This is a genomic window from Ktedonobacter sp. SOSP1-52, assembly GCF_016587395.1.
The window spans coordinates 395,954-447,345 of sequence record NZ_BNJH01000007.1 but is presented as its reverse complement, the minus strand read 5'-3'; the positions used below and the strand labels follow the sequence as shown (position 1 = coordinate 447,345).

53 protein-coding genes and 5 pseudogenes (1 of these 58 cut by a window edge) are annotated in these 51,392 nt (G+C 53.4%); 20 read left to right on the top strand and 38 right to left on the bottom strand.

The annotated features are described in order from the left end of the window. The 4 genes from JMJ16_RS51670 to JMJ16_RS51655 all read right to left on the bottom strand — a co-directional run. Window positions 1-388 (bottom strand): hypothetical protein (locus JMJ16_RS51670; RefSeq protein ID WP_201394398.1); only part of this gene is annotated, 388 nt, incomplete at its 3' end. Between the two features lie 26 nt (window positions 389-414). Continuing rightward, window positions 415-1,251, bottom strand: coding sequence for a transaldolase family protein (locus JMJ16_RS51665; RefSeq protein WP_201394396.1), 837 nt, complete (start codon window positions 1,249-1,251; stop codon window positions 415-417). Next, complete coding sequence (locus tag JMJ16_RS51660; protein WP_201394394.1) at window positions 1,244-1,498, bottom strand: hypothetical protein; 255 nt, start codon at window positions 1,496-1,498, stop codon at window positions 1,244-1,246. Before JMJ16_RS51660 ends, JMJ16_RS51665 begins: the two co-directional genes overlap by 8 nt. Window positions 1,499-1,520: 22 nt before the next feature. Beyond that, complete coding sequence (locus JMJ16_RS51655) at window positions 1,521-1,991, bottom strand: universal stress protein (protein ID WP_201394392.1); 471 nt, start codon at window positions 1,989-1,991, stop codon at window positions 1,521-1,523. Between the two features lie 160 nt (window positions 1,992-2,151). On the opposite strand from JMJ16_RS51655, the pseudogene JMJ16_RS51650 reads away from it, so the two are divergent. Further along, window positions 2,152-2,633, top strand: a pseudogene (locus JMJ16_RS51650) (IS6 family transposase); the annotation flags it as partial. Window positions 2,634-3,803: 1,170 nt separating this feature from the next. Here the strand turns inward: JMJ16_RS51650 and JMJ16_RS51645 are convergent. From JMJ16_RS51645 to JMJ16_RS51630, 4 genes and pseudogenes are all read right to left on the bottom strand, one after another. Continuing rightward, window positions 3,804-4,118: an RNA-binding protein gene (locus JMJ16_RS51645; RefSeq protein WP_201394391.1), complete on the bottom strand. Its 315-nt coding sequence runs from the start codon at window positions 4,116-4,118 to the stop codon at window positions 3,804-3,806. A gap of 255 nt (window positions 4,119-4,373) precedes the next feature. After that, a complete protein-coding gene (locus JMJ16_RS51640; protein WP_201394389.1) occupies window positions 4,374-4,631 on the bottom strand; it encodes a hypothetical protein in 258 nt (85 codons plus the stop codon). Window positions 4,632-4,951: 320 nt separating this feature from the next. Continuing rightward, a pseudogene (locus tag JMJ16_RS51635) lies at window positions 4,952-6,764 on the bottom strand (PAS domain S-box protein); the annotation flags it as partial. Between the two features lie 152 nt (window positions 6,765-6,916). Then, complete coding sequence (locus JMJ16_RS51630; protein ID WP_201382989.1) at window positions 6,917-7,189, bottom strand: hypothetical protein; 273 nt, start codon at window positions 7,187-7,189, stop codon at window positions 6,917-6,919. Between the two features lie 37 nt (window positions 7,190-7,226). Here JMJ16_RS51630 and JMJ16_RS51625 point away from each other — a divergent pair, with 37 nt between their 5' ends. Continuing rightward, window positions 7,227-8,477 carry an IS110 family transposase gene (locus tag JMJ16_RS51625; protein WP_201382990.1) on the top strand — a complete coding sequence of 417 codons (1,251 nt, stop codon included), beginning with the start codon at window positions 7,227-7,229 and terminating at the stop codon, window positions 8,475-8,477. A 379-nt stretch (window positions 8,478-8,856) separates the two neighbouring features. Here the strand turns inward: JMJ16_RS51625 and JMJ16_RS51620 are convergent, their stop codons facing one another. From JMJ16_RS51620 to JMJ16_RS51590, 7 genes are all read right to left on the bottom strand, one after another. Beyond that, on the bottom strand, window positions 8,857-9,006 hold the full coding sequence (locus JMJ16_RS51620) for a hypothetical protein (protein WP_201394387.1): 150 nt from the start codon (window positions 9,004-9,006) through the stop codon (window positions 8,857-8,859). Beyond that, window positions 8,999-9,235, bottom strand: coding sequence for a WD40 repeat domain-containing protein (locus JMJ16_RS57775; protein WP_374229195.1), 237 nt, complete (start codon window positions 9,233-9,235; stop codon window positions 8,999-9,001). The genes JMJ16_RS51620 and JMJ16_RS57775 overlap by 8 nt, the downstream gene beginning before the upstream one ends. 75 nt (window positions 9,236-9,310) lie before the next feature. Continuing rightward, on the bottom strand, window positions 9,311-9,637 hold the full coding sequence (locus JMJ16_RS51610) for a rhodanese-like domain-containing protein (RefSeq protein ID WP_201374645.1): 327 nt from the start codon (window positions 9,635-9,637) through the stop codon (window positions 9,311-9,313). Between the two features lie 105 nt (window positions 9,638-9,742). After that, window positions 9,743-10,690, bottom strand: coding sequence for an NADP-dependent oxidoreductase (locus JMJ16_RS51605; RefSeq protein WP_201394383.1), 948 nt, complete (start codon window positions 10,688-10,690; stop codon window positions 9,743-9,745). 94 nt (window positions 10,691-10,784) lie between these two features. Continuing rightward, on the bottom strand, window positions 10,785-11,180 hold the full coding sequence (locus JMJ16_RS51600) for a RidA family protein (protein WP_201374643.1): 396 nt from the start codon (window positions 11,178-11,180) through the stop codon (window positions 10,785-10,787). A gap of 135 nt (window positions 11,181-11,315) precedes the next feature. Beyond that, window positions 11,316-12,218, bottom strand: a complete 903-nt coding sequence (locus JMJ16_RS51595) for an SDR family oxidoreductase (protein ID WP_201394380.1) — start codon at window positions 12,216-12,218, stop codon at window positions 11,316-11,318. A gap of 94 nt (window positions 12,219-12,312) precedes the next feature. Next, window positions 12,313-13,272: an NADP-dependent oxidoreductase gene (locus tag JMJ16_RS51590; protein ID WP_236602138.1), complete on the bottom strand. Its 960-nt coding sequence runs from the start codon at window positions 13,270-13,272 to the stop codon at window positions 12,313-12,315. A gap of 476 nt (window positions 13,273-13,748) precedes the next feature. On the opposite strand from JMJ16_RS51590, the gene JMJ16_RS51585 reads away from it, so the two are divergent. Beyond that, complete coding sequence (locus JMJ16_RS51585) at window positions 13,749-16,544, top strand: LuxR C-terminal-related transcriptional regulator (protein ID WP_201394379.1); 2,796 nt, start codon at window positions 13,749-13,751, stop codon at window positions 16,542-16,544. Window positions 16,545-16,808: 264 nt separating this feature from the next. Then, a complete protein-coding gene (locus tag JMJ16_RS51580; RefSeq protein ID WP_201394377.1) occupies window positions 16,809-17,591 on the top strand; it encodes a DUF4158 domain-containing protein in 783 nt (260 codons plus the stop codon). Here JMJ16_RS51580 and JMJ16_RS51575 read toward each other — a convergent pair. The 9 genes from JMJ16_RS51575 to JMJ16_RS51535 all read right to left on the bottom strand — a co-directional run bounded on the left by JMJ16_RS51575 (window position 17,542) and on the right by JMJ16_RS51535 (window position 24,161). Then, window positions 17,542-17,895 (bottom strand): hypothetical protein, encoded by a 354-nt coding sequence (locus JMJ16_RS51575; RefSeq protein ID WP_201394375.1) that lies wholly within the window; start codon window positions 17,893-17,895, stop codon window positions 17,542-17,544. The two genes, JMJ16_RS51580 and JMJ16_RS51575, sit on opposite strands and share 50 nt — an antisense overlap. 126 nt (window positions 17,896-18,021) lie before the next feature. Beyond that, window positions 18,022-18,591 (bottom strand): GNAT family N-acetyltransferase, encoded by a 570-nt coding sequence (locus JMJ16_RS51570; RefSeq protein ID WP_201394373.1) that lies wholly within the window; start codon window positions 18,589-18,591, stop codon window positions 18,022-18,024. 469 nt (window positions 18,592-19,060) lie between these two features. Beyond that, window positions 19,061-20,299: an IS110 family transposase gene (locus JMJ16_RS51565; RefSeq protein ID WP_201394358.1), complete on the bottom strand. Its 1,239-nt coding sequence runs from the start codon at window positions 20,297-20,299 to the stop codon at window positions 19,061-19,063. A 244-nt stretch (window positions 20,300-20,543) separates the two neighbouring features. Further along, entirely contained in the window at window positions 20,544-21,812 is a 1,269-nt protein-coding gene (locus JMJ16_RS51560) for a transposase (protein WP_201394371.1), read from the bottom strand. Window positions 21,813-21,941: 129 nt separating this feature from the next. After that, window positions 21,942-22,106 (bottom strand): hypothetical protein, encoded by a 165-nt coding sequence (locus JMJ16_RS51555; RefSeq protein WP_201394369.1) that lies wholly within the window; start codon window positions 22,104-22,106, stop codon window positions 21,942-21,944. 199 nt (window positions 22,107-22,305) lie between these two features. Then, window positions 22,306-22,896, bottom strand: a complete 591-nt coding sequence (locus JMJ16_RS51550) for a hypothetical protein (protein WP_201394367.1) — start codon at window positions 22,894-22,896, stop codon at window positions 22,306-22,308. 314 nt (window positions 22,897-23,210) lie between these two features. Continuing rightward, entirely contained in the window at window positions 23,211-23,381 is a 171-nt protein-coding gene (locus JMJ16_RS51545; RefSeq protein ID WP_201394365.1) for a hypothetical protein, read from the bottom strand. A gap of 39 nt (window positions 23,382-23,420) precedes the next feature. Next, a complete protein-coding gene (locus JMJ16_RS51540) occupies window positions 23,421-23,954 on the bottom strand; it encodes a GNAT family N-acetyltransferase (protein WP_201394363.1) in 534 nt (177 codons plus the stop codon). 42 nt (window positions 23,955-23,996) lie between these two features. After that, window positions 23,997-24,161, bottom strand: a complete 165-nt coding sequence (locus JMJ16_RS51535) for a hypothetical protein (protein WP_201394360.1) — start codon at window positions 24,159-24,161, stop codon at window positions 23,997-23,999. A gap of 324 nt (window positions 24,162-24,485) precedes the next feature. Here JMJ16_RS51535 and JMJ16_RS51530 point away from each other — a divergent pair, with 324 nt between their 5' ends. Beyond that, window positions 24,486-25,724 (top strand): IS110 family transposase, encoded by a 1,239-nt coding sequence (locus JMJ16_RS51530; RefSeq protein WP_201394358.1) that lies wholly within the window; start codon window positions 24,486-24,488, stop codon window positions 25,722-25,724. A 1,156-nt stretch (window positions 25,725-26,880) separates the two neighbouring features. Here the strand turns inward: JMJ16_RS51530 and JMJ16_RS51525 are convergent. From JMJ16_RS51525 to JMJ16_RS51515, 3 genes are all read right to left on the bottom strand, one after another. Then, window positions 26,881-27,126, bottom strand: coding sequence for a RidA family protein (locus JMJ16_RS51525; RefSeq protein WP_255553343.1), 246 nt, complete (start codon window positions 27,124-27,126; stop codon window positions 26,881-26,883). Window positions 27,127-27,857: 731 nt separating this feature from the next. Continuing rightward, entirely contained in the window at window positions 27,858-28,061 is a 204-nt protein-coding gene (locus JMJ16_RS51520; RefSeq protein ID WP_201394356.1) for a mersacidin/lichenicidin family type 2 lantibiotic, read from the bottom strand. A gap of 526 nt (window positions 28,062-28,587) precedes the next feature. Beyond that, on the bottom strand, window positions 28,588-28,908 hold the full coding sequence (locus tag JMJ16_RS51515) for a hypothetical protein (RefSeq protein ID WP_201394354.1): 321 nt from the start codon (window positions 28,906-28,908) through the stop codon (window positions 28,588-28,590). A 163-nt stretch (window positions 28,909-29,071) separates the two neighbouring features. On the opposite strand from JMJ16_RS51515, the gene JMJ16_RS51510 reads away from it, so the two are divergent. Further along, entirely contained in the window at window positions 29,072-29,278 is a 207-nt protein-coding gene (locus tag JMJ16_RS51510) for a hypothetical protein (protein WP_201394352.1), read from the top strand. Further along, entirely contained in the window at window positions 29,279-29,896 is a 618-nt protein-coding gene (locus JMJ16_RS51505) for a hypothetical protein (RefSeq protein ID WP_201394350.1), read from the top strand. A gap of 313 nt (window positions 29,897-30,209) precedes the next feature. On the opposite strand, the gene JMJ16_RS51500 is transcribed toward JMJ16_RS51505, so the two are convergent. Beyond that, window positions 30,210-31,148: an NADP-dependent oxidoreductase gene (locus tag JMJ16_RS51500; RefSeq protein ID WP_201394348.1), complete on the bottom strand. Its 939-nt coding sequence runs from the start codon at window positions 31,146-31,148 to the stop codon at window positions 30,210-30,212. Between the two features lie 181 nt (window positions 31,149-31,329). Beyond that, on the bottom strand, window positions 31,330-31,896 hold the full coding sequence (locus JMJ16_RS51495) for a TetR/AcrR family transcriptional regulator (RefSeq protein ID WP_201394346.1): 567 nt from the start codon (window positions 31,894-31,896) through the stop codon (window positions 31,330-31,332). Window positions 31,897-31,974: 78 nt separating this feature from the next. Between JMJ16_RS51495 and JMJ16_RS57770 the strand changes: the two are divergent. After that, window positions 31,975-32,232, top strand: a pseudogene (locus JMJ16_RS57770) (Tn3 family transposase); the annotation flags it as partial. Window positions 32,233-32,975: 743 nt separating this feature from the next. Here JMJ16_RS57770 and JMJ16_RS51485 read toward each other — a convergent pair. Then, window positions 32,976-33,639: pseudogene (locus JMJ16_RS51485) on the bottom strand (IS6 family transposase). 85 nt (window positions 33,640-33,724) lie between these two features. On the opposite strand from JMJ16_RS51485, the pseudogene JMJ16_RS51480 reads away from it, so the two are divergent. The 6 genes and pseudogenes from JMJ16_RS51480 to JMJ16_RS51455 all read left to right on the top strand — a co-directional run bounded on the left by JMJ16_RS51480 (window position 33,725) and on the right by JMJ16_RS51455 (window position 39,819). Further along, a pseudogene (locus JMJ16_RS51480) lies at window positions 33,725-34,594 on the top strand (IS5 family transposase). A gap of 65 nt (window positions 34,595-34,659) precedes the next feature. Then, window positions 34,660-35,826 (top strand): IS701 family transposase, encoded by a 1,167-nt coding sequence (locus JMJ16_RS51475; protein ID WP_201394345.1) that lies wholly within the window; start codon window positions 34,660-34,662, stop codon window positions 35,824-35,826. 315 nt (window positions 35,827-36,141) lie between these two features. Continuing rightward, window positions 36,142-36,645: a MarR family winged helix-turn-helix transcriptional regulator gene (locus JMJ16_RS51470; protein WP_201394344.1), complete on the top strand. Its 504-nt coding sequence runs from the start codon at window positions 36,142-36,144 to the stop codon at window positions 36,643-36,645. Beyond that, the gene (locus tag JMJ16_RS51465) at window positions 36,629-37,615 is read left to right on the top strand and encodes an ATP-binding cassette domain-containing protein (protein WP_201394341.1); all 987 of its coding nucleotides are present in this window, start codon (window positions 36,629-36,631) and stop codon (window positions 37,613-37,615) included. The genes JMJ16_RS51470 and JMJ16_RS51465 overlap by 17 nt, the downstream gene beginning before the upstream one ends. Before the next feature lie 15 nt (window positions 37,616-37,630). After that, window positions 37,631-38,449: an ABC transporter permease gene (locus JMJ16_RS51460; RefSeq protein WP_201394333.1), complete on the top strand. Its 819-nt coding sequence runs from the start codon at window positions 37,631-37,633 to the stop codon at window positions 38,447-38,449. A 179-nt stretch (window positions 38,450-38,628) separates the two neighbouring features. Continuing rightward, window positions 38,629-39,819: an NAD(P)/FAD-dependent oxidoreductase gene (locus tag JMJ16_RS51455; protein WP_201394331.1), complete on the top strand. Its 1,191-nt coding sequence runs from the start codon at window positions 38,629-38,631 to the stop codon at window positions 39,817-39,819. Between the two features lie 66 nt (window positions 39,820-39,885). Here the strand turns inward: JMJ16_RS51455 and JMJ16_RS51450 are convergent, their stop codons facing one another. Next, the gene (locus JMJ16_RS51450; RefSeq protein ID WP_201386855.1) at window positions 39,886-40,401 is read right to left on the bottom strand and encodes a tetratricopeptide repeat protein; all 516 of its coding nucleotides are present in this window, start codon (window positions 40,399-40,401) and stop codon (window positions 39,886-39,888) included. Between the two features lie 91 nt (window positions 40,402-40,492). Beyond that, entirely contained in the window at window positions 40,493-41,026 is a 534-nt protein-coding gene (locus JMJ16_RS51445) for a cupin domain-containing protein (protein ID WP_201394329.1), read from the bottom strand. A gap of 135 nt (window positions 41,027-41,161) precedes the next feature. On the opposite strand from JMJ16_RS51445, the gene JMJ16_RS51440 reads away from it, so the two are divergent. Further along, window positions 41,162-41,662, top strand: coding sequence for a MarR family winged helix-turn-helix transcriptional regulator (locus JMJ16_RS51440; RefSeq protein WP_201394327.1), 501 nt, complete (start codon window positions 41,162-41,164; stop codon window positions 41,660-41,662). Between the two features lie 139 nt (window positions 41,663-41,801). On the opposite strand, the gene JMJ16_RS51435 is transcribed toward JMJ16_RS51440, so the two are convergent. The 3 genes from JMJ16_RS51435 to JMJ16_RS51425 form a co-directional block, all read right to left on the bottom strand. After that, a complete protein-coding gene (locus tag JMJ16_RS51435; RefSeq protein ID WP_201394325.1) occupies window positions 41,802-42,710 on the bottom strand; it encodes a phosphotransferase family protein in 909 nt (302 codons plus the stop codon). 77 nt (window positions 42,711-42,787) lie between these two features. Next, complete coding sequence (locus tag JMJ16_RS51430) at window positions 42,788-44,026, bottom strand: PLP-dependent aminotransferase family protein (protein WP_201394323.1); 1,239 nt, start codon at window positions 44,024-44,026, stop codon at window positions 42,788-42,790. 398 nt (window positions 44,027-44,424) lie between these two features. After that, window positions 44,425-45,495, bottom strand: a complete 1,071-nt coding sequence (locus tag JMJ16_RS51425) for a WD40 repeat domain-containing protein (RefSeq protein ID WP_201394321.1) — start codon at window positions 45,493-45,495, stop codon at window positions 44,425-44,427. Between the two features lie 313 nt (window positions 45,496-45,808). Between JMJ16_RS51425 and JMJ16_RS51420 the strand changes: the two genes are divergently transcribed. Both JMJ16_RS51420 and JMJ16_RS51415 read left to right on the top strand, forming a co-directional pair. Then, on the top strand, window positions 45,809-46,198 hold the full coding sequence (locus JMJ16_RS51420) for a VOC family protein (RefSeq protein ID WP_201394320.1): 390 nt from the start codon (window positions 45,809-45,811) through the stop codon (window positions 46,196-46,198). Window positions 46,199-46,213: 15 nt separating this feature from the next. Next, window positions 46,214-46,852 (top strand): hypothetical protein, encoded by a 639-nt coding sequence (locus JMJ16_RS51415; protein WP_201394317.1) that lies wholly within the window; start codon window positions 46,214-46,216, stop codon window positions 46,850-46,852. 92 nt (window positions 46,853-46,944) lie between these two features. On the opposite strand, the gene JMJ16_RS51410 is transcribed toward JMJ16_RS51415, so the two are convergent. The 3 genes from JMJ16_RS51410 to atpD form a co-directional block, all read right to left on the bottom strand. Beyond that, the gene (locus JMJ16_RS51410; protein ID WP_201394315.1) at window positions 46,945-47,733 is read right to left on the bottom strand and encodes a hypothetical protein; all 789 of its coding nucleotides are present in this window, start codon (window positions 47,731-47,733) and stop codon (window positions 46,945-46,947) included. Window positions 47,734-47,801: 68 nt separating this feature from the next. After that, window positions 47,802-49,157, bottom strand: a complete 1,356-nt coding sequence (locus JMJ16_RS51405) for a cytochrome P450 (protein WP_201394313.1) — start codon at window positions 49,155-49,157, stop codon at window positions 47,802-47,804. A 66-nt stretch (window positions 49,158-49,223) separates the two neighbouring features. Next, complete coding sequence (atpD, locus tag JMJ16_RS51400) at window positions 49,224-50,675, bottom strand: F0F1 ATP synthase subunit beta (RefSeq protein ID WP_201394304.1); 1,452 nt, start codon at window positions 50,673-50,675, stop codon at window positions 49,224-49,226. Window positions 50,676-50,828: 153 nt separating this feature from the next. On the opposite strand from atpD, the gene JMJ16_RS51395 reads away from it, so the two are divergent. The 3 genes in view from JMJ16_RS51395 to JMJ16_RS51390 are tightly spaced (at most 39 nt apart) and all read left to right on the top strand, a layout consistent with a single transcriptional unit that may run on beyond the window. Then, complete coding sequence (locus JMJ16_RS51395) at window positions 50,829-51,071, top strand: hypothetical protein (RefSeq protein ID WP_201394302.1); 243 nt, start codon at window positions 50,829-50,831, stop codon at window positions 51,069-51,071. Window positions 51,072-51,078: 7 nt separating this feature from the next. After that, complete coding sequence (locus tag JMJ16_RS56365) at window positions 51,079-51,213, top strand: hypothetical protein (protein WP_255553337.1); 135 nt, start codon at window positions 51,079-51,081, stop codon at window positions 51,211-51,213. 39 nt (window positions 51,214-51,252) lie between these two features. Continuing rightward, on the top strand, window positions 51,253-51,392 hold the 5' portion of the coding sequence (locus tag JMJ16_RS51390) for a hypothetical protein (protein WP_201394300.1). The gene runs 61 nt beyond the window's last position; only the first 140 of its 201 coding nucleotides appear in the window; its start codon is at window positions 51,253-51,255; its stop codon lies beyond the right edge, outside the window.

Genomic DNA, 51,392 nt, shown 5'->3' with positions numbered 1-51,392 from the left:
TCTGCGCCGCCTGCTGCTCAACTGAACAGGGACGCCGGGCGGCGTTCAGCAGGTGGTCGAGCAGGGCCTCGAAAGCCACCAGTGGCGCACCGGCAGCACGCAACTGCGCCGCATAGACGCGCATGACCCGAAGTGGGCTGCTCACCCGTCCGTCAGCGAATGCCGTCAGACACCCGTTCCCGAAAGGAGCCGTACCTACATCTTCACGCCACTGGGCAAGTAAAGCCGAGGTGCCGATGCCAGGTGGCCCCCCCACCCCGATAAGATGAACAGCAGGCTCATCGGGGGTGAGTACCTCTTGGATGAACCAACAACGTTCTGCGATGCGCCCGACAAAGGGCGGCTGGAGGCTCTGGGGTGAGCGCAGCGGCTGGGTGACAAAGGGCATACGTCTGACTCCTCTCTTCTCCTCTGCTAGGCCTGAATCTGCTGGCGTTTCTTCTCGATGCTGTCCAACAAGGCCTGGAAGGAATCCAGAAACTTTTGGATGCCAACCAGTGCAAGCGCTGAAAGGCTCTCCTGCGCCGCTTGCAGATCATCTTTGATGGAGCGGTGCGCCTGCCCAGGCGAGCGCCAGCGCTCAAGCGTGGCAAGCGGCATCGTGTTCACTGTGTCAGGGCCGATCAAGGTTTCCAGGACATCGCGGTAGACTGGTTTTTTCGTGCCCGTATTGGCCCAGAGGGACGGTGCACCCGCGCTCCGTGCGCTTTGAGCGCCGCAAAACGTGGACCTCCAAAAAGTTGTGTGAACGCCTGACAGGCCAGGCGTGCGTTGGCGATGGCAATCTTTCCTTGGAGCGCCTGGTATTGTATTCGCTTTGCTGGATCGGGGATCGTCCTCCCTCTCTTCAAGGAGGTGGTCTACCAGGACATCGACGCGGCTCACGAAGAAGCTCGCCACCGAGGCGATACGACTGATGTCGCGGCTATCGGCCAGACGCTCTTCCAGGGCAAACAGGTACGCCTCGGCGACTTGGCGGTAGTTCTTGATGGAGAACATCAACGTAATATTGATATTAATGCCCTCGACCAGCGCCTGGCGAATGGCAGGAATCCCGGCTGGCGTTGCGGGAATCTTCACCACCAGATTGGGTCGATCGATCGACTGCCAGAAACGGCGCACCTCGGCAAGGGTCTTTTCCGTCTCGGAGGCCAGAGCGGGGGAAACTTCGATGCTCACGAATCCGTCCTGTCCGTCTGTCCGCTCATAGGTAGGGCGCAGCAGATTCGCGACCTGCCGGACATTAGTCATCGCCGCGTCTCGTAGATGGCCTGAGCGGACATCCCCTGGGCGATGAGTTGCCGCATTTGCTGATCATAGGCCGTGCCGTGATCAATCGCATACTCAAAAATGGTGGGATTCCCCGCCGCGCCTGAGAGGTCATCTCATCTCCCTCGATCAGGCGCCCAAAGAGGCCAGAGAGCAGATGCTCGCGGTCGATGTCATTGAGCCAGACACTCTGCCCCAGGGTCTTCAGTTGCAAAAGGAAATTTGTCATCGCGATCGTCTCTCCTTTCTCGTCAGTCTCCTGGTCTCCCGATTCTCGCCTCTCGTGGAGCACTTTCTGTGGCACGGCTATGCTGGCTCCTTTTATGGCCGCTCCGCGGTGGATGAACAACGAGGACGGGCCATCGTGTGGCGGCAAGCACTCGTTCGATGACGCTGCTGACAACCAGGCGCCCCCATCCTGTGCGCCCGTGGGTCGCAAGCGCGATCAGCGCATAGGTCTCTTCGTTCTCCGAAGCCTGCGCTGTCACATGGGCAAGAGCACCAGTAATACATGCATGGCTGGCTCCTTTCTCAGCAGCGAGGAGACGTCGGTTCCCGTTCCAGGAAATGGGATGTGACTGCTGTATGAGAGTGAGGCATTTTCTGGATACAGGAACCAGAGACGCATAGACAGCCTGGAGGAACGTCTGTTGCAGTCGATGAGGCTCAAACATCACCGTCACCTCCAGTGCTTTGTTGGGACAAGACAATGCCTTGGACATGGGAGGCTCCCCCGGCCCTGTAGATAGGCGCCTTCGTGAGACAAGGTTGGGCTGTGAGGCGGAGCTTGAGGCTGGTCTCCAGCGCAAGTACGAAGGTGGCTCTGCAGGATCTTTCTTGTATACTCCCAGTCTAGTACTCTCTTGGTAACATTAGGGGAGGCGTGTGGGTGAAATCTATGTGAAAGTGAAAGGCGTTTGGATGTATCTCTACCGTGCGATGGACTCTCAAGGGAACACGAGAGAGTTCCTGCTAAGCGCCTTTCGCGACACCCAGGCTGCGAAACGCTTTTTCGCGAAAGCGCTGGGAGCTTCCCATACAGTAACTCCACGTGTGATCACCGTCGACAAAAACGCAGCCTCCCCAAAGGCCGTAAAAGATTTGAAGCCAGCTGGTGACCTTGCCACTCGTGTGAATTGCGGCAGAGCAAGTATCTCAACAACCTGGTCGAACAAGATCACCGTTTCATCAAACGACTGGTAAAACCAGGAATGGGCTTCTGGTCTTTCGAAACGGCATGGAGAACCCTCCAGGGATATGAAGCAATACATATGATGAGACAAGAATAAATGCAAGGAGTGAAAAAAGGAAACAGTCCAAGTCAGGCCCCATTCATCGCAGAGCTATTTGGAGTAGCAACCTAAGCCCAATAAGGATGGGCGAGCTTTATCTGAAGCATCCTCTCAGATTTTTTGCAACACAACCTGAACAAGAGTCCAAACGATTAAAGGCATATACGGAGCGCTGGAAAAAGCACCTGGAGGATATTCACACTGTAGAATGTAGTGTTGCAAAAAATTTTGAGTGGAGAAAATGGAACCAGTAATTACAGCACAAGAATCATTATTCTAGAGAAAGGGCGCACGTTTTGCATCTTTTACTAGTGAGGTATGTTTGTGTGTACTTCAATTTGCAGAGCTTTAATCTTTTTGCAACACTACCGTGCCATGTGGGGTGAATGGGTATGCAGAGGCAAGTGAGGTTCTCGACTGTGCTGGAGATCTGAAAAGGGTGGAGGAGTGGATCAGGGACGTGGTGATGTGCTGGCGCGAGAATTGGGCTGGTTCTCTGGACGTTGGTGGGAGGATGCTGCTGGAGATGAAAAAGCTTGATTGGTACTAGTGTGGTATACAAGCGCCTTGAAGTGTTTTATACTCTTGCTCATTCCCCACACGTATTTGGGGTTCTATCCATTATCCATGGTTTAGTCGAAAGAGCGAGCCATTGCGACTCGCTCTTTTTTTCTCGGATTGATTTTCCCCGCGGCCTGGAGCGGATGGCGGTGTACTGGGTCTTTCGAGGGCAGAGGGGACACCGACTCATATGATTGGGGCTCATACACTCTTTTGATGATTCAGCTTGTTGCCCAGATGGAGTTGTCATCGCTCTGGTTGCCCCAGGGGATGAGATCGGGAACGCTGCATGTCGAACTGTTTCCTCTAGAGAGGCAAAGTGAGGAGTAGCAGTTGGTTTTGTGTGGAGCTCTGCAGTCAGTAATGTGTGTGTTATCCAACGGATACTTTGATTTGCTTCTCTCCGTTGTATGGCTGTGAGGGGGTATCATAGCCTGATGCTGACAGCAAATATGGCCAGCATCAGGCCATCGGGAAATGTGTGTTGCGCCCCAGGTAAACGCTTTTCTCATTTCGTGTGGAGAAAATGCGTACGGGAAAGAGGGAGGAAGTGTGAATGGTCATGAGAAGCAGGGTGAATCCATTCACTTGCGAAGGATCCTTTTCCGTCAAAAAGAAGTGAAGAGCATCCTCTCCGCGACGGGGGAGAATGCTCTTCACTTCTTTTCTCGCTAGAAGAGACTAGTAGCGGTCGCGATAACCACCACCATTTGAGCGACGATCACGGCTCTGGTAGCCACCACCACCGGGAGCGCGACGCTCGCGGGCCTCGTTGACCGTAATGGTGCGGTCGCCCAGAGTTGAGCCGTTCAGCTGCTCAATAGCCGCGCGGGTCTCGTCATCGCTGCTCATTTCAACAAAGCCGAAGCCTTTGCTGCGCCCAGTCTCACGATCGGTGATGACTGTGGCGGAGGTAACCTGGCCGACCTGCTCAAAAAGCTGGATCAGATCCTGCTCGGTTGACTGATAGGGGAGGCCTCCAACGTAAATTCTCATCTTACTTCTGCTCCTGTGCTGACATCTCTCGACAATTGATGCTCGTGAAACCAACTCTCACAGGAGCGATCCAATTCTTTCTAATGCCATACGTTATCATAAACAACAGAGAGGGATAGTCTATTCCCTGATATGAGACGGTTTTGAAACCGTGAGATCGCATCACGCTGTGTGGCTTCCCGACCAACATACGCTCCTGCCATTGTCATAGCACATGTGACAAACACAGGTATGGTTGGTTTGAAGGCGTCGTGTTCATGACTCAGAGGGGATATCGAGGCCAAAGTCCACAATGTGATAGTGTCCGTCGAGGGGTGAGCGTTCAACCACGCAGTAAGGTTCAAGTGGCGGCAGGTCGTGGGTGAGGGGATGTTGTTGTGCGAGCCAGGTGGCCAGGGCCTCTGGGAGGTCAGACATGTGTGGAGCAAGCCAGGCAACAAATTCCAGGGCTTGCTCAGGCGTCAGACGGATGCGGCGACCATCGGGGAGCTGTATCTCGAAGGAAGTGTCCATAGGTATTTCCTTAGTAGGACAGAGTACGAGGGCCTAGTGGTCTTTCTTTCTCTCTCTTACGAGTATACAGCATTCCTTCTTGGAGGATGGCAGGATGAGCGTGCTGGTAAATTAACTCAAGGGTGATCAGATTTTGAACTGAAGGATGGGAAATTGATGTGAATCATAGGAATCGGCGTTCGTCATCCTGGCAATGCCGCTCCCCATGCCGCTTCTTCCATCGACATCTTGGAAATTGGGGACGCCGCGCGCAACTCGTGCTACGTTCCTCAAAGGAGGGAACGGGGTAGGTGGTGCAGTGGAACAGAAAAGTGGTCGAATCGCACCACAATGGTATGCGTCGTATGTAGCTGCTGCATCGTGTCTGCCACATCATGGAGCAACGCCTCAAGATCGACTGTCTCCTGCAGGTACTCCAGCCTGCCCGCCTGGATCTTGGAGACATCAAGCAACTCTCCGATTAGGCGTTCAAGTTGCTTGACGGGGCCCTCTACCCTGGCAAGCGCTGTGGCAGCCTCGTAAAGGGATTGCCTTTCCAGTCGTTTTCGTACCAGTTGGGTCTGCATCTTTAATGCTGTGAGCGGGTTCCTCAGTTCATGGCTGGCCATACTGATAAAGGCATCCTTGCGTTGTTCCAACTCCTTGCGGGCCGAATTATCTAACACAAAGCCGATTGCTTGGGATGGGTGATACTGTAAGACGACACGACCCACAAGCACTGGAAGGCGACTACTATCTTTACATACGTACTCTTTCTCATAGGGCGGCATCGATTGCTGAGTGGCAAGTTCCTGATGGGCCTGCTGGGTCCGAGCCAGATACTCCGGAGGCGTCATGCGCATCCAGTTGATGTGCCCCGCGCGGAGGTCTTCGCGGGTATAGCCAGTCATGCGCAGAAAGGTGTCGTTGGCGTCCACAATCTGCTCACCTTCGGCGACATTGATCCCGATAATGTTGGAGTTCATCAGGGTGCTCGCGCGCTCCTGGCTCTGGCGTAAGGCTTCCTTCGTTCGTTTCTGCTCCTCAATATCGGTACAGGTGCCAAACCACCTGACGATCCGGCCGGTTTCATCGTGCACTGGCATGGCGCGGGCTAAGAACCAGCGATACCCCTCTGTTTTGCCCTCCTTCAGACGATATTCGATCTCAAAAGGTTCACCTGAGGCACATGCATGATGCCAGACTGTCAGCGTGTGCTGAGAATCGTCTGGGTGGATGGCCTGGAGCCAGCCATCCCCTTGGTATTGTTCGTGGGTCATGCCAGTATAGTCACGCCAACGTTGGTTGCCGTATTCACTAAAGCCATCGGGGCGCAAGATCCACACAAATTGAGGGATGGCATCGATGAGGGTATGGAGTTCCGCTTCGGCGCGCTTGCGCGCGGTGATGTCGATGCCAGCCATGACGAGATACTCGACGTGGTGATCCGCATCCCTGTGGGGGGTGATCGCGACCTTCAGGTGAAGCTCCTCCATGCCTTCTCTGGGGTGAATGGGGGTCTCGAACCGCACCGTTTCGCCCCTGCTGGCGCGTTTGATGGCTGCGCGTAATTGCGCTTGACTGGGAGGAGAAAAGGACCACCAGGGTCCTTCAACCAGGGGTTTGCCAACCACCTCTTCACGTCGGATCTGCGCATTGTCTAACGGAACCTTATTGAGGTCCAAGACGATCCCCTCGGGCGTCAGAAAGACGATCCCAGCATGCACGTTCTCCAGGACCTCCATGTAGAGGGACTCGCGCTGGTGAACGATCTCCTGGCGCCCAGCTAGCTGGTGCTCCCATCTCATGGAACTGCAAGGTGAGTCCCCCACTAGTCGAAGAAAGATGCACGTGCAGCCAGCGCTGGGTGACGGAAGACACATACTGCACCTCGGTCAGTGCTCGGGGCTGTTTCGTCTTCTGGATGGCCTGGTAGAGCACAGTACTCACCACCTGTGGTGCGCAACGCCAGAAGCTGTTTCCAACCAGTGTCTCTGGTGCGACTCCAGTCAAGGCCTGCGCGCTTGCATTGGCATAGATAATCGTTGCGGCATCATCGAGCACAAACAAGGCCCCAGGAAGGGTCTCGAGAATAGTGAGGAGCGTCTCATGAGACTCTGGTGTGAGACGCTCGGGTTGTCTTGTCTTCAACATACTGCGGTCAATCTCCCTTTCACGTACCCCATCCCTGAGAACGAAGACGCATTCCTGCTCGAATCGAAAGCACGTCTAGTGAAATGATGTGATATCTGTGAGAAACAAGCAGAGTCAGCTCTCAGATAACTGATATTTTAGTAACTCATATACTAATTGTCAGGAGAGAAGAGAGAGGGCAAAAGTTCATCTCTTCTCGACGATGGAACCAACAGGAGAGCCTTTGTGGTAACATGCGGCCTGTTGACCCCAACGGTGACCGCCTTGAATAGACGGCTCCCTGTCTCCATCAGGACGGCAAACGACCATTGGGCTTGTTGCAGCGTCTCTCGCAGATGAGATGACTGCCGATCCAGCGTGAGTTCTCGCTTCTCCTGAAAGGGCAGGCTTCCTGTTGCGACCATCTGGGTGGATTTTGTCTGCATGCGAGAACCAACTCCATGAGAAAGGAGAAGGGCGATCATGTCCAAGAGCAACGTTGTCCCGACGCCGCCAGAACCAACATCTCTTCGGTATGTGGTTGGCATCGACATTGGCAGTCAAACCTGCGCCATGTGCTGTTTGACCCCCGAGAAACGGCAGGTTTTCAAACCAACCACCTTTGCTAATACGAGAGAGGGGTTTGACTGGCTCTTTGAGAAACTCGCGAGCCTCAAGAGCGATCCCTCTTCGATGCTCGTTGGATTGGAGGCGACCTCGCGCTACGCAGAAAACCTTTCGCAGGCCCTGCTCAAGGCTGGATACCGCCTGTGTCTGTTGCATCCAGCTCAGGTCCATGCCTTTGCGCAGCAGCGAGGCCTGCGTGCCAAAACGGATCAACTGGATGCAGGGACCATCGCACGCGTCTTGCTCAGCGGGGAAGCCCGCTTTGGCTACTTGCCTGATGAGCAGATTGGAACCTACCGCGAACTGCTTCGCTTGCAACAACAACTGAGCGAGGATGTAGTCCGCTACAAAAACGAGCTGCATGCGCTTCTGGTCGTGTTGTTCCCTGAGTTTGTGCAGGTGTTTGCCGACCCCACACGCCCCACCGCTCTGGCAGTCCTGAAGCGCTATCCCAGTGCCCAGGCAGTCGTGGGAGCTGGAATCGAGCCGCTGTCTCGTCTCTTGCATGAGTTGGCGCCTCACCATTATGGTCACCAGACGGCTCAAGCCCTTGTGGCATTGGCGCAGACCTCGATTGCCAGCGAGGTGGCGGTGATGGCACGCTCGAAAAGCCTCTCGATTGTATGTGATCAACTGGAGCATACGCTCCTCAATCTGGCTCAGCTTGAGCAAGAAATTGAGCAGTTGCTGAGCAACGATCCCCAGGCAAAACGCTTGCTCGCTGTTGCCGAGTTTGGACCACTGACCGTTGCGGTGCTGCGAGCCGAATTGGGGGACGTGCAGCGCTTTGCCCATATGGATCAAGTTGTGGCCTACGTTGGCTTGGATATCCAGGTCAAGCAGAGCGGGAAATGGAAAGGACAGCGCAAGCTCTCCAAACGGGGGAGCGGACGAGTTCGTCGCTTGCTCTACTTGGCTGCCTTGCGCTCGCTACATGAGAAACACTCTCCCTTCAAGGACTACTATCAGCGTCTCGTGGATCATGGCCTGAAAAAAGGGACAGCTTTGGTTGCCGTGATGCGAAAAATGATTATCGTAGTTGTTCACCTGCTCAAGACGCAAGATCTCTACGATGCGAACAAGGTTGGCATCCAATGGGTGAGCTAGCCGCGCGGCTAGCTCACCCATTGGATGCGCCCCCCACCCCAAGGGAACGCGGTGGGGTTGCACCTGGAAAGCTTCCAGGCGCTAGGAGGAGATTGTGTCTTTTTTCCAAAACAGATCTTCTCCCGTCAAACGAGAACAAATTCCCGCCCCCAAAAGGGGGCTTGACAAATGTTATGGCTTCTATTCAGAAGGCCCATGTAGAAGACACAAATCGTGCATACACTTTCGCTTTTGAGCTCGGCATTGCCAGGAATACAGCGACAATTGCATACAATGAACCTTTTACGCCATCCTACTGAATAGTTACATATTTTAGGACTTAAAGCAATTTGCTATATTTCCTACAGGGCTTCAGGGGTTCTAAATATAGGAGATGTCTCTAATTGCGTATCCAGATCTTGACTGTGCCATCATCACACCCGCTGATTAGCAGGCTATTATTCTGACCCAGGATCACGATACTGACAATACTTCCTTGGCCAATTGTCTGAACCAACCGACCATTGGATAAATCCCAGACTTTAATCATGGTATCTCTGCTTGCCACTAGCCAAAATGCGTCCATCGGGGCTGAATGCCACTGTACGAACAGGGCCTGTGTGTCCGCTTAGCGTGCGCAATGGCTGGCCGAATGAGGTGTTCCGGATATCCCAGATATCGATCATTTGATGGGTGTAGCCACTGGCTAGCGTGTGCCCATCAGAGCTGAGTGCTACAGAGCCAGAAAAGCCCATGTGTCCACTCAAAGTATGAAGCACCCGGCCATTAGATAAATCCCGCACATTGATTGTATCGTCAGGATCGCACTGACAGGCCTACTGATGCTAACACAATCAGGCCTTGGCATCCCTGCCTTCTAATGGATAGCCTGCCTGTTCCCACTCGGCCAGCCCACCGGCAAAGTGCAGCACCTGGGTATAGCCCTGGTTCTCAAGCACTTTACCGAGAGCAGCACTGGCAATACAGGTTCGGTCGGAACAGTAGACGACAATCTCGTCTTCTTTGCGAAGCTCGGCCAGCGCGCCCTGGATGGTGGAGAAGTACAGGGAACCAGGAATATGTTTCATCTGGTACTGCCACTCATTCAGAGCCATTACCAGACGAAAGGATTCATCGTGGTCCATTTTCTGTTTCAATTCTTGATGGTCAATGGTTCTCAATATTTTCTCCTTCATCACATTTTATTTCGCTGCTTGTACCTGCTCGATTTGTTACTCAATGGTATTCTCATGTATCACTGTGGCTTGAGCAGGACGAGAGACGTTTTAATTGCTCTTTTCCTCGCCCTCTACGCGCAAAATGATTTTTCCGCGCGTGTGCCCTTGTAGGGCCTGCTCAAACGCCTGGGATGCCTCTGAGAGAGGGAAGACCCGCTCGATGATTGGTCGGAGCTGGCCTGTATCTATCAGGTCTCCGATGTGTATGAGCTGTTCTCGATTGGGCTTGACGATAAAAAAGAGCTCACGCACACCAAAGGCGGCAGCCTGCTCCTGGGATGGGGGGCTAAACACACTCAGGAGCAGTCCGCCCTTCCTTAGAACGCGCCAGGAGCGCGCTACTGTCTCACCGCCTATGGTATCAAGCACTATATCAACATCACGCACCACCTCCTCGAAACGCGTGGTGGTATAATCAATGATCTCATCGGCTCCCAACGTGCGTAGAAATGCATGATGGCGTGCAGAGGCTGTCGCGATCACCGTGGCACCAGCCCACTTTGCCATTTGAACCGCCATGCTTCCTACGCCACCAGCGGCACCATGAATGAGAAGAGATTGCCCACTGGTAAGCCCTGCGTGTTCAAAAAGCGCTTGCCAGGCTGTCAGTCCAACCAGGGGGACTCCGGCTGCCTGGATGTGCCCAAGGGTTCGTGGCTTGGGCGCCACATCAGTCGCGCGTGCGATCGTGTACTCAGCAGCCGCGCCATCCCTCCAGGATTCGGTGAGCGCATAGATAGCCTCTCCTACGGCTATACCAGCGACGCCGGGCCCCGCTTCAACGACCTCGCCAGAAACATCATGACCTGGTATGGGATGCTGACGTTCGGTACCAGCCGGTGTTTTCCAGGTTTCCGACCAGGTAGGTTCCTGCCACATCACACTTGTCGCATGGACACGAATCAGGACTTCTCCTACTCCTGGCTGAGGTTGCGGTGCATCTTCGAACACACATTGATCGGGTCCGCTCTGACCATAGAGGCGAATAGCTTTCATCTCTTACATGTCTCCTTTAAAACGTACATATGCAGCCTCAGCGTTCATCTCCACACTTGTATTTTTTTATGGCTCTCTGTTGGCTCTGGCTTTCTTACGCTTTTGCCGCAATGACCTCAACTTCAACGAGAATTTCCGGGTAAATCAATTCGGTAACCACAGAAAACATGCCAGCTGGACGAAACCCACCCAGGTAACGGCCTCGAACTTGAATATAGGCCGATTTATCCTCCGCGTGAATCAGATACTGGTTGACCTTCACGATATCGGCTATCCCCATGCCAGCAGATTCCAGGGTTGCCAGAATATTCTTCCAGGCCTGGTCGGTCTGCTCCTCAATCGTCTCTGGTATGGTACCATCAGGCTTGATGCCGGGCGTTCCGGACACATACAACCAGCGAGCATTACCTGGGACCTCCACCCCATCACTGTAGCTATCATTGCCGCGACCAATCTGCGCTGCCACCCCTATATTGTGGATTGTGTTCATTCTTCGTCTCCTTGGTTATCCCTATCTCGATTTGAGAGCATATGCGAGAAAGCTCAACGTTCCTTTCAAAGGACATCTTCTCTCAAACAACATCGGTATGCGAGTCATCTTCTTATCAGTCCAATAGATCCTATTCTAGAAGTAGCCCCCTTCTTCGAGATCCTGGAGCAGCGTGGGGTGTACTGGCTGCCACCCCAGCAGCTCGCGGGTCAGCGCGCTCGACGTCGGGTTGTCTCTTGAGGAGAAGGGGCCGAGCCAGCGAAAGTGCTTGCCCGCGTCCTCTGGAGCGATGGAGACTACCGGGAGATCGAGATGCCGACCGATCACCTCGGCGATGGTGCGGGTCGGCACGCCCTCTTCCGCGACCCCGTGCAGCACCGATCCCGCTGGGGCCTTCTCCAGCACCAGACGGAACAGGCGAGCGGCATCGAGTTGGTGCACAGCGGGCCAGCGGTTAGAACCATCGCCGACGTAGCCGGAGACGCCCTTCTCACGGGCGATAGCGACCAGGGCCTCCGTGAAGCCGCCTCTTCTTTTGTCGTGAACCGAGGGAGACAGTCGCACGATCGATGAGCGCACGCCGCGTCGGGAGAGAGCGAGCACCGTGTTCTCCGATACGACCCGGGGCGCGACCAACCCGGCGTCGGCCACGTCCTTTTCCGTCCCGAGACGCCCCTGTGGGAGAAAGAATGTGAGCATCAATGTTCCCGAGGTGATTACGAACGGCTTGCCGGAGCCTTCGAGCGCTGCTCCGATTGTCTGGACGGCGTGCAGATCCGTGCGCACAGCACCCTCGTAGTCCGCGAAGAAGTCGTGGATAAACGCGAGGTGGATGACGCCGTCAGATGCCGCCGCTGCGCTGCGCAGGCTGTCAAGATCATCGAGGGAACCACGATGCACCTGTGCGCCGGCGGCAACAAGCGAGGCCGCGGCTGCATCTGAGCGCGCCAGGCCGAGGACCTGATGGCCCGCCTCGATCAGTTCGCGGACGACGGCGGAGCCGATAAAACCGGTCGCGCCAGTAACAAAAACTCTCATGGGAAAATCCTCTATTAATAAACATACGGTTAGGGTTTCGGTCGTGTGGACACTACCTTCTCATGGTTTTTTAGAATTTGACCATAGAGGGTCTTCATCTTGATACATCGAGCACGATTTTTCCTTGATGGTGCCGCGTCTCCAGTCGCTCATGAGCCTGCCTGGCCATGACGAGGGGAAACACTTGATCAAGGTGAACCGTCAACTGACCATAGTCCACCAGCTTCGTCAGTTCGGCCAATTGTCGTCCATCAGGGCGGAAGTAGAGTAGGTGCGTGTCAATATGACGGGTGGGTGTCACCTGCTCAAGGTCGACAATGCTGACGAGCCGTCCCCTCTCGCGTACCACCTGCATACTTCTTGCCGCTGTCTCTCCCCCAACACAGTCCAGGACCGCATCGATGCCCTCAGGATGAGCCGCGTGGACAGTCTCCGCGAAGTCCGTTTGCGTATAGTCAATGAGTTCGCTTGCTCCCAGTTGCTGAAGGTACGGGTGGTGCTCGCTCCTGGCAGTGATCATGACGTGTGCTCCAACGCGCGCAGCCAGTTGGACAGCAAACGTGCCGGTTCCTCCCGCCGCACCGGTAATCAAGAGCGTTTCTCCCGGTTGGATCTTCAGCAGTTCGAAAATCGCCTGGTAAGTGGTCAGCCCGTTGACGGGAAGGGCAGATGCGTGCAGGGCATCGAGCGAGGAGGGCATTGGAGCGATGAGATTCGCAGGGACAGCCACGGCAGAAGCATAATGACCAATGCCGACCTGGTAGGTCGCGCAGATCACGTGGGTTCCCACATCCCATCCCGTGACTGCCTCTCCCACCTTTGCAATGATCCCTGCTGATTCCCAACCAAGCACGAGCGGAAACTGTTGCCCTTCTAATACTATGCTTCCTTGCCGCGTTTTCACATCCCACATCCCGACGCCGGCTGCCTGGACGCTGATGAGGACTTGCTCTGGGCCACAGGATGGCACAGGCAGATCCACAAGCTTGAGTTGATCAGGGCCGCCAAAGGCGGTAATGGCGATCGCTTGCATGCGTTGTTCCTTGTCTATCACTGTTTTCTCTCCTTTCTGCGATCATCGAAAGAGAGCCAGGCGATGTAGCGGGCGAACACGAGGCGTAGGTGGATACGTGAGCGTGGGTGCCTGCCATTTTGTATGGAGAAGAATTGTATGCATCCGAAATAAGCTTTCTGTACGTTGTGAGAAAAGCCCATTGACCGTAAGGCCGTTTTTATCCTGGCTTGCTTTGTTATGACCTCGGTCAGTATACCGCGAGGAGGCGAAAAAATCATGGGCCAAAAAGGGTGATTCCAACGGCAGGCATGCCAGTCGGGAATCCACACAAAAGTGGTGTCGACCATCCTACCATGCGTCTGATTATCCTGGCTTCTGGAGGGATCTGGGTGAATACGTCAGCAAGACCTTGACACCTGAACGAACTTTAGGGGACAATACTCTGAAGAGTGGTTTCTTTCCCAGCAGTAAAAGTGGGCAGTGCAAAAAATCAAAGTCAGGAAGGAGGGGCGACCATGGATAGTGCAAACTACGGAGACAGCTCGAGTAGGTTTCCCACACAGGGACCGCTCGACCAATTGCTGACAGCCAAATTTTTTGTTCCTACACTCCCAAGCACCTATTTTGCCCGTCCCCGTCTCACTGCTTTGCTTGATGCTGGACTTCAAAGTCAGGCCATTCTTGTCTCCGCTGCTGCTGGTTTTGGTAAGACGACCCTACTTTCGGGCTGGGTTCGTATGTTCAGACCCAATGATCCGCACGCGGCCTGGATCTCTCTCGATACATGCGACAACGTACCATCCCAGTTCTGGATATATGTCCTGGCTGCTCTAGAACGTTGTAAGTCGGGGATCTCTGCCCTCCCTTTGACGTTCTTGCAAAAAGAGTCCCAACCAGCATGGCAAGCAATGCTCACGGCCTTGATCAATAACCTGGCCCAGTGTAGCGAACGTATGGTGCTGGTTCTAGACAACTATGACAAGATTACCGAACCAACCATTCATGCTCTCATCTCGTTTCTCATTGAGCACCTTCCGCCTACCCTGTGCCTGGTTCTCTCCACACGCGCAAATCTCCCATTCTCGCTTGCCCGGTTGCGGGCACGTGTGCAGATCCAGGAATTACGGACCGAACAGCTACGGTATACGCAGGAGGAGACAACGATCTTTCTCCGCAAGGCAGTGGACTTTCGCTTTTCCGAGCAGGATATGCAAGAGGTGCAATCCCGCACACAGGGCTGGTGCGCGGGATTGCAGTTGGCAGCACTTGCCTTGCGGGGACGATCGAACCCAAGAGATCTGCTCCATGAGCTCCATGGAAGCCAGCGTGCTATCCTTGAATACCTGTTGGATGAAGTGGTTCAACAGCAGTCAAGCAGAGTGCAAAATTTCCTGTTGCAAACCTCAATTCTGGACCGCCTATTTCCTGCCCTGTGTAATGCGGTGTTAGAGCAACAGGACAGTCAATCCATCCTGGAGGAAATGGAACACGCCAATCTGTTTCTTAGCCCGCTCGATGAAGAGCATCAGTGGTATACGTACCATCCCCTGTTTGCCGAGGCGTTACGTCATCGTCTACAGCAAATCTCCCCAGACAATGTTTCCATACTGAACCTACGGGCCAGTCAGTGGTACGACAGCCATCTTTATGAGAACGAGGCCATCCAGCATGCTATCTATATTCAAGAGTGGTCCAGGGTAACAGAGCTTATCGAGCGCATTCCGAGCCAGAGCATCTGGAGTCGGCTAAATGCCCCATTCTGGATCGAACACCTGCCTCCTGATGTTGTTCGTACGCGACCGCGTTTGTGTTTGGCATATGCTAATGCTTTATTTTGGAACACTCCTTCTCGTATCACGAAAGATTGGCTGCGCGATGCCAGGATGGCGTGGGCGGTTCTCCATGCAAGGGAGGAAAATGCTACGGGAATTACGCCAGCACAAAAGCCAGAGGCCTCGACTCGCCTTCTGGGCGAGATTGCTACCTTGCAGGCTGTGGTCGTAGGTTTCTATGATGGTGATGCAGGAGCCACGCGGGCTTATTGTAACGAGGCTCTCACCCATCTTGTTGAACAGCAACAAGCGGCTCATGTCCAGGTTACTTTCGCTCAATCCCTGGCCGCTTTATCTCTGGGGCACTTCGAACTTGCTATTCAGTCGCTGCAAGCAGGAAATACAGCCGCGGCAGCTGAAGGAGATACTGCTCTTGCAAACATCTGTCTGACAAGGGCAAGCTGGGATATTACTATGGCTGGAAGATTGCATGACGCCTGGCAGTTTACCGAGCATACCATTCAACGGGCACAAACTCCAGATGGGCATTTGCCAGTTACTGTCTGTTGGACATATGCCCGTCAGGCAGATATCCTGCGTGAATGGAACAGGCTCAAGGAAGCTCAGCATCTCGTTGAGCAAGCAATCCAATTTGGGGAACAGGCTGAAATCACCGCTCTGTTGCCGCTGGGATACACTATTTTGTTGAAGCTCGCACTCTCACGAGGAGATTTAGAAGAAGCCGCCAGGGCAAATCAATTGCTGGAAGACTCCTGGAAAAGGATGCCGGCGCCGTATTGCTATGCGCTCTACAGTAATGTGGATCAGGTTCGTTTCTGGCTTGCGTGTAGAGAATTGGAACGAGCCAGGCAATGGGCTAAGAATCTGGAACGGGAAGAACCGCTGGTGTCCCCGTTGGCACGAGAACGGCAGGGCGTTTCGCTTGCCAGAATAGCGCTTGCCGAGTCCCAACCTGACAGGGCGCTGGCTTTGCTGGCCCCGTTGATCGTGCGGGCGAAGGCGACGGGGCGGTGGGCCCATGTTTTGGAAATGTGGTTGTTACAAGCCCAGGCTTACCAGATGCGTCTACAGAGCCAGGAGGCTCTTGCCACGCTTGCCCAGGCAGTCAATCTGGCAGCTCCCGAAGGCTACATCCGTTGTTTTGTGGACGAGGGGGTCCAGATGGCAGATCTGTTAGGCCGACTGAGAAAACAAGGACACCAGGGAGACTCGATCTCCTATCTGGAGACGCTCCTGACCGCCTTCGACGATGCACATGAAGCACAGATGAGGCAAGCAAAGAAGGAGCAGTCAGATGTAAGTTCGCCGTTGCTTGACCTTTTGAGCGCGCGGGAATACGAAGTGCTGAGACTGGTTGCGCAAGGTGCCTCTAATCAGATGATTGCAGAAACGCTGGCGATCTCAAATGATACGGCCAGACACCATGTGAGTAATATTCTCAGCAAACTCGGAGTGACCAATCGCACACAAGCAGCAATACGGGCCCGTATTCTTGGCCTGCTCTCTTCAGCATCATAAAGCCTCCACGCATTACTTCATGGAAAATGTGATTCATGGGTTTCTTTAGTAGAAGTATACCATAGGTTGGGCTTCTACTAATAGGTAGGACTTAGTGGAAGTGTGTAAGTAGCGGAAGCAATGAAAAGCAGATCCAATAGATCGAGAGACAGACGAGTTTCCTACTATCTTTGCTCAACACAGGTACATTGCGTATGCTAGAGCCATACATCCGCATCTGTGGCTCCATTAGGCCACAAATCTGTGTGGATAAGGATTGCCTCAATGACAGTGATTGAACGTACCGCCTATCCACGATTTTCGCGCGCTCCCTCTGTCAACGAATTGCGTGAACTCTTTACACCTACCCCACACGACGTGGCCTTTGTGACCACCAGAGCACGCGGCGACGGCCCACAGTTAACGCTCATGGTCTTGCTCAAAGTCTTTCAACGGCTGGGCTATTTTCCCAACCCGCAAGAGATTCCAGGAGCGGTCATTAGCCACATTCGAGCCATGATGCGGTTTCCTGACGACCTGGTGCCTGATATTGTTCCACGCACGATGTATCGCTATCATGCGGCTATTCGCACACACCTGGATATTATCAGCAATGGGAAAGTTATTCGCCATGTCGCAGCACAAGCCGTCTACAATGCCGCCCAGGTGATGGACACGCCAGCAGATCTGATCAACGCCGCAATCGAAACCTTGGTCAAAGAGCACTGCGAGCTTCCCGCTTTTCGCACGTTGGATCTACTCGTCACCCGTGTGCGCAAGCTGGTGAATGGGCGACTCTTTCAGACCGTGCTCAATCGTCTCTCGGGGTCGGAACAAACCATGCTTGAGCACCTCATCGACAGGGATGCGCCAGGTCACTTCACCGATTTCAACCTGATCAAAGAAGCCCCGAAGAGTGCGAGCCTCACGCATCTGGATGAATGGCTCGACAAACTGTCCTGGCTGACCGCTCTTGGCAACATGGAGCGCCTGCTCGAAGGGATATCGCACGCGAAAATTAAACATCTCGCAGCAGAGGCCCGTGCATTGCATAGCCTAACTCAATAAGCACATTAGGATTAGGAGTTGGGCGGTCTTGCCGCTCGTTATAAGATGCAGTGTTAATGATCGAAATGTCACAGACAAAAGCATCCGCTTGGTCAATTTTATCGAATATTGTCTGAGAGATATCAGGAGAACCAGGAACATCAAGGGTATCGTGCTCAAGCCTTGGGGCATCTGCAGCAATTGTATCATCGTTCTTCATTGCCTTAACGGCCTTTTCCAAAGCCTCTTTAATAAAGCCACGGTTCGTAGAATTAGGAAGATCTGATTGCCAGGAATAAAAAACAATGCGATGGTCCGTTTCCATAAAACCTTCCTTGTCATTCACTCTCGTTTTCATTTTTGTAAAGGTGTAAATGTTGGAATTAATCTGGTGGAACTAGGACAATTATCCTGGTCCTCGTATCGCAAAACATCGTCTAATGCCTTGAGTTTAAAATTCCACCGCAAACAACTTCAACTCCTCGTTCTCAGGTGGAAATATGATCATCCGCTCAAAGCGCAGCCCCAACTTTTCCAGCAATCTCGCAGAGCTCACATTATCGGGAGTGGTAATAGCTACAATGCGCTTGAGGGCAAACTCCTGTTTGCCATACTCCAGCATTGCTGAGGCCGCTTCATAGGCATATCCCTTCCCCCGAAACGTGGGCAGAAAGGCAAAGCCGATATCCACATCTTCCAATGTATCCCGCTTAATCAGGCCACACATGCCAATGGGGACATTTCCCTCTTTCAAGGCCACCAGGTAGAGACCAAATCCCACACGGTTATACATGGCAAGAGGCCTGGTCTCAATATATGAGCGAGCATCATCGAGAGTCCTCACGCCAAAGTCGCCAATAAATTGCACCCATCCGGGATCATTCAAAAGCTCCAGAATAAATGGTGCATCCTCCAGCGAGAAGCGCCGCTGTATCAAGCGCTCAGTTTCCAATAATGGATGGACTGAAGAGATAGTTGTACGTTGCTCAAAGGGTGGATGATTAGTATCTTGTTGTGCCATACACGGCTTCTTTCTTCAATAAAATTTTTCAAAGCGAAACAACCTTTACCTGGTAGTATGCTATGGGAAGAATCATGTTAGCAAGTGGCACCTTATCAGCTTCTGTATATGAGGCTCTGAGTTAAGGAGCGACCCAATTTGCCGCAGGGGAGATAAGTTCGGTCCAGTTTCGTGAAAACTGTGCCGCATACTGGTCTTATCGGCGCAGTTTTCACCGTCTTGCGGGATGTTATCGGCACAGTGACCGTCCTTATCTCGCAAAAAAACTGTACCGATAATCCAACTGTGATTTTACCCCCACGTAGGCAGTATCTGTGAATCCTGGCTCATGTCCCATTCTGTTACTCCCTCCCTCCCTTGAAAAAGGAAACCTCTGAGAGGAGGTACGCAGAGCACAAAAAAACCTGTAGCCGGCTGGCACGCCAAGTCGTCGGCTGGCTTTGAGCTCGACTTCGTTTGTTTGTTCAAGCTAAGCTGCTGGGGAAGTGGGCTCTAACTTCACCTCGTAGCCGAGTTTCTCTAACCGGCGAACGAGTCGCTTCTGGACCGCTTGCCGGTCCCATTCATCGAAGTCATTGCCTCCTAATTCTTCATAGTCTTCGTCTTCTGAGAGGATGTGGTAGATTATCACCAGGAGCGTGTGCCCAATGGCAATCGTTGCCTTCTTGCCCCCTCGGCGAACGACGAGTCGCTGATATTGGGCAGAGAGGTAAGAATCCTTACAGTGGGTGGCAGCATGAGCTGCCTCCACCAGGGCAGAACGGAGCCAGGGGCTGCCTTTGCGCGTCTTTCCATTCAAACGTTTGCCCCCGCTCTCGTTGTTGCCCGGGCACATCCCTGCCCATGAAGCCAGGTGCCGCGCATCAGGAAAACGGTTCATATCCGGTCCAATCTCGGCCAGGATGACTTCTGCCAGACGCCGCTTGATGCCTGGAATCGTCGAGAGTCGCTGGATCTGGTGCTCATACGGACGTAAGCGCTCAGCAATTTCCGTGTTCATGCGCTCGATGCCTTCATCAAGCGTGTCAATGTCGGCGAGTTGCTCTCCAATCAGAAAGCAATGGTGAGGTTTAAGCTGCACGTGTAGGGCTTGCGCAAGCAGGTCGCGTTTGGCCCGCATCCTTCCCCGTGCCAGTTCGGCTAAAACGGTTGCATCGGCTTCTCCAGCCAATAAGGCGGTCAGCATGTCACGCGCCGATCTGCCCATGACATCACTAGCGACCGAAGCGAGCTTGATGTTGGCCTCTTCTAACGTCTGCTGCAAGCGATTGATCAGACGCGTGCGTTCCTCAGTGAGGCTCATACGGTACCGGGTCAGTTCGCGTACCTCTCGTTGGGGTGCGGGAGGGATAAAACTGGGGTTGAGGAGCCCATGTTGCAGCAAATCGGCGATCCATTCCGCGTCTTTGAGATCGGTCTTTCGCCCTGGCACCGCCTTCAGGTGCTGAGCATTGACCACCAGCACTTCCAGATGGCTTTCCAGCACATTAAAGATTGGTTTCCAGTAATTTGCCGTACTTTCCATGGCGACATGTGTCACCTCCAGATCGTTGAGCCATTGGCGTAATCGAAGCAAGTCTGGCATCATCGTGCCGAACGTTTGCCGCTCCTTGTGCCGCTGGCCTAATGAATCAAGAATGCTGGCGCACACAACGACCGTTCTCTTGTGGACATCGAGCCCCGCGCATCTCTCATACACAACGTTCATGCGTCACCTCCGGAGAGAAATGGACGGGTGACGGGATGCCCAAGCTGGATCAAATTCTCCCTTGCGTGCTTCCCAAGTGGGAGCGACAGACGGTGGTGCTTGCGGGGCATCCTGGATCACACTGGTGGTCCGGCTCGCAGCGCGAGTAACAAATCGATCTCTGACGTTACACCCGCCCTGCTAATAGTCTACCCTTTTTCATGCGCGGTGGTGCGTCAGGGCGCATGACCCACTGGTGGCGAAGTCAAAAACTCTCCCTTAGGCTGCTGGCTTCATCACCTGCTTGAAAGGAGAAATACGGGCTTGCTCTGGTACTTCTCCCCTCAGGAAGTCGAGTGAGTTGCACCAGGTTCATTGCCGCTGCGATGGCGACATGAGCCAGATGCGTTTTGCGAAGGCCAATGTAGCGTGAGCGGCGCAATTCCATGGTGCGGACCCCTTGTGAATGGACTCCTTCAATGCCTGCTCGATGACGATACGTCTCTTTGAACGCAGCCGTGTGTTCTCGTTCACGTGCAGCAAACAGTGCCTGCATCTGCTCCTTTGGATGCAGCGTCATGCTGCGTCGCGGCGTTCCGGTACACAGCGTCCGAGAGGGGCAGACCTTGCAATCATTGATGGAAAACTTTACTTTGATGAGTGATTTGTTTGCCTCTTGAATGGGCGTCCAGCTCGAACTGGTGCGCCCCTGTGGGCAAGTGACGGTCTCGGCTTCCCAATCAATGGAGAAGTGCGTGAGGTCGTAACCAGTCTCAGCCTGATACCAATGGGTTTTGAGGGTGGGACCAACCAGGTCCACTTCATGGTCAGATTGACTTTGAACAAGGTTCGCAATTGTGACGTATCCCGAATCCACGAGATGCTGATCTGGAAGCAGTTCCTTCTCCGCCAGATCCGCATGGATTGCTGAAATAATTCCCTCATCGCTCAGGGGAGCAGCCGTGGTCTGAACAGCAGTGATCAGTTGAGGAGCATCTTCATCACATGTCTGGGTAAAGTGCACTTTGTATCCAGTCCAGAATGTACTTCGCTTCTTGCCATTTCTCGCGTCAAGGTCATAGGGGGAAGTCACCAGCTGAGCTGCTGGCAGAACTGGCTCTTTCCTCCATTGCCCTCCTTGCTCCTGTGCTTCAAACTGTTGCTCCCAAATGGTGCGGAGTGTGGTCACAGCAGGTAAGGTTCGCATCCAATCTGGGACGCAAGGAGACTGGAGCGCATCCAGGAGCATCCAGCCATCAGTTCCCACTTGATTGGCGTACTGCGTACGCTCTTGCTCCTCCTTGGGTAAGCGTTCCTCTTCGAGACGTTGTCCGTATCGTTCCACCCACTCGACTGGGACGTGGGCGCGAATCCAGCCAGGTGTGACTTCCGAGAGGACATTCAACACATAGACCATGGTCTGAGCAACGCGCAAGGTGCGACTGAGGGAGCGGATTTTCGCGAGGATATGAGTGGAGTCGGTTCGTTGTCGTCCGTGAGCCTTCAGCCACCCTCCCTCCCGACACTGCTCCACTAGCAGATCGAGCAGGCGCTGTTCAGCCTTGCCCTCGACCAGGCGAACACGAAACTCGGAAAGAATCGTATGATCAAAGCCAGCGTCGCAGAGTTCCAGGCTGAGTGCATACTTCCACGCCAGTCGGTCTCATACAGCGTCAGCGGCCTGACGATCGGTCAAGCCTTCCATAAATTGAAAGATGGTCACAAGTGCCAAGCACCACGGAGCGAAAGCAGGTTGGCCATGGGTCGGAAACAGGTCAGCAAATGCCTCATCAGTGTAAATGGTTCCCAGCGTGTCACGGATCTGCATAAACACGTTTCCACGGGGAAAGACCGCATGAGCAATACGAACAATTTCTTCTGGAATTGGTAGTAAAAGCGAAGAGTTAACAGATTTTAGGCTGAAGAGTGATCAAGCGGTGCGAAGAGTGATCAGCACACCCATGCACCATTGAAGAAACCGCTCCACATCTAAGGTATTAGTGGGAAGTGTTGTAAATTAGGAGTCGTTAGATGTTTTGAGAAGTGTTCTCGTATTGTGGGAGATACACGATAGATTTCGGAAGTGTGTACTGAAGCTGCATCCCCATTTCCTCGAACAATCGAATTTGACGTGCCTGAACTTTTTTAGCTAAAAATACAATTTGTGAGAAAGCCCACTCTGTTTGAAACCAGGGAATCAGCGCTTGAAGCACTCGCCTGTCGAGATTGTCCACAAGGCAACTCTGACGCACCCAGAAGGTAACATAAGCACTGTTCTCAGGAAGATACTCAACAAAGATCCCAACACGTTGAAGTAGTCGCTCTAGTGGATTAATGTAAAGGCAACCCAAACACTCCGTTTCCGCCGGATTCATGACGGTGTAGGTGAAAGCAATACGATCATGGTGCTCCTGCTCATGTCGTATCAGATCAGCCAAATTCTCTTCTAAGGTAAAACCTTCGCGCGGCCATCTCCCACCACTCTTCAGGAGCAACTCAGCGCGGCTCGTAATCACTGCCTCATAGTCGAGCTCAACATCAACCGCTCTTAATGGTCGTACCAGGAACTCTTCTGCCCAGAGTGTTTCCGGGACAACCGCATTGCCTGGATAAAACATACTCCTCATCCTTTCTAGGCCATCATACATGTAAAGAAATGAGCAAATCTTCAAAAAAAGGAACATCATTTTTGGAGAAATGGACAATCATTGTCCACATACAACATCCCAGTCTGTTGACCCTTTGGCAGCCCAACGTTTTGAAGTCAGGAGAGTCTGTCTTTTGCGAGGCTTGTGTGGTGGAAAGCGAATGACACCCTTGCTTGGGGAGAGCGAACGCGTTCTTCCACAGTCAGGACATTCCACGACAGCTACGGAACTTTCGGTAAATCGTTTGATATCGATGGGAACCACTCCAAAAATGCGCAGTTAGACTATTTGCTCGTTTCCACCGTTTCCGTTGTGAGCTGCTGCTCGTTTTCCTGAGCTGTTTCCTGCTCTTGTACTGTTTCATTGATACGTGCTGATGCTGCTCCATCCCTGTTGGGAACCAGATCATCAGGACCTGCTCCATCAATGACTCGAAACGTATCGTGGCGGAGCACGAGAAGCTCTGCGATATCCCTACATGTGGAAAACATTCTTCACTCTGGCTGTTCCTGACGTAAAATGCTATATAATACCAAATCATGCCAAGCCCCATTACGCCATTGAGCTTGGCGCATTACTCCCTCACGTGTGAAGTTGCTTTTTTCCAATGCCCTCTGCTCAGCTTTATTCTCGATATCTGTGAGTGTCTCTATACGTACGACAGGATGGGTTGCAAAAAGATAGCGTACAAGGAGTTTATGAGCCTCGGTTCCATAGCCCAGACCACGATGCTCCTCCGCTAATTCAATGCCAAAAAAGTAGACGATATTTCCCTGGCTTGGACCATGCCTCACTGGTCGATAATCAATCATTCCCACTATTTGCTCATTGTGCGTCACAACAGCAAGTCGATTAAACGTATCACTGAGAAAACCGTTTTTGTTAAATTCTTGTTCAAGACCCTCAGAATTATGGAAACCGAAGAAGTTAAACTCACTCGTTACTTCAGGATTGCCAAAGTGCGTCTGAAGATATGCGATTTCAGTGCGTTTAAAAGGGCGTAAATAGATTTTTTCTCCTCGTATCATTTTTCACTATTTCCTTATCATCTGAAGATGTACAAGCACAATTTACATTCTTGAGAAGAAGAATACCAGATGAGAAGCGGTTTTTCCAGGGACATCTGTACCATTGATCACTCTTCGCGCCGCTTGATCACTCTTCATTCGAAAATCTGACCACTCTTCGCTTTTACTACCAGGAATCGGCGGAATCGGCAGCGATTTGAGTGACATGGGTGACCTCCCTATCAACAGAGCAACAAACCATACATCTTCTCCTCTATTAATTGATGAGAACCAGGCTCGCTCTTTGACTTCGCCACCAGTGGGTCATGCGCCCTGACGCACCACCGCGCATGAAAAAGGGTAGACTATTAGCAGGGCGGGTGTAACGTCAGAGATCGATTTGTTACTCGCGCTGCGAGCCGGACCACCAGTGTGATCCAGGATGCCCCGCAAGCACCACCGTCTGTCGCTCCCACTTGGGAAGCACGCAAGGGAGAATTTGATCCAGCTTGGGCATCCCGTCACCCGTCCATTTCTCTCCGGAGGTGACGCATGAACGTTGTGTATGAGAGATGCGCGGGGCTCGATGTCCACAAGAGAACGGTCGTTGTGTGCGCCAGCATTCTTGATTCATTAGGCCAGCGGCACAAGGAGCGGCAAACGTTCGGCACGATGATGCCAGACTTGCTTCGATTACGCCAATGGCTCAACGATCTGGAGGTGACACATGTCGCCATGGAAAGTACGGCAAATTACTGGAAACCAATCTTTAATGTGCTGGAAAGCCATCTGGAAGTGCTGGTGGTCAATGCTCAGCACCTGAAGGCGGTGCCAGGGCGAAAGACCGATCTCAAAGACGCGGAATGGATCGCCGATTTGCTGCAACATGGGCTCCTCAACCCCAGTTTTATCCCTCCCGCACCCCAACGAGAGGTACGCGAACTGACCCGGTACCGTATGAGCCTCACTGAGGAACGCACGCGTCTGATCAATCGCTTGCAGCAGACGTTAGAAGAGGCCAACATCAAGCTCGCTTCGGTCGCTAGTGATGTCATGGGCAGATCGGCGCGTGACATGCTGACCGCCTTATTGGCTGGAGAAGCCGATGCAACCGTTTTAGCCGAACTGGCACGGGGAAGGATGCGGGCCAAACGCGACCTGCTTGCGCAAGCCCTACACGTGCAGCTTAAACCTCACCATTGCTTTCTGATTGGAGAGCAACTCGCCGACATTGACACGCTTGATGAAGGCATCGAGCGCATGAACACGGAAATTGCTGAGCGCTTACGTCCGTATGAGCACCAGATCCAGCGACTCTCGACGATTCCAGGCATCAAGCGGCGTCTGGCAGAAGTCATCCTGGCCGAGATTGGACCGGATATGAACCGTTTTCCTGATGCGCGGCACCTGGCTTCATGGGCAGGGATGTGCCCGGGCAACAACGAGAGCGGGGGCAAACGTTTGAATGGAAAGACGCGCAAAGGCAGCCCCTGGCTCCGTTCTGCCCTGGTGGAGGCAGCTCATGCTGCCACCCACTGTAAGGATTCTTACCTCTCTGCCCAATATCAGCGACTCGTCGTTCGCCGAGGGGGCAAGAAGGCAACGATTGCCATTGGGCACACGCTCCTGGTGATAATCTACCACATCCTCTCAGAAGACGAAGACTATGAAGAATTAGGAGGCAATGACTTCGATGAATGGGACCGGCAAGCGGTCCAGAAGCGACTCGTTCGCCGGTTAGAGAAACTCGGCTACGAGGTGAAGTTAGAGCCCACTTCCCCAGCAGCTTAGCTTGAACAAACAAACGAAGTCGAGCTCAAAGCCAGCCGACGACTTGGCGTGCCAGCCGGCTACAGGTTTTTTTTGTGCTCTGCGTACCTCCTCTCAGAGGTTTCCTTTTTCAAGGGAGGAACCTCTTGCATCATGAGTCACCCCGAAGTTTTGAACCACGTGTTCGGAATTTCGGGGAATTTTTTCTAAGAGGCTTCAGTAAATGGAGGAGGAAATTGATACCAGAAGCGGCTTAATGCCCAGCGGAGGCGGTAGAGCGGTGCTTTTGCTTTCCGATAACGTTCCCCTGTTCAGTGGCAATAGTGCCGCAAAAGCCATACTTTGAGGTGCTCTTTAGCGAATCTACCAATGAAAGTAAATACGCTAGGTGGTGTCCGTCATGAGTATGCGTGCGCGGCTAAAGCAGGAATGTACGGTAGCGCGCCTGAGCGATTGAATTTGATGCTGGCAGACCTGCCCGAGAAGGGAAAGGTTTTGATGCCGGACGTTTTCAATTTGTGGACTGCGCTCCTCAAAAGCTACTCCGGATCAGACTTCAAAACTCCCATAAGAGAGACGCTGAACGCGTGAGCAAGCAAGGAGCAACATCATGACCCAACGACAGTTCAGTTCGGAAGAAAAATTACAGCGTGTCCGTTAGCTGGTCGGTGGCGAGAACGCTCTCAGCTAGCGGAGCCGTAAGGACAAGGTATCCCATACCACTATTCATATCTGATAGCGTCCCGTCAGGCATAATGCCAGGTGTTCCGTACGTCGACATCCAACGAGTATTGCCTGAAACTTCAATTCTATCACTAATGGGAGTGATCCTTGCTGTCACGCCTGTTTTATTCATGTTGCTCATAACGCGTCCAGCTTTTTCAGCGTGAGAACAACTGAAAAAGCTGGACGCATCGTTTCTCTATTTCCGGCAAGGCTTTTACACCAGGCTCCTGGGCTGAGGAACTCTTCACTCTAACGACTGCACATTCACTCGCGTGGAAGACTTTTGTCTTCTTCGCTCTCTTGTGTCGATACACGGATTTTTCTGCATGTACGCTGCCCTGCTTTCAAGAGGTGGATCGAATGGATGTCGTCTTTAAAACGAACATCTGCAGCCCCAGCATTCATCTCCACACTTGTATTTTTTTATGGCTCTCTGTTGGCTCTGGCTTTCTTACGCTTTTGCCGCAATGACCTCGAGTTCAACGAGAATTTCCGGGTAAATCAATTCGGTAACCACAGAAAACATGCCTGCTGGACAAACATCACCCAGGTAACGGCCTCGAACTTGAATATAGGCCGATTTATCCTCCGCGTGAATCAGATACTGGTTGACCTTCACGATATCAGCTACCCCCATGCCAGCAGCTTCCAGGATGGCCAGAATATTCTTCCAGGCCTGGTCGGCCTGCTCCTCAATCGTCTCTGGCAGGTATTGTCAACTTAAACAAAACGGCAGAGCTTACATACGGAAAAAGAGCTTCAAAGTGGGGGTCGTGCCCTTTTTCTGGCCTGGTTGCTGAAGAATCTTGGCTCATATGGCCTTGAAGTGGTGAAAGCTCATCAACAGAAATTTTTAAGTTGACAATACCCGGCAGATAATTCACGCCAGGGCCGGTTCGATACAAGCACTCCTGGCAGCCCATCAGCTTGTAACATCTTGGCGAGTGTGGCGGCAAGCTCTTGATTCACGTGGACGTCTCCTAACAAAAGATATGGTAGAGTTGGTCATGAGAAGGATATATGAAACACAAACATGAGTACCAGCCTGCAACACATGGCACCGAGAAAAAACCACCAGAGGACAAACAGCAACAGATCCCAACGTGAATAGTGCATAGGTAGCTCCCTTCCAATAAAAAAAGCCTTCTAGCAATTGCTAAAAAGGCTTAAAACAACATGTCTCATATTCAAAGTTAATAGAATATTAACTAGGGTCAGTAGGTGAAGATCCGAGTAACAGTTATGGAAATCGAGCGAAAGAAGGAAGCATACAGGTTCATAGTGACCCCGCATGCTTCCTTCTTCTAAGGCTGCCTTCCAGAAAACTCGCACGGCCAGATCCAGTAGTTGCAAACTACACGGTGCATGCTAGTTGCTGTTTCACATTTGATATCATAGAAGACTCTTCCACAGCGGCTCATTCTATGGCTATGCCACTGACGAGTTGCCAATACATGAGAGATACCGCATACATGTATTATTGTCCGCGCACGACACTGCGCACGGCATGCCACCCGTGACTTCCTTCAGTTCTTCATCGCTGAGTTCTGAACCAACGGGACTTGCTGGCAGGATACTCTCATCATACCCCTCACTTGATTTCCATGCGCGAATGATTTCTTCGATACTCATACGCTTCTCGCCTTTCTTTGTTATGTTCGGCACTATAAAAACGACTAATCTATGGCAACGGCCAACCAGTTTTTACATCTCATCACCTTAACATCTTGCAAAAACGTCTTGTATATGTCCTCGTTGTGACGAATGGTTGCCCTGATCGAACCGGGATGCCCGGGATTAAATTTACCTGGAGTTGTCTATACATTCCGTGTATTGCATATTCAAAGTCTAACGTTATGTGTGGAGATTTACGCCTGTAGAATTACCAGTTTTTGTACTGAGTACAGCTACACGCGTATAGGCTACCTCAGAGGTAGCCCCAGTAAAAATACCGGGGATATCAGGAGGCAACCGTGTTTTGTGCCCACTATGATATAAATGTTGGAGGCAAAATGAGTAGAACCAAATGGACAACACGTCGATAGTAGACGCAACCTATAATCATTTCGGATCACCTGTGAGCAGCGGGCAGATGGAGGATGCCCTGCCAGCGACAGAGCAGGCACACATGATAGCTGCCCCCGAAGTCCGATGATTGTCATAACCCGTCCTGCATCTGCGCCCTTGTCCGTGCCACTGGTCGCGGATGCATCCCCTCCTGGAAAGGAGGGTAAATCTTGCCTCTGCCAACGCTAGCATTATAGCAATACAGCATCTCTCCCTTGACCACATTGCGGTTATCCTCAATGTCCGTCTCGCCCTGTAGAGGAAACACTTTCGTCCGCGCCAGCGCTGGATTATACCAGCGAGGCTCTCGGCCAGAGGCAACACCTCCAACGAGATAATCAAGATAGGTGATCCAATGGTGGTAAGGAAAGCTTATTTGCCAGCTCTGTTCGGCGAGCTGCTCCAATAACATTAGGAATGGAGCCTCCCACGGGATGCGCAACGAGATGAAAACAAGCAGGCAGTGTGAGTTGACAGAGACAAAAGAGGGAAAACCCTTGTAAAACAGGGGAAAATGTGCCTCCTTAGAAGAAAGAAAAATACCATCATCTGCTTCTAAGGAGAATACTTGTAGTATGACACATTCCTCCATCCATCTGCAGATCGCTTCAGAGGATCGACCCTCAGTCCCCCACTGGCTGGGCGAGGTCGCTCTCGTGGCGCAGATCTTCACTGCCTCGGGTATCCTCAAGAACATCGAGGAGCAGGTCCGTTTTGCGCGTGCCAGATTCGGGATGTATGATCTGGTGGATTTTGTTGCGGTCCTCATCGGATACGCGTGAGTGCAGCTCCCACTAGTTCAAACTCGTCTGCAATTCCCTCCCGATCACCAGAGGACTCATCCAGAAAGTGGAGCCAGTCGCCCACTCTTCGATTGCCCCGAGGTGCCACCCACTCCAACCGGACCTACAGTGCGCTTGATCGTTGCGACCCACCCAGCTCCCTCTCCTAACAAACCGCCCATTGGAGTTCTACGGGCTGAGACGGTGTACGAATTGTTTCTCACAACAGCCAATCCTTCTGCCTTCACTTGCACTGATGTCCTTGATCTCTATCTGCACCGAGGCTCATTCGAAACCATTCTCGCCGACGAAGATCAGGAACAAGACACCGATCGTTGGTGTTCTCGCACTGCATGTGGCCAGGAATTCTGGCAAATTTTGAACCAATGGATCTGGAACCTGCGATTGGATTTGGGACAGCATCTCTCTCCCTTTCCTCTGTGTTTGACTGAATTTGCCCCGGCGGCTGAGTCATCATCGGTTCAGGCCATCGAACCAATTCAGGAGCAGCTCGAAGTTATCCCTTATGAACCACCCTCTGTTCAGACCTCCGAGTGGCTTCGTGACCGTTGCCTGACGCTTTTCTTCCCGCTTGTTTGTTTCCCCGATATCTTCTAGCACCTGAACAGCATAGATCGACCTTTCTCTATGTATCACTTCCGCTCTTGATCCAGCGCCGAGGTACGTGAAAAATAGGATATAGGAGAAACAGGTAGAAAGAGTAAGCGTGTCCAATTCTATCCTTTTCCGTCAAAGTCCTCTTTGTGCAGCCGCCCTATCGCAAGGGAGATCCTGTTGGCGAATGCGATCGTGAAGCGAACGCCCCATCCCACAGAGAAAAAGAGGCGAAAAGCAGGCGCACCGGCAGCGCCGACGCGCCTGCTTTTCGCCTCTTTTGCCAGAGAACGAGCCCCACGGGCCTGGCCCACGTTTAGAGCTTGACGACAACCTTGCCGTGGACATGACGGCTGGACTGAAACTCGGCTGCCGCGCGGATTTGTTCTATCGGGTAGGTCGCCGCAATGGGGACCTGGAGCTTGCCAGTAGCAACCAGTTCGGCAATGTATTCAAGGGTACCTGGGGCGGCATTGATTCCAGAAACTCCTATTACTCCCGGAATTTGAGCTGCGATAACGGAGATACGGTTATCTGGAACGCCGAGCTTACGCGCGGCTTCTACCGTCTCCGATCCGTATAAATCGGTAGCTGCGGTAATTCCATCGGGGGCAAGGGCCTGTACTCGTTCGGCCAGGCCCGCGCCGTAGGTCACCGGTTCGGCACCGAGGCCTCGTAAGTAGTCAAACGATGATGCGGAGCCGGTGCCGATGACGTTTGCCCCGGCCAAGCGGGCGAGTTGGATTGCGAAGACACCCACCCCTCCGGCTGCCCCGCCAATCAGGATGGTGTCGCCGTGCTCAAGCTTGAGCACGGCCAGTGCTGCTGAAGCCGCCCTCGCCGCGATGCTGAGCGTCGAGGCGGTGATGTCATCAATACCGTCTGGCGTATGATGCACCCCATCGCCCATAGATAGAGATCCTTCAAGGCTGATAACCACATAGTCAGCGACGGACCGCGAGATGGCGCTGCCAAATACTCGATCGCCGATGGCGAACCCGGTCACTCCGGTGCCGACCTCGTCCACTGTTCCCGCGTAGTCAGAGCCAAAACCGGTTGGCAGACTCAGACCGAACCTGGCGCCTGCCGTATCATTCGCAGTCATGATCCAATCCATCGGGTTCAAGCCAGCAGCAGCCACGCGGACCCGGATTTGTCCCGCGTGGGCATGCGGCTCAGCGACCTCACGCAGGTCTAGTTTTTCAAGCCCACCGAACGAATCCATGATGACGGCTCTGCTTCTCTGTGGTGACATCTCATTTCTCCATTTCAAATCCGTTGTACATTTTTCTGCTGGTCAACGGCGATCCGCTCCTCCGGGCCGCCGTAACGGTGATATTGAATGCTCTGCATAAGGATTTCCTTTCCTGTATTCAATCCGAAGTTGGAGTGAGCATTCATTCCAAATACCAGGCAAAAAAAACGAGCGTTTAAAACTAACGTTTGATGGCATCCCAGCAGGCCGACGTCGCTTGCTCAATAGTGGCCTGATCTAGGTGAATTTGCTGCCTTATGTGTGCTTCGACCAGCGCATTCGTCGTCCCCAAGAGCAACACTGACATCACGTCGAGCGGCATCGCTTTGAGCAGGTGCTGCTGTTGGGCGTCGATCATCACTTGATTGAAAGCCACGACCAGCGCTGGCACCTTCTCGCTTTTGGCCCGTTCCTGGATAAAAGGAATCTGCGCCAGTTGATTTGTGAGGAGAAATTCGCGTGGATGCTGAATGCTGTGCCGAACCAGGCTGTTGAGCAAGTATAAAACCCGGTCAACCACTGGCTGCGTTGCGTCATAGCCTTCCAGAACATGCAGGCTCATGTTGGCCTTTATCTCGCTGAACAGGCAAAACACGAGGTCTTCTTTGCTGGGGAAATAATTATAGATGGTCCCCATCCCAACCTGCGCCCGCTGCGCAATCTGGGACATGGCCACGTCCTGCAATCCCTGCTCGAAAACAAGATCGCGAGTCGCCAGAATGATCTGGTCACGTTTACTGCTCATCATACAGCCTGCTTTTCATTTGGAATGAACCCTCATTCCAACTATATGACACATTCAGTAACATGTCAAGAGTAATCCAGCAAATTCTATCGCCCAAGCAAAGTGGCTGTCTACAAGCATATCGATATCTTGTTAAAGATACCATCGATTGGGCCTTGCTGGAGACACACCGGACGGATCTGATGCAGGTAGCGCTCTCCGTTCGTGTCGGAAAGCTGCAACCCTCGATAAGGCTCGCGCAAGCTGGGCCATGAGAGTCGAAAAAATCGTCTCTGCCAGGCGTTTCGGGAGGTAGGAAGAGTTGTTCGCACCATCTTTTTGCTCCGGTACATTTTCAATATCCCCTTTTACTGTTTCTGCCCGTTCCCCCTATGTCCTGTTTTGCACGTACCTCGGCGCTAGGTCCTCTTGAGATGCTCACTCGTTTCTTCTTTGTTCGCTTGCTACCAGCTCGTTGCGCATCCCGTGGGTCAGTTGAAAGAAGTGAAATCGGTTGAGACACTTCAGCCAAAAGGCAACGGTGTTGGTCTCACCTGCTGCGAATACAGGTGGGAGAGTATCCCAACGTGGATACGAACTTGGTGTACAAGAGAGTAGGCCACAAAACACCCGGCGTAGAGGAGGCAGCTACGGGTTGCTAGAACACTTCTGAACGGAATTGGGGACTTCTGAAACCGCTTGACCCAAAAGGGGTGCGAGAATGCCAGCACGCGGGACAGAACGCGGAGGCGGCATAGGAGCCAAATGCCAGTTTGTAATGGACTGGACAAGACGAAGGCCCGCCAGGAAAGTTACCGATCCAAGTAGATCTTTAGATACCAAAACGTCGGTGGGAAACCACTTGAGCGTGGTCTACCAGTAAGACAGGGCTTCGGCCTTGCATGGAAAGGGTCCAAAACGGATCATCCAAAACGGATCATAGGAACGAGTACGGAAAGCGGAGTGCGGGGAAACTCGCCTGCTCCGTTTGGAACGGGGGAAAGGCCGAGAGGCCCTACCTATCGTTACAGGAATGAAGGAGAGTGATGAGTCAGAAAAAGAAAAGATATGAAAGGCCAGGAAGAGTGCGGGGATCTGTGTGGCTATGCGAGCAGTTTGACGCCAGTTACCTCATTCCAGGTTTGAAATCTGCCCAGTAAAATGGCACGGTACTCCCCGGCATGCAAACGATGTCTTCGCAGTTGAAAATGTCCTGCAATAGGACCGAAAGCAGAGAGAAAGCGTTGTGCCTGTTTGGCAGACGTAAATCGCCGCATCTTCTTCTCTCGCAGGCGCGTGGGTTGATGGGAGTTTTCCGCTTGATTGTTCAATCGTTTGTGCTGGCGATGCTCTACTCCAGGCAGAATCTCACGTTTCGCCGCCCCATAACTTCTGAGCTTATCAGTGATGATGACACGTGGGACAGAGTGGAGTTCTTTGAGGAGCTTACGGAAAAAAGCGTTTGGCTGCTCGTTTGTTCCTGCGGCTCTGGACGAGGATGTCGAGCACTGTGCCGTCCTGATCAACGGCTCGCCAAAGGACGTGCTTTTGTCCCTGCATGGGAAGCATGACCTCATCCATATGCCACTTGTCCCCACAACGAGGGCGACGATGGCGCAATTCATTCGCATAGGTCTGGCCGAATTTCAAACACCACTGCCGCACCGTTTCATACGTCACGACAACGCCTCGTTGTGCTAGAAGCTCTTCCACATCGCGAAAACTGAGCGAGAAACGGAAATACAACCAAACCGCGTGGCTGATCATTTCTGGTGGAAAACGGAACCCTTGAGCTTATCCGAAAACCAGTTGGTACAATGAAAAGAAAACCCGCGTGAGGTGAAGCAAGCATATGGCTCGAACACGTCCCTGGAAAGTCAGCGATGAGTTGTGGGAACACGTCCGCCCACTGATTCCAGTTCGCCCTCCTCACCCCAAGGGAGGACGACCAGCCGCCGATGATCGGGCAATGTTTGAGGCCATCGTGTACGTTCTGCGAACCGGCATTCAATGGAATGCTCTGCCCCGCGAAATGGGTGCCAGTTCCACCGTCTATGACCGATTTCGTCAATGGGCAGCCCAAGGCGTCTTCACTCGCCTGTGGGAAGCAGGTTTGCATCTCTATGATGAGTTACAAGGCATTGGCTGGGACTGGCAGAGTCTGGATAGCTCGATGTGCAAAGCCCCTTTCGCCCAAGCCGCTGTCGGACCAGCTCCCACCGACCGCGGCAAACAGGGAACCAAACGGAGCATTCTCTGTGATCGCCGAGGGATGCCCTTGGCCTTGGTCATTGATGGATCCAATCGCCATGATATGAAGCTGCTTGCCCCAACTTTGGAGCATCACGCCATTGCACGACCTGAACCCACTGTTGAGCATCCCCAGAATCTGTGCTTGAATGCTGGCTATGACTATGATGTCATCTACAGCCTCCTCTATGAAGAGGGATATGAGCCACATGTGCGTCTCAATCGCCATAACCATGCGTGGTATTAGCAAGCCCTTGAGCAACAGGGAGAGATACACGAGGCTGCCAATGCTCTGGAAGCCACCAAAGTCCCTAGACGGTGGGTGGTCGAGCGCCTCTTCTCCTGGCTCAATCGCTGGCGTCGAATCATCATTCGCTGGGAGAAGTTGGACTGCACCTACGATGCCTTCCTACGTTTGGCCTGTGCGCTCATTTGTTTCCATCATTGTGAACGTCTTTCAGTTTTCGGATAAGCTCTAATACTACAGCCGCACTTATGTGATACAACGAGGGAGAAATCAATCCGAGGAGGAGAGAGATGGAAGTGTTTCCCTCAATCGAAGATCTGCGTACCTGGGCGGATCGTTTGGAAGAAGTGCAAGTGCGGTTAGCGCCCTCCTTTGAGCGTTCGGAGCCACGCCAGCGGGCCATGGCCTATATTCGTGGGTTAATAAGCACCACCGAGCGAAAAAACGGGTGGCAACTCGCCGAATTGGCGAGAGAAGCCACACCCGACGGGATGCAACGTTTGCTCAACGCGGCGAAGTGGGATGTGGATCAGGTGCGCGATGACCTGCAGGAGTACATCCTCACCCATCTGGCTGACCCGGAGGCGGTGCTGGTGGTCGACGAGACGGGTTTTGTCAAGAAAGGGAACAAGTCCGCAGGCGTGGCAGCCCAATACAGCGGGACGGTCGGCAAGATCGCCAACTGCCAAATCGGAGTCTTTCTGGCCTACGCCAATCGGTATGGAGCGGTCCTGCTCGATCGGGAGTTGTATCTGCATGCCGACTGGGAGAAGGAGCCCGAGCGGTGCAAGGAGGCAGAGATCCCAGAGGGTCGGCGCACCACGATCCCCAAGCCAATGCTGGCCAAACAGATGCTGGAGCGTGCCTTCGCTCACGGGGTCAAAGCGACGTGGGTGACAGGTGATACCGTCTATGGCGGGGATACCAAACTGCGCATCTGGCTGGAGGAGCGCCTGCAGCCCTACGTGCTGGCCGTGCCGAAGAACCAGCGCATTGGGCTCAGCCATCGGGCAGATGAAGTTGTGGCGAGTTGGCCTGCCGAAAGGTGGCAACGTCTTTCAGCGGGAGAGGGCAGTCAAGGGCCGCGCTTCTACGATTGGGCCTGGCAGTCTCTGGACTTCCGGTGGACCGAGCCGGGCTGGAAGCAGTGGCTGCTGGCTCGGCGCAGTTTGTCCAACCCCACCGAGATCGCCTATTACTTCGTCTTCGCGCCAGAAGCAGTCACTTTGGAGCAGGTCGTGCGGACAGCGGGCAGCCGATGGCAAGTCGAAGAAGCCTTTGAACTGGCCAAACAGCAGGTCGGCTTGGATGAATACGAAGTGCGGCACTGGCAGGGGTGGTATCGGCATATCACTTTGGCGATGTTTGCCCTGGCGTTTTTGACGGTGATCAAAGTGGCAGGGCAAAAAAGGGGGCCCACTTTCAGGAGCGAGAAGTCGCAGAGCTTCTTCCCCTGACGGTCCCAGAAGTGCGCCGCCTGCTCTGGCGGCTGGTGTGGCAAGCACCTGCGACGCCGGAAAGTGTTCTGTACTGGTCACGCTGGCGTCGGCGACATCAAGCCAGAGCCAAACAATTCCATATCAAACGGCGAGCAAAGAAGCGGGCTGCATAAGTGCGGCTGTAGTACTAAGGGGGTGAGAGGTGCGACGATGTTATTGATATTTTTTAGCCTTGACAGAGGATACATATGTAGATTATCATATACTTAGATAGGCTAAGTAATAGAAAAGCTAAGTACTAGTATGCCTAAGTAATAGGCATAGGTGTGATCGATGGCAGATTCTTCTTCTTTTGATGAACTGAATATTGCGGACGAGTTGCTCGACCTGCTGCCAGAGTTATTGCGCCAGTTGCGTGTGGACCTGCCTGCCGAGGGGAGCCCTGAGCAGGAGAGTCCAGAGTGGCGTGATATCTCGGAGCTGCGCGCAACCAATGGGCAGGTGCGCCTGCTACGTATCCTGAGTACGCGGCAGCACTGCACGATGCAGGAGTTGGCTGAGCACCTGGGGGTCGCCGCGCCAACCGTAACCGCGATGGTCAAAAGGCTACTGGCCCAGGGCTTTGTTGAGCGTGTGCGTGATGAACAGGACTGGCGCGTGGTCTGGATCTCGCCAACCGAACGCGGGATGAACGCCTTCAGGGCGTATGACCAGTTGCGGCGTGAGAATCTGCGTCGCCGCCTGTCTCTGCTCCAGGTGAATGAACTTATGCAATTGCGCGCGTCCTTGCCGGTCCTTCGGCGTTTAATTGAGGTGAAGCATGACAATCACGGCTGAGAAACTCTCACGCTCCTTTGGGGAGATCCATGCGGTCAGGGGCATTGACCTGCATGTTGAGCGTGGCGAGACCTTTGGTTTTCTAGGCCCCAATGGGGCTGGTAAAAGCACCACTATGAAGATGTTCTCGACCCTCTTGCGCCCGACAAGTGGACACGCGATCATCAATGGCTATGATGTCGAGCGTCAGTCCTCCCAGGTACGCCGGAGTATCGGCATTGTCTTCCAGGACCCTACTCTCGACGAGTATCTGACAGCAGAGCAGAACCTGTATTATCATTGCATGATCTATCACACTCCCCCCAAGACGCGCGAGGCGCGCATAAGCGACGTACTGCGCCTGGTTGGCCTGGAGGAGCGGCGCAAGGACGTGGTCAAAACCTTTTCTGGAGGCATGAAGCGCCGCCTGGAGGTCGCGCGTGGTTTGTTGCATGAACCGCAGACCCTCTTCCTCGATGAACCCACGGTGGGCCTGGACCCCCAGACCCGGCGCAGCGTCTGGGAGCATGTCCTGAAGCTTCGTGAGAGCACAGGGTTGACCATCTTTATGACCACGCACTATATGGAAGAGGCTGAATATTGCGACCGGATCGCCATCATGGATCATGGGCAGATTGTGGCAGTCGACACGCCAGATGCGCTCAAACGGATGGTTGGACGAGATGTCGTGCGCCTTACCGTCTCCTCGCCCGAGCGCTCTGAAGCATTCCTCGCCCAGCAGCCAGCCTATAACGCACACCGAGATGGGGACGACATCATCGTCGAGGGTGATAACGGGCAGACCCTGGCGGCGCGTGTCATCCGTGAACTGACCCTGGCGGATATCGATGTGCTCAATGTGAGCGTTAGCTCGCCCACGCTGGAGGATGTCTTTGTTCATCTGACGGGTCGCGCCATTCGCGAAGAGTTGGCCAGCGCGAAGGACCGCATGGGTTCGCGCCTGCGCAGTCGTGGCCGTTTGCGCCGCTAGAGAGGGATAGCTGCAATGCTAAAAATGACTGAACCGGTTACCATGCCTGAGATTGTCCCCGAAAGTATCTCCGCCAATGCGCGTTTTATCGACCTGGAAGGCATCGCCATGATCTGGCGACGCGACATGGTGCGCCTCTGGCGCCAGCGTTCGCGTCTGCTAGGCGCTGTGGCGCGCGCTCTGGTCTGGCTCTTCGCGCTCGGATTCGGCCTGCGCGGCTCGCTCGGCTCTATCGCGGGCTTTAGCTACGAGCAGTTTGTCTTTCCCGGTGTGATCGCTATGACGGTCATCTTCAGTGGCTTGCAATCAGCGATCTCGATTGTCTATGATCGCGAGTTTGGCTTTCTTAAAGAGGTGCAGGTCGCGCCCACGCCGCGCTCAACCCTCGTCATCGGCAAGTGCCTGGGTGGCGCTTCTAGCTCAACGATCCAGGCCCTGATTATTCTGATCTTCGCGCCCTTTGCTGCCGTTCATCTCACGCCCTTGAACATCCTGGCAACCTTCGTGGCGACCTTCGTCACGGCCCTGGCTATCTCTGGTCTGGGGGTAGTGATCGCCATGTGGATCACCGATTTTGAGAACTTTGGCACGATCCAGAACTTTATCACCCTGCCTCTCTACATGTTTTCGGGCGCCATCTTCCCCACGCGCCAGGTTCCCGGCTGGCTGCATACCGTATTACTGCTCAACCCTTTGAGCTATGGCGTCAATGCCATTCGTGGATCACTACTTGGATACGAAGCCAGTAGTATCCCCTTTAACCTGGGCATCCTGCTTCTCTTCACCGTCGTTATGGTCGGCATCGCCATCTTCATGTCTCGCAAAGAGGTATAAAAGTCAAAAAGAAGTGAGTCGGCTGGCAGGCCTGCCAGCCGACTCACTTCTTTTTGACTTCTGCCAGGTGAAGTGTTGGATGATTGGCAGGTGAAGACGTCTATCTCTTTAGGACAGAGAACTCGATGTCTACCAGGCAGTGAGCGGCTACCTGGCTGAAGGCGAAAAGAGAGGGAAGCGTGTCAACATCGTCCTTGCATGTAGTCATTATAGGTGGCGGACTTGGAGGCCTGTGCCTCGCCCAAGGATTACGGCGTGTGGGGATAGACGTAGCACTTTATGAGCGGGATGCCTCGCCATACACGAGGAAGCAGGGCTATCGTCTGCATATTGATCGGCGAGGAATAGATGCCCTGCATTCTTGCCTCCCTCCGCACCTATTCGATCTGTGTATGGCAACCGCATCTCGCCCAGGAAGCCAGGTCACGATTGTCACAAAGCAGCTTAAGCCAATAAAGGTGATTGGTTTTTCCCAGGAAGACTCGCCCACAATTGTGCCAGTAAGCACTTCAGTCGACCGGCTGACCCTGCGCGAGATTCTTCTTATCGGCCTTGATGACATTGTACATTTCGGTAAAGAGTTTCTCCGATATGAGTACCTATCGGACGGCAGGGTGCGAGCATTCTTCAGCGATGGGACAGAGGCGTGCGGAGATGTGCTTATCGCGGCTGATGGCGTCAACTCACGTGTGCGCCAGCAGCTCCTCCCCCAGGCTTCCATTGAGGAGACAGATGTACGCTGCATTTATGGCAAGACGCTCCTGACCGAGGCTACACGTTCCTTTATCCCAGATTTTCTCTATCGTGGTTTTGCCCAGGTAGTTGGCTTCCACTTTAGCCTGGCCCTTGGTGTTGTTGACTTTCAGCAACTCCCTGCTGAGGCCGCGCGTAAGTTCGTGCCGGACGCATGTTTCCATACCACTGGCAGCTACTTGATGTGGTCATTGAACGCGAAACGCAGGCATATGGGGATGTCTGATGACAAGCTGTTTGGTCTGGATGGAGCACAGCTGCTACAGTTTGCCTTGCAGAAGACGAAGCGCTGGCATCCCACCCTGCGCGCATTGCTTGCTGCTGGCGATCCGGAGGCGACCTTTCCTATTGCTGTGCGGACGGCAGTGCCCTGCCAGCCCTGGAAGAGCACCTCGATCACTTTGCTGGGGGACGCTATTCATGCCATGAGTCCCGCAGGCGGTTCGGGAGCAAACATGGCCTTGCGTGATGCACACACTCTCTGTCAGGTCCTGAAGGCAGCCGCCTATGGCGAACGGCCTCTTATTCCCGCCATCCATGACTATGAAGCATTAATGCTGGAGGAGGGTTTTGAGGCCGTTCGCTTTTCAGCCAGCGGAGGGGTTTTACGCCGGTAAGGGACATTGAGCTGTATGTTGTGCGATGCTACTCAACGCATCGCACGCCCTTAAAATCTTAAAGGTTTATTCCTCGTTCCACTTCTCATCTAGGTGAGTGGAATAGTACTCAAGACCGCGCTTAAAGTACAGAAGCTTCTCGTCGGTGGTGGTTTCCAGCAGATTAGTCAAAGCGAGTTCCATCGCCTCTTTATACTGCTGCGAGTTGTAGAGGGACATCGAGAGAAAGATCTGGATGGCCCGGTTCTGTGGAAACTCCCGCATGCCGCGCCGTAGTGTCGCGACTGCTTTCTCATACTCGCCCAGCCCACGATAGGTGCTTCCCAGGCCCATCAAGGCACGCTCCAGGCTAGGGCCCGCGAGCCCCTGCTCGAGGGCGCGTAAGTAGAAGGGAACAGACTCATCTTCAAGCCCCAGGTTATCATTCACCACAGCATTCTGGTAGGTGATCTCGGCATCATCGGGGTAGGCCGCGTTCAACTCCATAAGGAGCGCCTTGGCCTGTCTCAGAATAGTCTGATCCTGTTTGGCGCGCCCCTCTTCGCGCAATTGGATGGCTTCAGCTAAACGTTCTCGTTCCATTTTTATCTTCTTCGAATCCTTTCTCTGCCTGTTTGCTTAACCATTCAATGGTATCACACTCTTTGGTGCCTGGCATAGGAGTAAGGGTTGTTTAGATTTCGCCCTCCGCCACAATTTTTGGTGAGTTCGCATTATCGCGGGCTGCTCGCCAGGCGGGGCTATCCATAAAGTGGTTGTCGTACAACTCCTGGGATGCTATGAGATCTGCCTGTGTTGCTTCCCCCTTCATGACACGCTCGGCCAACCGGAAGTATCCGAACCGATCCAATCCTGGGGCCTGGACAATCAGAAAATCCGCAGTATGAGTGGGGGTGGTTGCGAATGCATGGGCCATATTAGGTGGAACGACGACCATATCTCCTTTCCTAGCCGTGATCACCTTCTCACCAGCAAGCATTTGTAGTTCTCCATCGATGACGTAGAAGAGTTCAGCCGATTGATTATGGGTATGCGGCTTCGCCCCCTCAACGCCCCTCCCCATGGTCGTTCGCATAGTGCTAAGCGCTCCTCCAGTGTCACTGCCATCGGCGAGCAAACGCGTCATGAGTTGCGCGAACCCAAAAGTTTCCGCCTCACTCTCCCGTACAATGAGAGCTTCCGCAAAATTCGGTACAAGCATGGTCATATCTCTCTGGTTCCTTTCCTTTTCTTGACACTCAATAGAGGACATGTTATTATCACAATATTAAGATAATAAACAGAATAAATGTTAATGTCAAGTATATTAACATTAATGTATTTGTATGGCTGGGAGGAATGTATGGCTGATGCAATTGACAAGGTAATAGATCAATGGTACGGGGAGCGTCCCGACGTTGACCTCTGGTCTATGGGCGTTCTCGGCCGGGTCGCGCGGCTCTCACGTGTGCTGGAAAGGGAGTACAAGAAGTTTTTCAGCGAGCACGGGTTGGAGGCGTTTGAGTTTGATGTGCTCACGACACTGCGTCGATCAGGAGAGCCATATGAACTCACTGCCTCTGCCTTACTCAAGGCAGCATTGGTGACCTCTGGGGCCATCACAAATCGTATTGATCGCATGGAGGCCAGAGGCTTCGTCGAGCGGGTGCGAGATCTCGATGATCGACGTTCTGTCCGTATCCGACTCACACCGCATGGACGCGAAGTTTTGGACAGAATCTTCAGTCTTCATGCCGCGAACATGGAGCGCATACTCCAACCCTTGGACCGAGAAGAATGTGAACAGCTTGCGAATATGCTCCGCACTCTGCTGGAGTCCTTTGGGGATACCTCCCTGGAGTGAGCGGCAGTGTGGGGCAACGCTGCCCTCTCTTTTTCCACATGCGCCCATTTACTACTTCTCCGAAAACCCTGAGCGCGCGTGTCCCCGAATGGGGGAAGAGCTAGTCACGTGAGTGACGTTGGGGTTTCGGAATAAGATCTTAGCAAAGATCGCGCGCAATTTCTACACAGCGTTTGATTGCCCATTGAGCGATGTTCCATTCCTGCTGGAGAGCTGTTTCATAGACTTCGGTCAGGCCAATGCGTAATTGATAACAGAGAATCCGTTCCTGATAAGTGGAGAGGCTGGAGAGGTGTGCCTCAAAGTAGGTGGCCTGTTCCCTCATACACTCTAGCCAGGGACTCCAGAAATAGGCGGTCGCGACATCAAACAGGGGATCGCCATACTTCGCATTCTCCCAATCGAGTACGGCGGTGATGCGCTCTCCGTCAGTGAGTACATTATTCGAGCCGAAATCACCGTGAACCAGGACGCGCTCCTCCGGACACTGCTTTACGAGAGCGAGAAACGTCTTGAGCACTTCCTGGCATATAGCAAGTTCTTTCGTGGGTAGTGTGCGTTCCCAAGCATAGGTCTGTGGCTCCAGAAGAAACTCCCGCCATGTCACATAGATTCCCTGTCCAGATGCGTCAAAATCGCCAAAGCCCGTTGTATCATCTGGATCAAATTTGCTCAATGCCAGCCAGACATCAGCAGTTGGCTTCAGGAGGCGTTGAAGCGTGGCACTATCGACATCCTGAAGTGTGATCCCAGGCATTTTTTCGCTTATACAAAAAGCATGTTGCGCATCAATATATCCCGTCTGGATGACACGTGGAATAGGGACTTGCTCAGAACAAAAATGGTGATAAGCGTAGGCATCTTTTTGAAAGCCCGCTATGGAGGGGTTGATGCGAATGACGTACGCAGCGCTACCACACTTGAAGGAAAAGGCCTGAGACTCTTCCCCTTCAACCATCTGCCGGAGAGCGTCTACCTCACTTCTATAGTGATCACGAAGAAAGGTTTTTATCGCTTCCAGATCTAGTGTCGTCTTCTGTTTACTCATACGCAGAAGTATACACTATGCGTGAGGGGGGCGACGCGTGCTTCAGCAGCGTCGTCCCCATTCTCAATCCTACCGCGCTAAGCCTTGACCGCGATCTCGGCCAGGGCTTTGTGGAAGACGCGGCCCAGGCGCGCGATGCCCTCGCGGATCTGCTCAGGGGTGGCGTTGGAGAAGCTCAGGCGCAGGGTGTTGTCGCCACCGCCCTGCGCGTGGAAGGACGTTCCAGGCACAAAGGCCACGTTCTCTTTGACCGCCTCGCGCAGCAGTTCGGTCGAGTTCAGGCCTTCTGGGAGGACTACCCAGAGGAACATGCCGCCCTGGGGGCGTGTCCAGCGAATGCCTGCCGGGAAGTGCTCCTCCATGGCCTGCAACATGATGTTGCGCCGCTCGCCATAGGTGCGGCGGATGAGTGGGATATGCTGCTCAATGAAGCCCTCGTGCAGCAATTCATGGACGATAAGCTGGTTGAGCGAGGCCGTATGGAGGTCCGCGCCCTGCTTGGTCTGGACAAGCTTGCGTATTAGTTCTGGGGAGGCGACGACCCAGGCCACGCGCAGGCCGGGTGTCAGCACCTTGGAGAAGGTATTGAGTTGGATGATGTTGCCCCTGTACGGCTCGCCTTCGCTCTTGTGCTGCTGGCTATCCAGCGTGAGTAGGGAGGGGAGCGGCTCGCCCTCGAAGCGCAGTTGTGAGTAGGGATCATCCTCAACGACCGGGACGCCATAGCGGTTGGCCAGCTCGACCAGTTGCTTGCGGCGCTCCAGGGAGAGGGTCACGCCCGAGGGGTTCTGGAAATTAGGCAGGACATACATCAGCTTGGGCTTGAGGGCCAGCATCTCCTCCAGGGCATCGGTGCACAGACCGTTTTCGTCGGAGGGGACGGTGATATAGTCAGCGCCATAAGGGGCCATTGCCTGCAAGGCGCCCATATAGGTTGGCGACTCCACCAGGACGCGATCACCGGGATTGACTAGCAGGCGTCCGACGAAGTCCAGACCCTGTTGTGAGCCTGAGACGATAAAGATATTCTCAGGTGTGACAGTTAGCCCATCGCGGGAGGAGGTCTGCGCGATCAGCTCAAGCAGGGGGCGGTAGCCTTCCGAGGGGCCATATTGTAGGGCCTGCACACCACGTTCCTGAAGTACCTTCTGTGTGGCGGACGCTACCTTCTCTACCGGAAAGATCTCAGCGGCAGGCAGACCGCCCGCGAAGGAGATCACCTCCGGCTGCTCGGTAAGCTTGAGGAGGTCGCGAATGGCGGAACTCTTCATCAGTTGGACACGTTGCGCGTAGTGCTGGTCCCAAAAGTCTGGCATGGATAGGCTCCTTTTGTATTTGCTTTTGCTGTATTTTTTACTGGAGATAAAGTTTAGTGTAGAGTGTGATGGATAGCATGTCTACAGCCAATAGCAGCCAATGTTGGGTTAAAGTATAGCAATTGGCTCCCTTCGATGCACAAGATGGGAGTGTCGCCCCGCAATGAGAGCAGCGTGTGTGCACCAAAAGATTGATCACCCCACACTTCTGACAGGTAGACGTTTGACTTCCCATAATGGGTATCCTCCTTGAACAAGTCATATATTCTTGTCATTGATAGCTATAAATGAAAAGTAATAAGCATGTTGGCAATTGAGTAAGAAAAGAAATTCGCATTCTTGAGGAAAGGGGTATACGGCTCTCCAGGCATTTCAGAGGACAAAAGAGAGCAAAAAACTTAAAGCTGTGGGACCTTCCAGATCAACACAGGGTTTCTGTCTCCTCCGGCGAGGTATCTCCCATCAGGAGAAAACGCCATGGTATAACCATCAAAAAATAGTTCCCTCCCAGAGGCGAGTTGTGGGGAGGTCCACAAATGCCCACCCCTAGCTATGTCCCAAATCCATATGCTGCAAGAATCTGTGAACACGATTCGTTTGCCATCGGGAGACCATGTGACATCTTGTAGACCACAAGACGCTTGTGTCGGTGAGGTGAAGATTACCTTACCTGTTGAGATATCCCAGACCCGCCCTGTGAGAGCGCCGGGATTACTCGCACCCATGTCTACGTCGGAGAAGACGCAAATATACCTGCCATCAGGAGACCACGCCAACTTATCAAGGACGCCTGTATATTCTTGAAGGTTCAGGACTGGTGAACCGGTGTTGGCATTTCGAACATCAAGTCCATCATACTCGGTTAAAGAGGCAATATGCTTGCCATCAGGAGACCACGCGATATCCTCTACTATGCCTAGCTGGGTTTGACGAGGATTATTGTCAAAGTTGGAGCCAGAGATTGAATCCCAAACTTGTATTGTACCGTCGTAGGAGCCAGAGGCAATGCGCTTGCTATCAGGGGCCCAGGAGAGAACTTCTAATATAGCAGAGTGCCCTTGGTAGGTCAGAATATTGTGCCCAGTAGTAGCCTCCCAAACGTGCACATGGTCAGCATTGCCATGTGCCGAAGCGATATGCCTGCCATCAGGGGACCATGCGATGGCTTCTACAACGCCAGCATGGCTTTGATAGGTCGAGAGGGTGTTGCCAGTGTCTCGCTCCCAGATCTGTACTATGCCGTTGCCATCACCAGAGGCAATGTGCTTGCTGTCAGGAGACCAGGCTATGGATGGCACATAGTTTGCATGTCCTTGATAGATGACTGCTGGATGAAGATGGTCGTTCTGCCACCAGTTATAGAACAGGATTCCTCCTGCTCCAGCCAATCCCATGAGGCTTAGCCCAGCCACGCCCAGTACCCTCCGGCGCGTGAGGTGGAGTTTCTTTCCTGTTGTGTAACTATCCATGATGGACATCCTCCTTGCGCAAAGCGCTATGCTCCTCTTATTCTCAGCAGTATATGATAGCAAGCAGTCGATGTCTAGAGCTGCTCTATACTCCTTGTAACACAATTATTGTGCATCTAGACAAAAACAGCATTTCAGGATGAGAAAGATCCGGATCATTGCAAAAATTATGCTGGAGTATAGGACTCATATTGTCCGTTATTCACGCTATACTGTTCATGAGGTGGAAATGAACGGGCCTAGGGTAAATATACGAGGTGAATTTCCAACTACAAGGAAGAGCATTTTTCCGCAATAAAAGAAGGAGCTAAATATGAAACTAAGCTATATTCCCCTGATCGTCGTTGACTTCTCAGAGGCAGTGCAATTCTGGCGCGATGTGGCGAAATTACCCCTGACTTATAGTGATGAGGCAACCGGCTTTGCCTCGTTTGATACGGGCAGCACCACCTTGCTCCTTGTAAGCCGAAATACATTTGCCAGCGCAAATGAGGTGGTGACGCCAGCCCAGGAACAGAACCATTCCATGTATCTCTCTTTCCAGGTGGATAACGTTGATGCCACCTATGCTGATCTGATCGCGGGCGGAGCCACATCAGTCTATGAGCCGCGAGATTTTCCACATATGCAGGCACGCCAGGCCCACGTCACTGATCCTGATGGCCACCTGGTCGAGCTCTATACCCCATTTCCCAAAGCTTGAGAAAGATGTAAACGTATGACAAACATTTATCTGGAAATAGGCGAGAAGAAAGTTGCAGCCTGCGCCCTGGAGTGGCCTGGCTGGTGCCGTTTCGCGAAGACCGAGGCCGAGGCGATACAGGCTCTTACTGCATATGGCCCGCGTTATCAGGTGATCGCGCTCAGGGCCGGGCTGGAGTTCAATCCCGGCGAACCGGTGGTCGTCGAGCGTGTGCAGGGCGATACAACTACGGACTTTGGCGCACCCTCAGCCATGGTCACTAGCGACACCGCTCCACTTGATGCCGCAACGGCCGAGCGGAGCGTTGCATTGCTGCGGGCTGCGTGGGCGATTTTGGATGAGGTGGTTGCTGCCTCGCCCAATACACTGCGCAAAGGGCCACGCGGCGGCGGACGTGAGCGCGACGAGGTCTATCGCCACGTTATCGAGGCCGAGCGCACCTACGCGCGTAAGATTGGTGTGCGCCACAAGCCCTTCCCGCCCGGTGACCGCAACGCCCTGGCTGCCATGCGCGAGGATATCGCCTCAGTCCTGGGCCAGCCCTCCGATGGCTTGCCTCTGGCACCTGGCGGCTGGCCCTCTGTCTACGCCCTACGCCGCATCGCCTGGCACGTTATCGATCACACCTGGGAGATTGAAGACCGCCGCGAATAAAGTGCATTATCTAATTCCTCCCCACCTATGCAGGTGGGGAGGGAAAAGTCGTGCTTCTGAAGAGCGCTTGGGTATTGAACACGATGAAGACCTCATGATGTTATACCTCTGCTAAGGGCCTCGGATAAATAAATATAAAGCTGGCTGAGGAAGTAGAGGGCAATCACGACGAGCATGGCGATATGGAACGCGACGCGTATCCTGGGCGAGAGTGATTGGCCTCGTTTCTCACTCCATTCTGTAAGCAGGTAGGGGAGGATGAAGAGCGCGGCGGGGAAGATGGGCAGGGCCAGCATAGCCAGGGCGAGTGCGCCGTGGGTGAGCACGGAGGGGGCATGTAATCTATACAGGGTGAGCGCCAGCAGGAACATGGCCCCGCCCCAGGCCAGGGGAAGCGCGGTCAGCCTGCGCAGGCAGGTAAGGATAGGATGTTTAGGATCGATGAGGCTTATCAGCCAGCTTCTGATGATGAATGCCAGTGCGAGAAGGGGAACAAGCAGAACGCAGAGATGCGCAAAGTTAAGGAGCCAGGGCGTAGATAAGTCTGGCAGGAGAAGTGTGATCCATGAGAAATTTATGTCCCATCCTGAGCTCTCCAGGAGGGCCAGGGGGAGGGGAGCCGCCAGCATACCCAGAGTGCTCATGACCAGGAAGCGCTCGCGGGGACGCTCGGAGAGCGCCGCTTGCCTGGCAAGGAGGGCCGCGCTACACCAGCCCAGGGCCGCGAAGAGTAGTATGAGCAGGAGTATGATCGTTAGCGATACTGGCGAGCCGAAGACGTTGAGTCGATAGAGCAGCCAGGCGCGACCCAGCAGTGGCGGGAGAAAAAGCAACCAGACTGGGTCGCGCAGTGGTGGAAGCGTCGAGCGCAGATAATGCATAGCGTGATTCCTGGCAGGCGCTTGTTTGCTCGCAAACAAGCGCCTTTTTTATTGAGATGCTAGAAACTTTAATGTCGATGTTCGCTGAAGCGTACGCGGAAGGCGGAGCCAAAGGTAGGTGTGGGATCATTCTTCACACGCAGCTTGCTCTGAGGAGAAACCTGTTCCAGGCGTGCCAGGTGCAGAAGAGTGGCGATTACCAGCACGATCTGGGCCTCGGCGGCACCAGCTCCCAGGCAGAGATGCGTGCCAATGCCGAAGGGGTTATAGGCCCCTCGCTGCTTGTGTTCCTTGCGTTCTTCACTGTAGCGTCCAATATCAAACGTATAAGGATCAGGATAGAATTTGGGCAGGAAATGGCTGACGGTGTTGGCAAGCATGACATTTTGTCCCTCTTTGACCGAATGGCCAGCAAAGGCAAAATCTTTAGCCGCTGTTCGCGTGACAACCGGGGCAATCGAGTGTAGCCGGAGCGTCTCCATCATCGCGTCGTGTAGCACATCACGTGTGCGAATCTGCTCCTGAGTTGGCAGTCCTTCGGAGAAGATCTGATCTGCCACCTCTATACATTGCGCAAGGATCTCAGGATGATTGAGTAGCTCATACAGCATAAAGGTACATTCGTTGGCGACAGTGTCAAGCCCGGCGACGAAAGGACCCAGCGAGGCAAAGATAATTTGCTCCTCACTGCCTAATATGTCATGATATTCAGGCTTCTGGCTCGCCTCCAGGATATTGTCTACCAGGTCCTTTCTGTCGCGCTCAGTCGCCCGATGCTCCTCCACAATCTCCTTTCCCATTGCGAGATAGTGCTGTTTGGCACGCTTGTAGGATGGCAGCTTTAGCATGAAGGCGGGCATTTGCTTTGTCATATGCACGTTGAGCCCGACCCTGATCGTGGTAATGATATTCTGGAGATTAGTGCCAGGTGCATGGTTGGCCAGGGCTCGGCCCAGTTGTTCAGTGACAATTAAGCGGAAGAGAGTAAGCGCCTCAACTTCTTCGCCAACCTGAAAACGCTTGACGACTGTCTGAGCGATATCAACCAGTAAAGGAATATCCGCCAGCAAATTGCCAACCGAATAAGCAGGCTTTAGGAGCTTACGCATCTGCAAGTGAGGCGGGCCATCGATGGCCAACATGCTGTTTTTTGCGCCAAACTCGCAACCAAAGCTGTCCCAGACTTCATGCGAGCGAAATTTATCGGCCCCCTGCTGTGTAACAAAGATGTTGGCCTCTGGCCCCGCCAGGATAACGAATTCCTGGTTCAGGGCACGCACGCGAAAAATGGGTCCTAACTGCTGATATTGCTTAACGAGAAAGGCCACGAGATCCTGCTGCATAGCCAATGCGTTCCCCACCACCGGCCATCCTGGTGCCAGTGGTGGGGGAGAGAGTTGCTTGATTTCTGTTACTGTGCTCACTTATCCTCCCTGAAGCGCTTCCTAATATTGGAAGTTAACTTTGCATCAATATGCGATTATATCATATCATTTATTCCCTTCCTGCTCATAGCGTGCGACAACCTCGTCGATGTTGCCTGCCATGTAGAAGAGGCTCTCAGGGATGGCGTCGTGCTTGCCCTCAAGAATCTCGCGCACGCTACGAACAGTTTCGCGCAGGGACACATAGCGCCCCTCACGCCCCGTGAAGACTTCCGCGACCGCGAAGGGCTGCGAGAGGAATTGCTTGAGCTTGCGCGCTCGTGAGATAGTGAGCTTATCCTCCTCGCTCAGGTCATCGATGCCCAGGATGGTGATGATGTCCTCGAGTTCGTTATAGCGCTGGAGGGTACGCTGTACGCCACGGGCCGTGTTATAGTGCTCCTCACCCACGATCTGAGGGTCCAGGATGCGACTGGCCGAGGCCAGCGGGTCCACCGCGGGAAAAAGAGCCTGCTCGGCGATGGCCCGGTCGAGCACCACGGTCGAATCCAGGTGGGCGAAGGTCGTCACAGGCGCGGGATCGGTATAGTCGTCCGCCGGAACGAAGACGGCCTGAAGCGATGTGATCGACCCCTTTTTCGTGGAGGTAATGCGCTCCTGTAACTCGCCCATCTCCTCCGCCAGGTTGGGCTGGTAGCCAACGGCTGAGGGCATGCGTCCCAGCAGGGCGGAGACCTCCGCACCCGCCTGGGTAAAGCGGAAGATATTATCGATGAAGAGCAGCACGTCTTTCCCTTCCTGGTCGCGGAAGTACTCGGCCATGGTCAGCCCAGTCAGGGCCACGCGCAGGCGTGCACCAGGAGGCTCGTTCATCTGACCAAAGACCATAGAGACGCGATCAATCACACCGCGCTCAATCATCTCGTGATAGAGGTCATTGCCCTCGCGTGTGCGCTCGCCCACGCCCGCGAAGACGCTATAGCCACCGTGATTGATGGCGATATTGTTGATCAACTCCTGGATGATCAGTGTCTTGCCCGTACCCGCGCCGCCGAAGGCCCCAACCTTGCCACCCTTCATAAAGGGGCAGATCAGGTCGATGACCTTGATGCCAGTTTCGAGGATCTGGCTATCCTTCGTCTGGTCCTCCAGTGAGGGCGCGGGCCGGTGAATGGGCAGCTTGGGCGCGTCCACCACGGCCTCTTTATTATCGATAGGCTCTCCCAGCACATTGAAGATGCGTCCCAGCGTCTTCTCTCCCACGGGAACGGTGATGGGCCGCCCCATATCGTGCACCTTTATGCCGCGCATCAGACCCTCCGTTGGCCCCATTGCCACACAGCGCACCCAGTTATTGCCAATATGTTGCTCCACCTCGCACGAAAGCTCCTCGCTACTGCTGGGATTAGTCAGTCTTAGCTCGTTATAGATCTGTGGCAGGTGCTCGGCGGCAAATTCGATATCAATCACAGGTCCCAGGACCTGCACAACCTTGCCTGTGTCTGCCGCCTGGGTGTTCTCCTCGTGTGCCTGTGCATTGCTTGTTGTCTGTGCCATCCTCTCTGGCCTCCTTATAGTGTCTTTCTGTACACCTCTACTTTAGGCCAGAAAGTGTTCGCTCACCTGACGCAAATAACGTATCTTTGGCACTGCCTTGTATGAAGGCAAAATCACAAGGGGGAGGTAATATAACGTAGGAGATGGAGCCGTGTGAGTGCCGACGCTGCTAAAGCACGTATCTATATCTGTAGCGGTGGTTTTCTATTTGCGAATCGTAAGAAGGTAGGATGGGTGGTGCGTAAAGAAGATGTGGCATCGTTCCAACAACGCCTTGCGATAGAGCCACAGGACAAGCAGAAAAAAGCCCGTCAGGAGAACAATCCATATAGGACGCTTTATACTATCGTGACAAAAGCTGGTCAAAGTTATAACTTTACCCATGGAGCCAGGTGAAGTGTTTGTGGATGCACTTGTAGAGGTGTGGTGGCCTGAAACCGTTGAAGCATATCAGGGCGGAAAAGAACTCGATTTTGGCTGGATCCTGGTGAGCCAGAAGGGCTTGCGCCTTGATACCAGCGATATGACGCCCCTATAGGAGCCGCGTAACACAAGCAATGCTGGCAGACAAAATTTCATGATGCGCCTGGCATTGAAGCAACTGGATAGTAAGTTGGTGTTGGAAGGCTCATATATTGAGACAGGCGAGCGCTTTATCACGTGGAACGAGATCGATATGCCCTGGCTTGATGAGCGAAGAAGATCCCTCATCAAGCC

Bases quoted from the DNA above. Each gene is read 5' to 3' on its own strand.
- JMJ16_RS51665 (WP_201394396.1), bottom strand. From the start codon at position 1,251: ATGACTAATGTCCGGCAGGTCGCGAATCTGCTGCGCCCTACCTATGAG.
- JMJ16_RS51660 (WP_201394394.1), bottom strand. From the start codon at position 1,498: ATGACAAATTTCCTTTTGCAACTGAAGACCCTGGGGCAGAGTGTCTGG.
- JMJ16_RS51655 (WP_201394392.1), bottom strand. From the start codon at position 1,991: ATGTCCAAGGCATTGTCTTGTCCCAACAAAGCACTGGAGGTGACGGTG.
- JMJ16_RS51645 (WP_201394391.1), bottom strand. From the start codon at position 4,118: ATGAGAATTTACGTTGGAGGCCTCCCCTATCAGTCAACCGAGCAGGAT.
- JMJ16_RS51640 (WP_201394389.1), bottom strand. From the start codon at position 4,631: ATGGACACTTCCTTCGAGATACAGCTCCCCGATGGTCGCCGCATCCGT.
- JMJ16_RS51630 (WP_201382989.1), bottom strand. From the start codon at position 7,189: ATGCAGACAAAATCCACCCAGATGGTCGCAACAGGAAGCCTGCCCTTT.
- JMJ16_RS51625 (WP_201382990.1), top strand. From the start codon at position 7,227: ATGTCCAAGAGCAACGTTGTCCCGACGCCGCCAGAACCAACATCTCTT.
- JMJ16_RS51620 (WP_201394387.1), bottom strand. From the start codon at position 9,006: ATGATTAAAGTCTGGGATTTATCCAATGGTCGGTTGGTTCAGACAATT.
- JMJ16_RS51605 (WP_201394383.1), bottom strand. From the start codon at position 10,690: ATGAAAGCTATTCGCCTCTATGGTCAGAGCGGACCCGATCAATGTGTG.
- JMJ16_RS51600 (WP_201374643.1), bottom strand. From the start codon at position 11,180: ATGAACACAATCCACAATATAGGGGTGGCAGCGCAGATTGGTCGCGGC.
- JMJ16_RS51595 (WP_201394380.1), bottom strand. From the start codon at position 12,218: ATGAGAGTTTTTGTTACTGGCGCGACCGGTTTTATCGGCTCCGCCGTC.
- JMJ16_RS51585 (WP_201394379.1), top strand. From the start codon at position 13,749: ATGGATAGTGCAAACTACGGAGACAGCTCGAGTAGGTTTCCCACACAG.
- JMJ16_RS51580 (WP_201394377.1), top strand. From the start codon at position 16,809: ATGACAGTGATTGAACGTACCGCCTATCCACGATTTTCGCGCGCTCCC.
- JMJ16_RS51575 (WP_201394375.1), bottom strand. From the start codon at position 17,895: ATGGAAACGGACCATCGCATTGTTTTTTATTCCTGGCAATCAGATCTT.
- JMJ16_RS51570 (WP_201394373.1), bottom strand. From the start codon at position 18,591: ATGGCACAACAAGATACTAATCATCCACCCTTTGAGCAACGTACAACT.
- JMJ16_RS51565 (WP_201394358.1), bottom strand. From the start codon at position 20,299: ATGAACGTTGTGTATGAGAGATGCGCGGGGCTCGATGTCCACAAGAGA.
- JMJ16_RS51555 (WP_201394369.1), bottom strand. From the start codon at position 22,106: ATGCAGATCCGTGACACGCTGGGAACCATTTACACTGATGAGGCATTT.
- JMJ16_RS51550 (WP_201394367.1), bottom strand. From the start codon at position 22,896: ATGTTTTATCCAGGCAATGCGGTTGTCCCGGAAACACTCTGGGCAGAA.
- JMJ16_RS51540 (WP_201394363.1), bottom strand. From the start codon at position 23,954: ATGATACGAGGAGAAAAAATCTATTTACGCCCTTTTAAACGCACTGAA.
- JMJ16_RS51535 (WP_201394360.1), bottom strand. From the start codon at position 24,161: ATGTCACTCAAATCGCTGCCGATTCCGCCGATTCCTGGTAGTAAAAGC.
- JMJ16_RS51530 (WP_201394358.1), top strand. From the start codon at position 24,486: ATGAACGTTGTGTATGAGAGATGCGCGGGGCTCGATGTCCACAAGAGA.
- JMJ16_RS51520 (WP_201394356.1), bottom strand. From the start codon at position 28,061: ATGAGTATCGAAGAAATCATTCGCGCATGGAAATCAAGTGAGGGGTAT.
- JMJ16_RS51515 (WP_201394354.1), bottom strand. From the start codon at position 28,908: ATGTTATTGGAGCAGCTCGCCGAACAGAGCTGGCAAATAAGCTTTCCT.
- JMJ16_RS51510 (WP_201394352.1), top strand. From the start codon at position 29,072: ATGACACATTCCTCCATCCATCTGCAGATCGCTTCAGAGGATCGACCC.
- JMJ16_RS51500 (WP_201394348.1), bottom strand. From the start codon at position 31,148: ATGTCACCACAGAGAAGCAGAGCCGTCATCATGGATTCGTTCGGTGGG.
- JMJ16_RS51495 (WP_201394346.1), bottom strand. From the start codon at position 31,896: ATGATGAGCAGTAAACGTGACCAGATCATTCTGGCGACTCGCGATCTT.
- JMJ16_RS51475 (WP_201394345.1), top strand. From the start codon at position 34,660: ATGGAAGTGTTTCCCTCAATCGAAGATCTGCGTACCTGGGCGGATCGT.
- JMJ16_RS51470 (WP_201394344.1), top strand. From the start codon at position 36,142: ATGGCAGATTCTTCTTCTTTTGATGAACTGAATATTGCGGACGAGTTG.
- JMJ16_RS51465 (WP_201394341.1), top strand. From the start codon at position 36,629: ATGACAATCACGGCTGAGAAACTCTCACGCTCCTTTGGGGAGATCCAT.
- JMJ16_RS51460 (WP_201394333.1), top strand. From the start codon at position 37,631: ATGCTAAAAATGACTGAACCGGTTACCATGCCTGAGATTGTCCCCGAA.
- JMJ16_RS51450 (WP_201386855.1), bottom strand. From the start codon at position 40,401: ATGGAACGAGAACGTTTAGCTGAAGCCATCCAATTGCGCGAAGAGGGG.
- JMJ16_RS51445 (WP_201394329.1), bottom strand. From the start codon at position 41,026: ATGACCATGCTTGTACCGAATTTTGCGGAAGCTCTCATTGTACGGGAG.
- JMJ16_RS51440 (WP_201394327.1), top strand. From the start codon at position 41,162: ATGGCTGATGCAATTGACAAGGTAATAGATCAATGGTACGGGGAGCGT.
- JMJ16_RS51435 (WP_201394325.1), bottom strand. From the start codon at position 42,710: ATGAGTAAACAGAAGACGACACTAGATCTGGAAGCGATAAAAACCTTT.
- JMJ16_RS51430 (WP_201394323.1), bottom strand. From the start codon at position 44,026: ATGCCAGACTTTTGGGACCAGCACTACGCGCAACGTGTCCAACTGATG.
- JMJ16_RS51425 (WP_201394321.1), bottom strand. From the start codon at position 45,495: ATGGATAGTTACACAACAGGAAAGAAACTCCACCTCACGCGCCGGAGG.
- JMJ16_RS51420 (WP_201394320.1), top strand. From the start codon at position 45,809: ATGAAACTAAGCTATATTCCCCTGATCGTCGTTGACTTCTCAGAGGCA.
- JMJ16_RS51415 (WP_201394317.1), top strand. From the start codon at position 46,214: ATGACAAACATTTATCTGGAAATAGGCGAGAAGAAAGTTGCAGCCTGC.
- JMJ16_RS51410 (WP_201394315.1), bottom strand. From the start codon at position 47,733: ATGCATTATCTGCGCTCGACGCTTCCACCACTGCGCGACCCAGTCTGG.
- atpD (WP_201394304.1), bottom strand. From the start codon at position 50,675: ATGGCACAGACAACAAGCAATGCACAGGCACACGAGGAGAACACCCAG.